We start from the raw sequence: 44,129 nt of genomic DNA, 5'->3' as shown, positions 1-44,129 counted from the left end.
CTGCAGACACTCCTCGCAACCCGGACCGGCGCCTGCCCCACCTGCAACCGCGACATACCCACCCGCACACTGACCTGACCAACCACTACTAGAAGCTGCCCGTCCGGTACCCGGATTGCGACGAGGTGGTCGTGGCGGTGACGTTGTAGCGGTCGCCGCCCGCGTCGCGGCGGCCCTGGTCGTGGTTGTACTGGAACTTGAAGACGTAGGTGCCGGGGTCCAGGGTGACCCCCGACCGCAGCGTCACGATGTAGTCCACCTCACCGCTGCGTGAAGCGGAGGCCACCGACACCTTGTCGCCGAGGGAACTCCAGGTCCCGGTGTCGGCCACCCCGCCCGTCTGGATGATCTTGACGACCACCTTGAGGCCGCTGAGCGGCTTCGTGGACTTCACGGTGACGGTGCTCTGGTCCCAGTAGTCGTTGGAGTCCGAGTCGATGCTGCCGTCGTTCCAGATCCAGCTGGTCGACTCCTGCTGCGAGGAGTCCGACGTCCGTGAGGAGCCGGCCTCCTTGTTCGCGGTCGTGCTCCCGTCACCGCTCGTACCGGAACGCCCGGAGCCGGACTCTCTGTCCGAGGTGCCGCCCACGGATCCCCCCGAGCCCGGGAGATACACGATGTCGGGGCCCTTGTCCTCCTTGTTCCGGGCCGGTGCCCTCGATGACGCGGTGACGGCCGGTTCATCGCCGCCCTTGGCGGAGTCCTGCTCCTTCGCGACGGCCTTCCCCGAGGCGGCGGTGGTCACCTTCTCGGGACCTCCGCTCCAGTCGATCCGGGAGACGACCACGGTGGTGCCCATGATGACCAGGACCGTGGCCGCGGAGCCCCCGACGGCGTTCCAGACCCGGCGGCCGGGCAGGAACCCGCGCAGGGGAGTGCGCGCCCTGCGGGCGAACAGTTCGGCGAACTCGCCGTCCGAGCGGCTGGGTCGAACGGTGGTCTGCGGCATGAGGCGGGTCCTTACCGAGGAGTGGTTACCGAGGAGTGGTTGCTGGAACGGGCACGCCGGACCGGCTGGGGAGGAGGGAGCCCTGAGCCTCTACGGGAGGTCTCCCGGTGTGAGGGTCATCAGGTCGGACTCCGAGGCGTCGGGCAGTTCGGCGACGCGGTAGGCCTGCCGCTCCGTCAACGTCTGGAACAGCTGGCGGGCGGCGCGTCCGTTGCCGAACCCCCGTCCCCGCGGGAGCGCGTCGAAATGCGCCGTGAGCGCCTCGCGGGCCGCCGGAGTGAGCTCGTACTGGTGCTGCGCGGCCTGATGCTCGACGATGCTGACCAGTTCGGCGGCGCCGTAGTCCTCGAAGATCAGGGTGCGGGTGAAGCGGGAGGCCAGACCCGGGTTCGAGCGGACGAACACCTCCATCTCCTTGGGGTATCCGGCCACGATCACCACCACGTCGTCACGGTGGTCCTCCATCAGCTTCAGCAGGGTGGCGATCGCCTCCTGGCCGAAGTCGTTGGTGCCGGCGTACTGGGTGAGGGAGTACGCCTCGTCGATGAAGAGGACGCCGCCCCGGGCCTGCTCGAACACCCGCGTGGTCTTCGGGCCGGTGTGTCCGACGTACTCGCCGACCAGCGCCGAACGGTCCGCCTCGACGAGGTGACCGCGTTCGAGCAGGCCGACGGCGGCCAGGATGCGTCCGTAGAGCCGGGCCACGGTGGTCTTGCCGGTGCCCGGGTTGCCGGTGAAGACCAGATGGCGGCTGAGCGGGGGCGCGGCCAGACCCATCTCCTCACGGCGGCGCACCGTCCGCATCAGCTTCACGAGCGACGACACGTCGTTCTTCACGCGCTCCAGGCCCGCCAGCCCGTCGAGTTGGGCGAGCAGGTCCTCCAGCGTGTCCTCGGCAGGCGCCTCGGTCTCCCTCGCGCCGGTTCCGGCGGCGTCCGTGTCCCTGCCCGCGGCGGACGGCAGCGCCTCCTTCGGGCCGGTCGGCAGAGCCGGGTTCGTCACGTTCCGCGACAGACAGTCGTCGAACACCGGCCGGGCGCCCTTCTCCGCGGCCACGTCCTCCTCGGTGTCCCGCACCACACAGCCGCGCAGTACGGGCGCGCTCCCGGCCGACACGTGGAGGGCCGGAAACGCCGCACCGCCGCTACCGGCCCCCGCGAAGACGCACTCCTCGAAGGTGCCGCGTGCCTTCTCGCCGACGAACAGGCTGTTCTTGCCGGTACGGGCCACGGTGACGGACCGGACACGCGGTTCGGCCGCCGGTCCCAGAACCAGCCCGGAACCGGCGGCGTCGCGCACCGTGCAGCCCTCGATGCTGGGGGTCGCGCGTTCGCCGACCACCAGCCCGGCGGTGCCGGTGCCCGAGATCCGGCAGTCCCGCAGCACGGCCGACGTGCCGGTTCCGCAACTGATACCCGCGCGTTCGGCGTCCGTGACGTCGCATTCCTCCAGGACGACCGTCCCGGTGGACTCCGCGCTGACACCCGTACGGCCCCGTACCACGGACAGACCGCGCACCCGCGCGCCCGCCGCGGCGTCGATCCGCAGGCCCGCCAGCCCGCAGTCGCTGATACGGACGCCCTCCACGGTGAGTTCGGCCCTGTCGGTGGCCCGCACACCGTGCTCGGGCGTGACGCCGATACGGCAGGAGGTGAGCGACAGCCGGGCGTCGTCGCAGGCGTGTACGGCGCTGAATCCGCAGTCCGTCACATCGCTCGACGCCAGCCTCACCTGGGAGCGGTCGCCCGCCAGCAGTCCGTTGGCGCGACTGCCGTGCATCGACGTGCCCTCCGCGGACAGCCGGGCGCTGCCCCGGGCCACCAGACAGGAGCCGTGCGGCCGGTCCACCTGGCAGTCCACGAGGGCGGCCCTGCCGTCGTCCTCGGCGCTCACCCCGGCCCCGGAGCTGTCCCGCAGCCGACAGTTCAGCAGCAGGACGTCGCCCGAGCCGGAGACGGACACCCCATCCGCGCCGGTGCGCAGCACCTGGCAGTCGGTGAGTACGACCCCGCCCTCGGCGCCCGCCGGGCGTGTCGGGGCCTCCCCGGGGCGGGGGGAGCTCCCCAGTACCCGGACGCCTTCCGCGCCCGTCTCCTCGACGCGGCAGTCCAGCGCGGTCACGGTCGCCTCGTCCTCCACCAGCAGCCCGCTGCGGCCCGGGGCGCTGATCCGGCAGTCACGGAGGACGGCCCCCGCCCGGCCGCGTACCCGGACTCCCGAGCCCGTGACCCGGCGCACCGTCAGACCGGTGGCCTCCGCGGCCGTGGCGGAGCCGAGGACGACTCCCGTGCCGTCGACGTCCTCGACCACCGTGTCGACCAGCAGGGCCGGGCCGGTGGTGTTCGCGTGCACCCCGGCAAGGGCCGCACCGGAGACATGGCAGCCGCGCATCGTCAGCGACGTGTCACCGCCCGCCTCGACGCGGCCGCCGGAGATCTCGCAGCCGTCCAGCTCCAGACCGCCGACGGCCACCAGCGCGACGGGCAGCCAGGGGTCCTGCCCCGTCAGCACGACCCCACCGACGTGGACACCGGGGGCGGTGACCTCCAGAGCGGGCCGGCCGGGGTCCTCCGCCAGTACACGCACGGAATGGTCCGGCGCGTCGTCCGGGACCAGGGACACCGCACGGTCCACAACGAGCACTTCGACGTACTCGCCCGGAGCGATACGGATCTGGTCACCGTCGCAGGCGGCGCGCACGGCGGCGGTGATGGTGCGGTGGGCGCCGCGGCCCTTGGGGGCGACCCGGTGCACGGCAGGGACGGCGGTGGCGGTGGTGGTCACGGGAGCTCCAATCCCTCGACGGGTGCGGCAGGTTGATCAGCCGGGGGCTGCGGGGCGGAGGGCGGTGTCGCCGTGGGGGTGGTGGCCGGCTTCGGGAACGCCCGGCCGGGGGACGGCAGGTTGCTCCCGTTCCGGCTGTCCGCCTGGGTGATCTGGAAGGTGATGTACCGGGACAGCGCGGACTCGGCCCAGTTCATGCCCAGTTCGCCGAGGCCGCCCTTGTGGAAGACCCGGGCGCCGGTTGTCAGGTGCCAGGCGTTGCGCGCCAGACCGGTGCTCACCCCACCGAACAGCGACCCTGCGGCACCCCACATACCGGCCCGCAGCGCGTCCACCCCTTGGACCTCGTTGCCGTTGACCCCGAACACCGCCGCGCTGATGGCGTTGCTGACGAAGCCGCTGAGTGCGCCGGTCGCGAGGCCCACGGTGTTGGCGTAGGTGGCGCTGCGCCAGCGGGTGGGCTTCTCGAAGGCGGCCCAGTCGGTGACCCAGTCGTCGGTGTTGCCGGCCATCGACTGCCTGGGGTGGCCGCCCCAGTCGCTCACGCCCATGGTGGTCTTGAGGTAGCCGAGCCGGGTGTGGTTGTACAGGGCGTTGAGCCCGCCGCTGAAGGTGCCGCCGACCGTGCCGGAGAGGAGTGCCTTGAAGACGTCCTCCACCTTGAGATTGCCGTTGTTGGTGAGCTCGGTGATCAGCAGGCCCGCGGTGAAGTCGGTGAGGAACCCGGTGCTGAACGTGGTCAGGAAGCCGCGGATCTCGCGCTGCCATACGGGCATCTCGACGGACTCGCCGTTCCTGACCCCCTGGAACAGACCGTGCCACGGGTCCTGGACCTCTCGCAGATGGCCGAGGGCCTCGATGTCGGCGCCCCGGTAGTCGAACTCCCGGCCGATGAGCTGCCAGGCCCGGTCGCCGGGCAGGCCGACGTCGCCGCCGACCCTGGGCAGGACCCCGCCGAGGTGGTGGGGGACCACGGCCGGGCCCGACATGCTCAGCCGGCCGAACGCGTCGGTCCTGTAGACCCGCCCGTCGAAGACGCGCTGCTCGACCAGATGGCCGTTCTGGTACTCCCTCCACTGGCCCCACTGCTTGTCGACCTCGCGGTAGCGGACGGGATCGCCGTCCACCTTGACGCGCTCGCGGAAGACCTTGCCGAGGTCGTACTCCTTCCATGCCTCCCGGTCCACGCGGACCGTGCCGGGTGTCTCGAAGTGGCGCGTGGACCGGTCGAGCAGCTCGCGCAGCGTCATCCCGCTCGTGAGTTCGGTCGCGGGTGCCGCGGGCGGCTGCGGGGCGACGATCTCGTACGCGTACTCGCGCACCCGGCCGCCGTCCCTGCTGCGGACCACCTGGCCGTCGACGAGGTCCCGCCAGCGGCCCTTCGCGACATCGCCGTACACCCGGACGCCCTGGGAGTGGACCGTGCCGTCGGCGGCGGTCCTCGTCCACTCGTAGGTGCCGTCGGGCTGCCGCACCGCGTCGACCCAGGAGGCACCGACGTCGGTGGCGTTGCGCTCCCGCACCACGTTGCCGAGCCGGTCGAGGTCGACGAAGGAGTCGTCCCAGGTGCGTGAGTACAAGGAGCCGCGGTTCTGCTTGCGGACGCCCTCGTCGAGCACGGTGGCCCCGTTGACGGAGTCGTACGTCTTCCATGTCCAGTCGGTGCGGTAGGGACTGCCGGACGACTCGACGAACACGTCGCCCACCAGGTCCCGCCGGCCGGTGATGTGCAGCAGCGAGTTCCTGTCGACCCAGACGCCCGAGCGGTCGTTGCGGGCGAGGTCCTGCGGGGTCGGCGCGTCGAAGAGGTACTCGCGTGTGCCGGAGCCCTCGCTGCGCAGCCGGACGCGTTCGACCCCCTCGCCGTCGGTGAAGACGTCCCGCCACCCTCCGACGCCGTCGGCGTACCGCGTGCCGGTCTCGCCGGTCGTCGTGTTCCGCCAGTGCAGTTCGTACGGGGCGCCCCTGTGGTACTCGGGAAGCGGCGCCCAGCGAGTGGCGTCCTCGGCGCTGCGCCCGACCTCGATGACGCTGCCGTCGTCCAGCTTGCGGCTCTCCCGCACGATGCGGCCGAACTGGTCGACGTCGACCCAGTTGGCGCCCGACGGGTTGAGCCGGACACCGGTCACCGTGGTGCCGTCGGCGGCGGTCTGGGTCCAGTGGCTCACGCGGTTCAGGGAGTCCCCCGCGAACAGGTCACCGAAGAAGTTGCCGAACGGGTCGCGGCCCGCCGCGCCCTTCCACAGGAAGGCGGGCGGACGCATGTCGGCGAACCGCTTGACGAGCAGGCTGCCGCCGTCCGACAGGGCCTCCAGGCTCTCGATCCGGGCGTTCGCCGGGCCCTGACCGACGTACGTGTCGGGGTCGATCCGTGTTCCGGCCGGGGCGTGGCCGGGCAGCAGTGAGTGCTCCTGGTACATCCGGGAGCCGTGCAGTCCGCCGAACGGCCAGGTCTGGCCACGCCGTTGAGCGACCGTCTCCAGGCCCGTGACGGGGTCGAGGAAGGTGTCCTTGAAGGCGACGTGGTTCGCGCTCCAATGCCGGGTGCCGGACAGCGCCTCCACACCGTCCTTGTCGAAGCGCTGCCAGGTCCAGTGGCCGTCGGCGCCCTTCTCGGCGCGCACGAGGCCGCCGTCGAGGGCCTTGTGGTAGGTGCGCACGTCGGAGGTGTTGAGCAGGCGCCAGGAACCGTCCGGCACGTCGTGATACGTCCGCTGGTCCGGGTCCCCGATGCGCTCGCCGGACCGGACCCGGGTGCCCGTGTCGTCGAACTCGGTCCAGCGGGCGTGGCCGAAGCGGTCCCGGGCGATGTGCAGGGTGTTGCCGTTCTTGAGGACCTCGGACTCGAACAGGGTTACTTTGCCGGGCTCTTTGCCGGTCAGCCTGATCTGTCCGGTGGGGGACTTCTCCAGCGTGGTGGTGTCGAAGCGGCCCGTGAACGGGGTGTTGTCGCCGTTGACACGCACGCCCTTGCCGGCCACGTGGTCGATGGTCCAGTACGAGCCGGTGGGCTTGCCGCCCGTGCCGCGAATGGCGACGGTCTCCTCCAGCAGCTTCCCGCCGCTCGCGTCGAAGACGGTCCGCTCCAGCGGTGGGGTGCCCGGCCCGGTGCGGATCAGGGCGATCCGGCCGTCGTCGAGCCGCTCCGCGCGCAGGGTCAGGGACGCGTTGCCCGACGTGTCGAGGACCCGGGGCACCCCGTCCGGAGCGCCGGCCTCGAACCGGAACATGCCCCGGCCGTCGGCGAGTTGGACGTCTCTGAGGGCTAGCGTGCCCTCAGGGCCGTAGTGCCACTTCGTCGTGCCGGCGGCGTCGGTGACGGTGAAGCCGCCGCGCACCTCGGTGCGGAGGTTCGGGTCGAGACGTGTGACGGTGAACGCGTCGTCGGCCACGTGTGTGCCCACGAGCTGGAAGGACTCGGGGGCCCAACCGCCCTCGGCCGTGCGGCCGGTGAGCCCGAGCCTGGTCCCGTCGAGCTCGGCTGGGCCGCCCCTGACGAACACCTCCTGGTGGAGCAGCTCGCGATGCGGGCCGAAGCCCGTGGTCAGGTCCGTCGGCGTGTGCGTGACGGTGAAGCGGCTGCCGCCGGGGCCGCCGTGCGGGGTCGGCGTGACGGTGAAGTCGCCGAAGACGCGGCTACCGCCGCCCTGGAGGTCCTCCAGACGCGTGGCCAGGGGCAGGTTCTGGTACTCCCGCAGGACGGTGGCGGCGCCCTGCCGGATCCCCTCGTGTGCCTGCGCGGTCATCTGGCGGAGCTGGTCGTGGAGGAGTTCGGGCCGCAGCCCGGGGAACCTGTTCAGTGAGTCGGTGGCGTCGCCCGCGAGCTGCTGCACATGCGGGAGGTCCAGGTTCTGCAGGGCGTGGGAGTCGGGTGCGGCATGCAGGAACTCCATGGCTCCGGAGATGGACGACAGGTCCGCCGAGGCCGCGTCCTCGGGCAGGGCGGCCCGTACGCCCGATGCCTCGTCGAGGGTGCGGTCGAAGAGCTGGGAGATGTCGGTGAGCCCGTCGTCCAGTACGTCTTCCTCCGGGATGGAGCTGATCGGGAAACGCTCGGACAGCGGGTCCAGCAGCGGGGTCGGCTGTGCGTCGCGGGCGCCCTCGGTGAATCGCAGGAAGCCCGAGCCGTCACGGGCCGGCAGGTCGCGGAGGACGAGGGCTCCGCTCCGGTCGAAGTGGAAGCGGCTGCCGGTGACGGTGTCGGTGAGGGTGAAGCCGCCGGGCAGCCGCTCGGCGAGCGCGCCCTCCGGGGCGGTGACCCGCAGTGACCTGACGGCACTGTCAGGACCGATCAGATCCACCTGCGTGTACCGGTCCGCCACGTGGCGGGTCGCCGAGACTCGCAGGCCGGAGGGGAGTCCCTCCCCGGTGAGCAGGGTCTCGCGGCCCAGGAAGGCGCCGTCCTGGGCGAAGGTCCACGTCGTGTTCCCGGTCGGGTCGGTGACGGCGAACCCGCCGTCCGGGACCCGTCCGACCGCGAAACCCGCGCCGCGGACCGTTCCGTCCGCCGTCGGGGCACGGTCGAGGAGTTCGAAGCGGAACGAGCCCGGTGCCGTGTCGGTGGACGGTACGCGCAGCACCCGTATCTCAAGATCGGCGAGGTCGTCCGCGCCGGTCAGCCGGATCCCGGGCATCCGTTCCAGGAGCCCGGTCCAGTGCTCGTCCAGAGCTCGCCAGGCCGCGCGGAGATCGAGGTCGGGCGCGTCGCCCGGGCTCAGCCGGGTGAGCCACTGGTCGCCGTGCTCTCCCACGGCGTCGGACAGTCGCAGGGCGGCGGCATCGTCCAGGCCGGGCAGGCGCCAAGTGGCACCGAGGAACGGATCGGTGACGTCGGACAGGGGACGCGTGCCCCCCGATGCCTCGTCCAGGGTGCGCTGGAAGATCCCGGCGAGGTCGTCCAGGCCCGAGGAGCCGCCCAGGTCGTCGAGCCGGACGGGCGGGACATCGGGCGCGCCCTCCGTGAAGCGCAGGAATCCGGAGCCGTCACGGGCCGGCACATCGCGGAACGCGAGGTTGAGATCGGCGTCGTAGTGGAAGCGGCTGCCCGTGACGCTGTCGGTCAGGGTGAAGCCGCCCGGCAGACGGTCCTGAAGCGTCCGGTCGATGGTGGTGAGCGGGAACGAATCGGTGACTTCGCGGGGACCCACCAGCCCGACGATCCTGGCGGTCATGCCGTCCGTCGTGGTCGTGGCCGTGCTCCTGAACCACAGCCCGGACGGCAGCCCCAGATCGTTGTCGACGAGCGCCGTCTCACGGGCGAGGAACTCACCCCCGGCGCTGAACTCCCAGCGGGTGGTGCCGGGCGGGTCGGTGACACGGAACGTACCGCTGTCCAGACGCTCCACCGCGAACCGCGGCTGCGGCCCCGCCCCGTGAGGTGTCGGGGCGGCCTGCGTGACATCCAGCCGGAACGTACTGGGCACGCCGTCAGCGGCGGTGCCGCCGGCGATCCGGAACTCCAGTCCGGCCAGGTCGCCCACGCCGGACAGCGGCATGTCCTGGAACTCGGTCAGGCGCGTGAGGGGCAGATCGGCGGGCGGCGCGACGTCTGCCGCACGCGCGACGGTCGGCGCGTCGGCACCGGGCAGCTCGATCCGAGGCAGGTCGGCCGCGGCGCCGTCCAGGGCGTTGTGCTCGGGGATGGAGTGCAGCGGGAACCGCTCGGACAGCGGGCCGCCGAAGTCGTCGAGGCCCGTCAGCGGGCCGACGTTCGGGTCCGGCAGGGCCGACCCGGCCGTCTCCAGCCGTATCGGTGGGGCGTCCGCGGGGAGATCCACGAACTGGCCGGCCCGGTCGAAGACGAACCGCTCGCCGTTCGCCAGGTCGGTCACCGCGAAGCCCCCGGCCGGCAGCCGCCCGGCCGCTTCACCACCCGGCAGCCGTACGACGGAGAAGGCACCGTCGCCCAGCCCCGGCACAGCCAACCGGAGGGTCGGCACCATGTCACCGCCCGGCCCTCGGGTGACCGTCGTGACCACCCGTGCGTCGGTCAACGCACCACCGGCGTGGCCGGAGAACCGCAGTTCCTCGGACAGCCAGGTGCCGTCGAGGTCGAACCGGGCGGTCCAGGCCCCGTCCGGCGTTCCCACCTTCACACCGGTGACCACGCCGAGCGCGCCCCTGACCGGGGCGACCACCGCACCGGTACCGGCCAGCGGCACCCCGTCCGGACCGACCCACCGAGGCAGCGTGTCCGGACCCGGTGCGGCCTCGAACCTCAGGAAGCCGTCCGTCCCCGGAACCCGGTGGTCGCGGAACTGGAGAACCTCGTCCGCGCCGAACACCAGGCGCACACCACCCGCCTCGTCGGTGAGCGTGAAACCACCCCCCTCCAGCGGAGCCCGGTCCCACTCCATCCGCATGTGCGACGTCCCGGCGACCTGCTCCGGACGCAGGAGCACCGTCTCACCGCGGGGCGCGGGAGCGTCGAAGCGGTCCAGCCGTGGCACGTTCATGGTGAACGTGTCGCCTGCGCGGAGGCTGTCGGCGAGTTCGTCGCCGGTCCCGCGGACCGCACCGCCGGCGGGAAGGATGTCGGCGAACACGATCACCTTGGCCTTGTCACCGAACTCGCCGGTCAGTTCGTGCGCGAAGTGCCCGTCCCGCACCAGCACCTGGTTGATCTTGATCTGGGTGTTGACCGGGAACGTCACTTCCGCCTCGGCCAGGTTCTCCGACCCCAGTACCCGGCCCGGATGACCCTGCCCCGGCACGTCGAACTTCCAGATCACGGCCTTGGAGTTCACGAAGTTGTGGTTGGTGGCACTACCTGTGGTCGTGGACATGATCCCCGGCCAGGAGATGGTCCTCCCGACGTCGTGGTACCCGCCTCCCGGGTAGTGCGCCGGATCCAGGATCCCGTCGAACGACGAGAAGATCTGCCGGCTGTCGCCGCGTACGACTGTGTTGCCAGGGATCGCCGGGGACGGGAAGTCGTCCCACGCCCGGTGGATGGCCTTGATGCTGTCATGCCACCTGTGCAGGTCCTGCATGTCCCAGGACTCCGTCACCTGCCGCGACGCGTACCCGCGTTCCGTGGCCACCCGCTTCCAGTTCTCCAGAACGTCCGCGGCCCGGTCCGAGAAGTCGAAACCCACCTGTCGCACCTGTGCCGCCGTGTACCCGGCCTCCTCGAACGCGGCCAGCAGCGGATTGATCGACCGGTACCCCGAACTCAGGTACTTCCCGCCCTCCTGCAGATCCGCCTTCTTCAGCTGCTCGGCCGCCCTTTTCAGCTGTTCCGTCTCGAACACCTGGCGTGAGGCGGCGGCGTTGTCGAGGGTCGCCCACGCGCGATCGCTGGTGGAGACCAGGGAAATGGAGCCGTCTTCGGTGTTCTTGATCTTGTAGCGTCCGAACGGAGCCTTGCCCTCGATCACCCAGTGCGAGGTGTCCCCGACCGGTTCGTGCCTGACCACGGGGGTCCCGGCATCCAGTCCCGACCCCAACCCGTGCGCGCCCGCGGAGGGCGGTGGAACCGGTGTCATTGCCCCGATTCCCTTGCCGAGCGGCGGAACAGGGGGAGCGGAAGGAGCATGAGGAACCGGGGGAGCGGACAGAACCGCAGGAGGCGGCGGTGAGACCGGAGCCGGAGGCGGCGTCATGGCGGTCACGGGAGCGACCGGGACCGCCGGGCCGTCGAACGCCATGCGCTCACCGGTCGGGCCGACCTTGAAGCCGCCCTCCGGGGTGGTGACCACGAAGCCGTCGTCACCCATCCGCACATGAGTACCGGGGACGATACCTGTGTCGTTCCTGAGCACCCAGCTGAGTTCCGTGCCGGGCTCGAACGTGATCCATTGCCCGGTGGGCCGCTGCATGTCGTCCAGCAGCGTCAGTTCGCCGACGCGCAGTTCCGGCAGGCTCCCGGAGTTCACGCCCTCGGGGCCGCGCAGTTCGACGAAGACGGGCTTCGCCTCGAAGTCCGCCTTGATCGTGTCCGTCAGCCGGAGATGTCCCGCGGCTTCGTCGAGACCCCGGAGCGTGCCGCCCGGCAGCACGTCACCGGTGCCGGAGGCCGCCGCCCTGGGGTACGGACCCTCCAGATAGCTCTTGGGAATGGTGCCCTTGATCAGCCATTCCTGGTCACGGGTGGTGTTGAGCAGGACACGGACATCAGAGGCGAGCTTGCCGCTCATGTCCTTGCCGCCCTTGCCGACGAGATTGACGTCGTGGGCCTTGAGGAAGGCGGCGACGTCCTGCCGGGTGCTGTCGGCGGTGAGCCCGGAGAAGAAGTCCAGACGTTTCCCGATCGTCCACTCGATCTGGTCGCCGATGAGTTTCTGAAGGCTGTGGGCCGGCAGGATCCCCACGTTCGGCAGCTTCCCCGACGTGATGTCCGTCCCCAGCTTGTAGGCGTCGAGAGTGAACTCCATGTCGCCGTACACCTTGTGACCGCCCGTGGCGGCGAAGGACGTGAAGGGGCTGTTGCTCTTCCGGGCCGTGTTCTCGGCCCCCGCCACATGCTGGAAGGCGGTGGTCCTGCCCTCCGGATTGGCCGGGACCATGCCGAGGTCGGGGTCGAAGTGCGACTTGCGCAGACCCTTGATGTCGACGTCGAGGTGGTGGAAGTCGTCCTGCCGGACGAGCTTGACGCCCCGCAGCTCCTCGAGGTCGACCTGGGACATGTAGAAGTCGTCGGGCCTGGGCCCCAGTTTGAGGTTTTCGACGGGAGGGAGTCCGGAACCGGAAGCCCGGCCCGCGTTCTCCAGCACGTTCCCGGGCACCGCAAGCGGGGTGTCCGGCGCGGACGGTACGAACTTCAGGGAGTCGACGGTCGGGTACGGCCCGGTCAGATACTGCTTCGGAATGCTCCCCTGCACCAGCCAGGTGTTGTCGCGGCGCACCTGCAGCAGGGCCTTGACGTCCGGGGTCACCTTGGTGGCAATCCCCTTGGAGACGCCGTTCTGGATGAGGTGATTCTGGATGTCCTTGGTGCTGGTCATATGGCTGAACGTGGTCGGGACCTGCAGCTGCGTGTCCGCGACCCTGAGCCGGATCTCGGTCAGAATCTCCTCTTGCAGCTGGGCGTTCGAGATGATCCGCAGGTCCTTGACGCCGTCGACGCCGCTGTTGATGTCCCTGCTCAGGGCGACGAGATCCAGTCCGATCTCTTGGTTCCCGTAACTCTTGGCGATGCTGCCCGGCGGGGAGAACGCGGTGAACGGACTGTTCTCCTTGAACGCCTTGGCATTGGCCGTTGACACGGCCTGGAGCGGTGTGATGGTGCCGTCGAGTTTGACCGGGACGAGACCGTTCTCGGTCAGGTGCGTCTTCATGCCGGATTTGAGGCTCGGCGCCTCGAAGTTCATGTCCTGCCGCACCAACCAGTGGACCTGCGGCACGGACGGCGTGGGTACCGTCGGAGCGATGGGTGCCTGCACCGGGCCCACGACATGCCGGGGAGCCGACGGACCCGGCAACGACTCGGGACGTACCGGCAGTTCCGTGAGCAGGGTCCGGCCGTCGGGGCCGATCCTGGTGATGGCGCCGTCGGCGCCGGTGAGGGTGAAGCCGTCGGGGAACATGTCCACTGTGATGCCGGGGACGATCCCGGCGTCCGACTTGACCACCCACGTGGCGGTCTCCCCGCCCTCCAGCGTGATCCACCGGTCCGTGGGCTGCCCCAGATCGTCCAGCAGCCGCAGTTCACCGACCGGCAGGTTCGCCGTCGGACCGTCTATGCGGGCCATCATCACCGTGATGTTCTGGCGGACGGTGTCCAGGTTCAGCCCGAGCCCCTCGAAGTCCATCCGTGCCCGGTTGAAATTCAGTTCCGCGGCGCTCAGATCCAGTTGGGCCTGGGCGCGGCTCAGCGGTGGCACGTCGGGCAGTCCGGTGAGCCGGGAGACTTCGCGGCCGGCCGTGTCCAGCTCGATCTCGGCCTTCTGCACCCGCAGCCAGGCATGGAAGCGGTCCGTGGCGGTCTTGCCGACCTCTCCGCCCGTGATGATCTCCCGCAGGGTCAGGGGCGGGAGGCCAGTCTGCGTCGTGAGCGGCCTGGTGGCCAGATCCGGCTGGAGCGGCCCCATGCCCAGCAACTGCCGCGCGCGGCGGATGTCGCCACCGGCGTCGGGAAGCAGCCGAACCAGGTCGTCGAGCCTGATACCGAGACCGGCCGGGGTGTCCGTCCCGGACAACTTCCCTGTGAATGCGGGAAGTCGGGTGACGGTCTCGGAGGGGTCCAGGACACGGACCGTCACCTCGCCCTTCAGATGGACCTGGACGTCCACCGGGTCTGTCTTCCCGATACGCAGGATCACCGCGTCCAGTGTGACGTTCACGAGGTCGACCTCACCGTCGAGGATCTTGCGCACCTGGAGGCCGGGCAGACCCCCGAAGTCGCCGTGGAGGTCGGGGTCCGCCAGGTCGTCGAGTGGCTTCAGCAGGCCGTCGTCGGTGCGGTCGAGACCCATCACGGTGTCCAGGTTCCGCAGCCGGGTGACCGCGCTCTGCGGTTGCTCCAGCAGCGCGGACCGGGGGCCGGGCACGCTCGGCGTGCCCAGCCCGTCGAGGGTGTCGAGCTCGTCGAGGGTGTCGAGGGTGTCGAGGGTGTCCAGTGCCGAGCGCAGCCGCGGGGGCAGCAGTCCGCCGTGCTCCAGGTCCAGCACGTCGACGCCCTGCTTGCCGAGCAGCGTGCCGAGGCCGGATCCCGCCGTGTCGAGGTCGCCGAAGTAGGCCGGCTCCACCAGGTCGTCGAGGCTGCTCGAGAACCGGCTGGGCGTCGACCTGGATATGGAGGACAGGGAACTCATGGCCGGAGTACGAGGCAGTGCGGTCGGTGGGGGCACGAACTCGGTCAGTTCGTCGAGCGCGTCGCCCCAGGCCTGGGTGCCGGGAAGGACCAGCTTGCCGACGTTCCCGCCCGTCTGTCCGACGGCGGGTGTGTGCAGGCCGTTCCTCGTCAGGTCGAGGACGCCGCCCCCCACCGAGCCGGCACTCCGGGCGATCGAGCGGCCGAGCGAGGGTTGCATGAGCAGGCCGCGTTCGAGGAAGCCCATGCGGAAGGCCGTCCGGTAGCCGAACCTGGCGAGTTCCCCGTACCTGACCGGAAGGAGGGCGGACACCGCGAGGTCGAAGGCCCGGCCCGTGTTGATGATTGCGTAGACGCCGAGACGGCGGCCCATGCCGCCTCCGGCGAACGCGGTGGACATGAAGAAGTCGCGGCGTAGGGCGAACCGCCCCTGCTGCCACATGCCCTTGAAGAACCCGGGAACGGACCGCAGCGCGCCCCTCAGCATCCGGGTCGCTCTCGCCGTGAAAGCGGGTACGCGGGACAACCCCATGGAGGCCAGGCCGCCGACCCTGGACGACCACCGGGTCAGGGCCTGACCGGTCAGGGTGGCCAGGGCGCGGGGGGTGAGCAGCAGCTTGCCGCCCTGCAGCAGCAGGTGCCCGCCCGCGGACAGGGTTCGAGGAATCGCTCTGAGGCCTCTGCTGAGGCCTCTGCGAGCGGCAGCGGCACCTGCCTTGGCCAGTCCTGCCATACGGCCGAAGGTGGTGAGGCCCTTGGTCGACGGCCCGAGAAGGCCCAGGGCGGACAGGCCCAGGGCGCGGCCGTCGATCTTGCCGGCCGCGTAGTCCGCCACGGCCTTGAGAAAGAGCGCCGCGCTCAGCCCCATGGCCAGCAGGCCCAACGGGCCCCCGAAGACGATCGCAACGATCGAGACCACCATCGCGATGATCTCCAGGGCCTTCCAGAACTTCTGCCAGCCGCTCGTCCTCGCCTTCGGGACGGGTGTGGACACCAGCTCGGCCGCCTCCTCCAGGGCGTCCTCCAGGATCTTGGCCTCGCTGTTGATGAAGTCGACCTCGGCCTGGACGTCGTTCTTCGCGGCGATGAGTTCCCGGGGCAGCACCGGGCCCGTCCTCCTCTCCACGATGCCCAGCTTCTCCAGCCAGGACCGCGGGGCGTCTCCTGCTATGACGCCCGCCGGGGGGATCACCACCGCGCCACCTCGTCTCGCGGCACTCTCCGCTCTGCCCTGGGCCTCCCTCAGGGCGTTCGCGTAGCGTTCAGTGGCCGCGGCCGCCTGTTCGAAGGAGTGCTGGACGTTCGGTACGAACGTTGTCCGGAGCTGTTTCCGGACGTACGTGCGGAAGGCGTCCGCGGTCTGTCCCTCGAAGCCCCCGTCCTCCGCTTTGCGCAGGAAGGCGTCGAGCCCTCCGGCGGCCTCGGCGGCCAGATCCTGGAGATGGCGGAATTCCCGGGTGATGCCGTCGACGACTTCCGGATTCCCGGTCACCGGATTTCCGTTGTAACCGACTTTGCTCCAGTCCTCGGGGCTGGCCACGGGGTCCTCCACGATGTTCAGGACTCGGGGGTCGGCCGCACGCACGCGGATGACGTGATGGTGACGTAGGAGCGGGGGTCGGTAGTTCAACGGAGTGACGGACGCCACATGCGCGCCGATCGGTGAGAGACCGGAAGAAATTCCTTTGAACCCTTCGTGCCCCTGACTGCGTCTACAGGGCGAGCATGACGCCGAAGCCCTTACGCACCTGGCCCGAAGGCCACCGCGCACCGGAGAAAGGACGGAAGACGTGGGTCGCATAACCATCGACTACGATCTGATGTACGAGCTCGCGCGGGACATCTGGGCTCTCCGCGACAGGCTGCTCGACACCTCACGCGCGAACCACGACTTCGCCCCGTCGGACATCGGCCCCCGTGAACAGACCTCCGGAGCGCTGATCTACTTCTACGGCGCCTGGAAGAAGTCGTTCGAAGAAGCCTGGCAGGTGATGACCGATCTCGGAAACCAACTCGACGAGGCGGGCAAGGCCTTCTACGACCAGGACGCACAGGGCGCCGTCACCGCGCGCCAGCAGGAAGCGGCCATGCTGCGCCAGGACGTCGAGCAGCAGCATGCGGCCTACCAGCAGAAACGAGAAGCCCGAGTAAAGCAGGCGAAGGCCGAGGACCTGCGGAGGGGGCATGCGGCCAGGCAGGCGGTCGTGGACAAGCAGCAGGCCGAACTGGACAAGAAGCGGGCGGTCCTCGACAAGGGGCAGCAGGCCCTGCAGAAGCGGCAGGAGGACCTCGACAAGAAGTACGAGGGCCTGCGGGAAAAGCAGGAACCGCTGCAGAAGCGCCAGGAGGAACTGCTCCGCGAACAGCGGGAGTTGCGGAAGGAACAGAGCTCCGGACGGAAGGATCCCGAAGGAGAGCTGCAGAAGAGACAGGACGCCCTGAACCGCGAGCAGGAAGCCCTGCAGGCCGACCAGAACGCACTGCAGCTGGAATGGGACGACCTGCAGAGGCAGCAGGAAGACCTGCGGAAGGGCCAGGAGGAGAACGACAAGGCGCAGGACCGGCTCGACGACGAAGAGGAGCCGCTGAGCAAGCGGTCGGAAGAACTCCAGAACGACTACGCCGAAGAGCTCAAGGAACTGGAGAAAACCCCGGCTTCCGAATGGGAGAAGGATTCCAGCTGGCTGCGCGGGCACAGGGAATGGGCCGACGACCCGGACAATCCGCCGCCACCGGTGCCCAACGGCCTGGTACGGGAGACCCCAGACGGCAGAACGGAGATCTCGTACAAGCTCGATGAGAACGGCGAGATCGAACTCGACAAGAACGGTCAGCCCGTCGAGACGACGACCACCGTCACCAACAAGAACGGCCTGGCCTACTCGGAGACATACCGCTCACTGCCCGGCGACGGGAACTCCGTGACGACGGTCCGGGGTTCCGACGGGTCCGTCACCAAGATCTATGTGGACAACAATCCCGAGGGGTACGGCCCAGGGGAATCGATGCGCTATGTCACCGACGACAAGGGCGCCCCGCTCGAGACGTGGCGCAAGACGCCGGACGGCGAGTGGGGGAAGGTCTGGGACCGAAGCAGTTCTTCCCCGGACGAGGAGGTGGCCGAGGAGGAGAACGCGCAGAAGGCGGAGGAGGCCGCGAACGGCGTGGGCAGGCCGCCCGCGTACCTGACGGTCGAGAAGCCGCTCGTCGACGGTGGAGGCCGCCCGGCCGACGACTCCTTCTCCCCGCCGATGGCCATCGAACTGCCGGACGGCAACACCCGGACGGACTACATGCGCCAGGACGGCTCCGAGCTCAGGGTCGTCACGACGGACAGCGCACGCTACGTCGCCGACGAGCGCAACGAGATCCAGGAAGTCTGGTACAAGCGCCGGGACGGGACCTGGTACCTGAAGGAATCCATCGCCCAGCACACCCGCTACGGCGACGAACCCCCGCTCGGGACGCTCGGGGTCAACTGGCAGTGACCGTCCGCGGACGCACGCGCGTCCTCCGGCTTCCCACCCCATGACTCCCTGCGGGCGCCCCGTACCCCTCCCTCGGGCGCTCACAGGGCTCCACCGCAGCGCTGCCCTCCCGGTCGCGTTGCGGCGGTTCCACCATCACCACCGTGCACCGGTCGCATGACCGGACGTACCGAAACGCGAAAGAGGACACCATGGGCAAGACCCACGTCGATGACGAGCAGGTGGACGCCACGGCCGCCAAGCTCACCACCGCTGTCGACAGCACGCTCGTGCCCCAGCTGGAGAGTCTGCAGCGGGATGTCGTGGATCTCCTCGGCAACGGCCTGGTGCTGCAGCAGTCCAGCCCCGCGCTGCAGGACTCCTACATGAACTTCAACAAGTCGGTGACGGAGGCGGTACAGAACATCAGGGAGTTCGCCAAGCAGTTCGTGTCGGTCAAGGACTCCGTGAAGAACCTGGACGGCCAGATCGCGAGCAGTATCCCTGCTGGTAGGTGACCGACGACATCGCATCATCCAGGGGTGCCGGCCCGGAATCCCCTTCCCGGGTCGGCACCCCTTTGCCTGTTCCGGCTGCGCCCACCGGGCGCCGGAGCCGGCCGACGGACCGAACGCCAGGTGACCAGATCGTCGCACCCGGATCACGGTCGCATGTGGAACCTCACGTTCACCTCACAGCCTCTTGAAAGTCGTCGCGGCGCACATAGACTCACGCCTCAACAGGAACAGGAACTACCGATTCCGTTTGTGGGTACGGAAGGGCCTGGGTGCCTGCACTCGCATTGCTCGATTCATGCCGCGACGCGCGGCGCCTGACGGGACCGGCTCGCAGACCGAGGCCGGTACCGGGGGAGGCAATCCATGAGTACGTCCCCATCCAGCCCATCCGGCCCGCCTGGGAGCGCTCCCAGGCGCGGTGAGGCCGTTCCGTCCGGTGACGGGCCGGTCCGTGTGCTCTACGAGCGACACCGTGAGCCGCTCCTGCGCTACGTCAGCGGACTCTTGCGCGGCGACCGGCAGCGCGCCGAGGACTTCGTCCAGGAGACACTGCTGCGCGCCTGGCTGTGCTTCGCGGACCAGCCGCCGGACTGGTCGCCCTCCCGGGCCTGGCTGTTCCGGGTGGCGCACAACCTGGTGATCGACTGGACACGACGTGAGCAGGCACGCCCCGAGCTCAACCAGGAGCTCCTGGAGACACACGCCGAACCCGTCGACCCGATCAGCCAGGCGGTTCACCGCTGCTTCCTCGTGCACGCCCTCTCCCGGCTCTCACCGTCCCACCGCGAGGTGCTCTTCTACGTCTACATGCTGGGCTGGACCGGCCCGGACGCCGCGGACGCCCTGTCCATCCCGCCGGGTACGGTGAAGTCCCGCGCCCACCACGCGATACGCGAGCTGCGCCGACGGCACCCTCAGCACACGATGGTGGCGGCATGACGGCGGGTACCCGCCCCGACTGGCGCCTGATCGCGCTGGCCAGGCCCGACAAGTCGCTGATGACGGGGATCCTGGTCGCTGTCGTCGTGCTCCTGCTGCTGTTCCTCCTGCTGCGGTACTTCGTACGAAAGTGCGGTGGCCGGCGACGGTGCCGGCGCCGCGTCGCCCGGGAGCTCACCCTGACCCGGCAGGCGTTCGGCGAGCCGCTGCGTGCCTTCCGGCGCCATCGCCGAGGAGTACGGGCCCTGGCCCGCCACCTGTGCGCTCCCCGGGCGGGCCTGCTGGTGCGGCGGCTGCTGGACGCGGCCGGGGCAGCCCTCGATGACGTGCCCGGGGCCTTCCCCTACGGGCTGCGGACGGAGCCGGGAGGGGCCTTTGTGCAGATCGCCGCCCGCCGGCTGCCCGAGCCCCCCGCCCCTTGGGAGGCCGACGAGGGACCCGGCCCGCAGTCCTGGTACCTGGAACTCGACCGCCTGGACGGTGCGGCCCTGCCCGACGCCGCACCCCGGGCCGGCGCCCGCGTCCGACCGCTGCCCGTCGCCGTCGGCATGGCGGACGACGCCTGCGTCCACCTGGACCTGGCCGCCGGACCACGGATGGTCACGGTCGAAGGTGACTCCGCCGGACGGACCCGCCTGCTCCACGCACTGGCCGCGCAGCTCGACCGGCCGGGCAGCGGAGCCTCGGTGACCGTCACGGACGGCGTGCACGCGCACTACCACGGGGAGCGGCTCGAGGCGGTGCTGCGAGAACTGGAGGACACGTCCCCCGCGGAGAGGGAGGAGGCGGCCACCGCCACCACCAGGGTCGTGGTCTGCGCCGCACCCACCCGGGAACAGACCCGGCGGCTGGGGGCGCTCACCGCCTCGGGCGCCGTCGTCTGTCTCGTCGACGGTCCCGTACCCGTGCACAGTTGGGCCCTTCGTGTCGACGCCCGTGGCCGGGTCACCGCTCCGGAACTCGGACTGCGCGCGGACTGCGCCCCACTCGGCAGAGCCGTCGCCGCAGCCGTACGGGCGGACCGACGCCGCTCCCGCCGCGCACCCGAGCGGCACCGACCGGCCGAGCGGGCCCTCGAACCGCGCGCGCTACCGGAGGAGCGGCGGGCGGTCCGCTCACCCGAACTCGTGGAGGAACCCGTACAGCCGGCCCCGGCCCTGACCGTGACCGGTGCCGACCTGCTGTCCGAACCGGCCACCGCCAGGACGCGCCCCGCCCGGGCCTCCTCCACCGATGAGCAGTAGCCCCGCGCCGCTCCGCCACCCCGTCCCGTTGCTCACCTCCGAACCACCCGAAGGGGAGACGTGAAACTCCTCATCACCACCGTCACCGACGGCGATCTCTCAAGCCGTCAGGACGTCGTGCTGAGCGCCGACGCCACCACTCCCGTGCGGGAGGTCGCCGAACACCTGGCCCGGATGCGGGCCGGGACACAGGCGCCGGGCACGGACAAGGCGCCCACCGCGCCCGCCTGCTATCTGGGAGACGAACCGCTGCCCCCCGGGGCGCCGCTGGCCGCCACCCGGATCATGGACGGCAGCGTCGTCGGTCTCGGTGCTCCCGTTCCGCGGGCCGGACTGGAGTACGGTCCCGAGCGTTCCGCGATGCCGCAGCCGCAGCGGGTCGACCACGCACCGGTCGTCGAACTGCAGGTGGTGGGCGGACCGGATGCCGGACGGGTGTACGCGCTCGGCGTCGGCACCCACGGCATCGGCCCGCTGGAGGGCTCTGCCGTACCGCTGCACGGCCGCGGCGTTCCGTCCGACGGTGTACGGATCACCGTGTGCCCGGACGGATCGGCGATCGTCGAACTCCCGGCCGACGGCACGGCACGGCTGTCCGTCCCGGAGCCGCCGGAGCACCGGGGCAAGCCCGACATCCCGCTGCTGCCGCTCGTGGCCGAGGACGACGAGGAGGAGCAGGCCGCCGACGAACCGTGGGCCACCGCTCTCCTCCCCGACGGCTGGGAACCCTGGCCCGTCGGTGCCGAGCTCCGGCTCGGCGCGTTTCTGCTGCGACTGGCCGAACCGACCCCGAGGGACGCCGCGGTGGTGCCGTCCGAGGGCGGCGGGGGCCTGGACTACAACCGCCCGCCGCGCATCCTGCCGCACCTGGCGCCCGAGCGGTTCCGGCTGCCGGCACCTCCCGAGCCGCTCCGGCGCAGGCCCATTCCGCTGCTCGTGGCGTTCGCCCCGATGGTCTTCGGCCTCGTCATGGTCCTCTTCTGGAACTCGTACTTCTACCTGGTCTTCATGCTCCTGTCGCCGATACTCATGGCGGCGAACCACCTCAGCGGGCGGCGCCAGGCACGCCTGGACCACGAGGACAGGTGCCGCGTCTACCGCCTGCGCCGCTCCTCACTGGAGGAGGACGTCCGGAACAAGGTCGCCACCGAGCAGCGGCTGCGCACCGAGAACGCACCCGACCCCGCGCTGGCCGGACTGTGGGCGGTCGGCCCCGGCCACCGGCTGTGGGAACGGCGCCGCGGCGACCCGGACCACCTCGCCCTGCGCATCGGCACCGCCGAGCAGCCGTCCCTCCTCGGCATCGACGACACGGCGCGCGAGGACAACCACACAGCCGTCCACTGGACCATCCCGGACGCACCCGTCAGCGTCGACCTGGAGACGTGCGGTGTGGTGGGCGTGTCCGGGGAGACCGGACCGGTCCAGGCGCTGGCGCGCTGGATGACGGCCCAGGCCGCCGTGCTGCACACCCCCCGCGACCTGCGGATCGTCGTACTCACCGACAAGGCGTCCCAGGAGTCCTGGGAGTGGGCCTGCTGGCTGCCGCATGCGAGGGACGGTCTGCCCGGATCCCGCGGCGGCGCCGTCACCCTCATCGGCAACGACCCGGAGACGGTGGCGAACCGGGTCGCCGAACTGGTCTCCACCCTGCGCACCCGCCAGCGGGCCGCCGAGTCGACCATGAGCAAGGCGCTGCTCAGCGAACCGGACGTACTGGTCGTGATGGACGGCGCCCGCCGTCTGCGCGACGTCCCCGGTGTCGTCTCCATCCTGAAGGAGGGGCCCGCCGCACGGATCTTCCCCCTGTGCCTCGACCACGAGGAACGCCTCCTCCCCGAGGAGTGCACCGCGGTCGTCCGGTACGAGAACCACCGGCTGACCCTGCGCCGCACCGGACGGCCCGACGTCCCCGACATCCGCCCCGACCTGGTCGAACCCGCGTGGTGCGAGCGTCTTGCCCGGGGTATCGCCCCGATCCACGACGTCACCCCGGACGCCTCGGAGGGCCTGCCCGGCAGCGTCGGCCTGCTCGACCTGCTGGACATGCCGGAGCCGAACGGCAAGATGATCGCCGCCCGCTGGGCGGAGCGCCCGTCGTCCACCTCGCTGCTGCTCGGCGTGGGCTACGACGGCGCTGCCGCCTTCGACCTGGTGAAGGACGGCCCGCACGGCCTGGTGGCGGGCACCACCGGGTCCGGCAAATCGGAGCTGCTGCAGACCTTCGTGGCCTCGCTCGCCGCGGTCAACCGGCCCGACGAGCTGACCTTCGTCCTGGTCGACTACAAGGGCGGCAGCGCCTTCAAGGACTGTGTGAAGCTGCCGCACACCCTCGGCATGGTCACCGACCTCGACAGCCACCTCGTGCAGCGCGCACTCACCTCGCTGTCGGCCGAACTGCTCCGCCGCGAGCACATCCTGGCGGCCGCCGCTGCCAAGGACCTGCCCGAGTACCAGAGCATGCGCCGCCGGAACCCGGAGCTGCGGCCCGTGCCCCGGCTCGTCATCGTCATCGACGAGTTCGCCACCCTGTACCGGGAGATCCCGGACTTCATCCCCGGCCTGGTGGGCATCGCCCAGCGCGGCCGGTCCCTGGGCATCCACCTGATCCTCGCCACCCAGCGTCCGGCCGGTGTGGTCAACGCCGACATCCGCGCCAACACCAACCTGCGGATCGCCCTGCGCGTCACCGACTCCGGCGAGAGCCAGGACGTCATCGACACCAAGGACGCCGTCAGCATCTCCCCGAACACCCCCGGCCGGGCCCTGGCCCGGCTCGGGCACGGCACGGTCGTCCCCTTCCAGACCGCCTACTGCGGTGCGACCCGGCCCGGGGCCGCGCCGAGGCAGGAGCGGCAGCGGGCGGACGAGACGGACAGGCCCCGGGTCTGGGGAACCGCACTGCCGTGGCAGCGCCTCGGCCGTACCGTCGGAGTGCCGGACACCGTCGAGGAGCCCCGTGCCGCCGTCGACGACGACCTCCCCACCGACCTGAACGCGCTGGTGGAGGCGGTCCGTGAGGCGACGGAACTTCTGGACTGTCTGCCCCAGCCCAGCCCTTGGCTGCCTCCGCTCGACAGCAATGTGCTCATAGCCGACCTGCCGCAGCCCGAAGAGCCCGGCGGAGCCCGACTGGCCCCCGTGTCCTGGGCGCTGTCGGACCTGCCGGGCTCGCAGGCGCAACTGCCGGTCCAACTGGACCTCGACACCTTCGGTCACCTGTACGTCATCGGCATCCCGCGCTCGGGGCGGTCGCAGGTGCTGCGGACCATGGCCGGCGCACTGGCCCGTGGCCACTGCGCCGCGGACGTGCACCTGTACGGCGTCGACTTCGCGGGCGGCGCGCTGTCCGCCCTGGGTGTGCTGCCCCACTGCGGCGCCGTCGTGCTCCGGGGTGACACCGAGCGGCTGGAGCGGCTGTTCGCCCGGCTCGACGCCGAACTGGGGCGCCGACAGGAACTGCTGACCCGGCATCACGCGGCGAACCTGGCGGAGTTGCGCGAGATCGTCCCCGCGGCGGCCCGCCCGGCCCACGTCCTGCTGTTCATCGACGGCTGGGACGCACTCGTCGACCTCATCGCCGATCACCACGGCGGCCGGCTGATGGACCAGCTCAACCGTTTCCTGCGAGAGGGAGCCGCTTCGGGACTGCACGTCGTCGCCACGTCCGAGCGCGCCCTGCTCGCCTCGCGGGCCAGCGCGCTCAACGACAACAAACTGCTACTGCGGCTGAACGACCGCAGCGACTACCACCTCGTGGGCAGACGCCCGGCGGAGATGCCCGATGTCATCAAGTCCGGACAGGGCTGGACCTCCGACGGCACCGAGATCCAGGTCGCGCTGCTCGGGCCCGGTGCAACCGGTCAGGAGCAGGCGGAGGCGCTGCGCGCGATCGGCGACGACGCGACCCGTCGCGACGCGGGGCTGCCCGCCGCCCGCCGGCCCGTCCGTATCGGCTCGCTGCCCGCGAAGGTGGCCTTCACGGAGGCGTACGAGAAGGTGGGCGAGGAGTTCCGCCGGCCCCTGTGGGGCCTGCTGGGGCTGGGCGGTGACGATGTCGCGCCGGTGGGGGTGGACTTCGCCCAGTCGCCGACGTTCGTGGTCGCCGGACCTCCCGGCTCGGGCCGCAGCACCACGCTGGCGGGCCTCGCGGTCTCCCTGCTCGCCTCCGGTACCCGGCTCGTCGTCCTCACGCCCCGGGAGTCGCCGTTGCGCGCACTGGACGGGCATCCGGGGGTGGAACTGCTCACGTCACGGGTGCCCACGGCACGGGAGTTCGCCGCCGCCCTGGGGAGCGGCGGCGAGCCCCGCGTGGTGCTCGTCGACGACGCCGACCTGGTGGCGCTGCCGGAGTTCGACCAGGATCTACGCGCCCTGGCCGAGTCAGGCAGGGAACGCGGCATCGGACTCGCAGCCGCGGCCACGGGGGACACCATGGCGGGAGCGATGGGATGGCTGGGTGCCCTGAAACGGCAGCGCAGAGGTGTGCTGCTGGAAGCCCAGAGCCTGATGGACGGAGACGTCCTGGGGGTACGCCTGACCCACGCCCACCTGCGCAACCGCAGGCCCGGACGGGGGCTGACCGTCGACCCGGGCTCGGGAGAGCTGATCAACGTGCAGATCCCCGAGACCGACTTCGACTGACGGGTCCGGTTCCGGACGGCCGCGCACAGGGCTGGGCCGGCCGGTGGCGAGGAACGGGGCCCTCGCCACCGGCCGTGGACAGGACGGCCTCACCGACCTGGAGGGCCTGAAGCCGTATCCGCGCGACGAGGACGTGCGCCTCTTCGGCGTCCGGGACGCCTTCGAGGACGACCGGACCGAGCCGGCCGACCTGAAGATCCCCGTGGTGACCGTCGGTGACCTGCGCACGTGGGACCCGGACGACCTCGCCCGGGTCACCGCCCAGAGCTACGGGACGCCCGAACTCGGCGGCTTCCGGGTGCACCTCGACCCCGACGTACTCGACCCGTCCGACATGCCCGCCGTCGACAGCCCCGACCCCGACGGACTGCTCCCCGACGAACTGACCGCGCTGCTCGGCCCGTTGGTGACGTCACCCGCACTGCGTCGGCCTCGACGTCACCGTCTACGACCCCGATCTCGACCCGGACGGCACGGCGGGCGCGCTGCTCACGGACATCGTGGTCGCCGCGTTCGCCGGTCGGCCCGGGAGCCGAGGCGCCGCCGGGGCTATCCCGGCGCGCGACGGTCGGCGTACTCGTACACCGAGCCGTCCGGGTGCACGGCGATCAGATTGCGGCCGACGGGCGTCGGCACCGGGCCCGCCAGGACCCGGGCACCGGAGGCGGTGAGCACCCGGTTCGCCTCGTCGACGTCCTCGACCGCGAGGGTCGCGGCCACCTTCCGCAGCACCTCCAGCTCGGACTCCGGGCCGCTCATCAGCAGGAAGCACCCCACGGCGGCGACCTGGACGCCACCGCGCTCGAAGCGCATCGCCGGTGCGCCCGAGAGTCTCTCGTAGAACGGCACCGCGGCCTCAAGGTCGTCGACGCAGATACGGAGCGTGGTTCCGAGAATCTCCATGCGGAAAAGCCTAGTTGGAAAGCCGCCCGGACCGGCCACGCGGGAGGTCGTCCCGGACGGCCGGAGCCGGCGGGGTCCGCGAGGGGGTCCGCCCGCGGGGCACGCGCGCCGCGTTACCCGGGGAGGGCATCGGGTACTCGGGCGGCATGGACCGCTTGGATCATCTGGAACATCTGGACAAGCACCTGGTCGACGAGCTGGCGCTGGTGGCCCGCGAGACCGTGCGGGACGAACTGCGGCAGCAGACCCGCAAGCAGCGTCGCCGGGCCGCGCTCTACGCCGCGTCCGGTGCCCTCGCCCTGTACGCGGGGGCCGCGCTGGCCCTCGCCCTCGGACTGGCGCTCTCGCTCGCCCTGCCCGACTGGGCCGCCGCGCTGATCACGGCCGTCGTGCTCGGCGCCGTGGCGTACGTCCTGAGGGGCGCGGCCCGTCCCTCCGCGTCCCGGCCCGGCGCCGGGCACGGGGCCGAGCGCGCCACCGGCCATGACCATGGCGCCGGCGACATCGCGCCGGGCATGCCGCCGGGTGGTGAGGCACCGGCCGGTTACCCGCCGGTCCCGCCCGTCGCCCCGGCCGCGGGGCCGGTGCCGGGCACGCCGGGCGGGGCGCCGCCCGCGCCGGGCGGTGACCCGGAGACGCCGCACCACAGGGCGTGACGTGCCGTGGGCGCCGCGCTGACGGGACGCCGTCGCAGGGCCGTGGTGGTCACCGGGGCCAGCGCCGGGGTCGGCCGTGCCACCGCCGTGGCGTTCGCCGCCCGGGGTGACCGGGTGGCGCTGCTCGCGCGGGGCCGTGAGGGTCTCGCCGCGGCCGCCGACGACGTCGAGCGGGCCGGGGGCGAGGCACTCGTCGTACCCGTCGACATGGCCGACGCCAAGGCGGTGGAGGACGCCGCCCAGCAGGTCGTCGACGTCTTCGGGCACATCGACGTCTGGGTCAACAACGCCTTCGCCGGGGTCTTCGCGCCGTTCCAGGACATCACCCCCGACGAGTTCCGGCGGGTCACCGAAGTGACGTACCTGGGCTATGTGTTCGGGACCCGGGCCGCGCTGCGGCACATGCTGCCCCGCGACCGCGGCACGATCGTCCAGGTCGGCTCGGCGCTCGCCTACCGGGGGATCCCGCTCCAGTCCGCGTACTGCGGAGCCAAGCACGCGATCCAGGGCTTCAACGAGTCGCTGCGGTGCGAGCTGCTGCACGACGGGACGCGGGTGCGGACCACCATGGTGCAGCTGCCGGCCATGAACACACCCCAGTTCGAGTGGGTGCTGAGCCGGCTGCCGGGACGGGCCCGGCCCGTCGCCCCGATCTTCCAGCCGGAGGTCGCCGCGCGGGCGATCGTGCACGCGGCCGGGCACGGGAGGCGGCGCGAGTACCGGGTGGGCGGCTCGACCGTGGCGACCCTGATCGCCAACGCCGTCGCGCCGGGGCTGCTCGACCGGTACCTCGGCCGCACCGGGTTCGCCTCCCAGCAGGACCAGGGCGAGCACCGGGGGAACGGCAACCTGTGGGTGCCCGCGGACGGCCCCCACGGCCGGGACCACGGGGCGCACGGGCGCTTCGACGACGAGGCCCGGACCAGGAGCGCGCAGGACTGGGCGTCACGCAACCGCGACCGGGTGGGCGCGGTCGTCGCGGTCGGCGGGCTGGGCGCCGCGCTGACCGCCGGTCTGCGCCGCCTGGGCCGGACGCCGTCGCGCCGGTAGGAACAGCGAGGAACGAGGGGAAGACGGCCTCCCGCGGAGGCCGCCTTCCCGTGCACGGACTCGACTTCCGTAAGCACATTCGACACCTACGTTCGTGCACTCGGCCCAGACGATGGGGAGAGAAGACACCATCTGGGCCGAGAAACCGGGGGTGCGCCGGCGTCAGCCCTGGCGGAGCTGCGGCAGCACCTTCGTCCGGTAGAAGTCGAAGAAGCCGCGCTGGTCGGGGCCGATCTGACCGACGTACACGCGGTCGAAACCCGCCTCGACGAAGGTCCGCAGCTCACGGACGTGCTCGTCGACGTCGTCGCCGCACACCGTGTTCTCGCCGACCATCTCCTCGGGCACCAGCGGTCCCAGCTGCTCGAAGTGGCGGGGCGTCGGCAGGATCTGCCCCATCTCGCCGGGCAGATACTGGTTCGGCCAGAGGCGGTGGGCCGTACGGACGGCCTCCCCGCGGTCCTGGCCCCAGCACACCTTCGTACCGCCGCTGACGAGCTTGCCGCCCCCGCCGCCCTTGCGGTACTGCGTCACCATCTCCTCGTCCGGGCCCATCGTGATGAAGCCGTCGCCGACGCGGGCGGCCAGCCCGGCGGCCTTGGGTCCGAACCCGGAGATGTCGATCGGGACAGGCTCGTCGGGGACCGTGTAGAGGCGGGCGTTCTCCACGGTGTAGTGGGGCCCGTGGTGGGTGACCTCCTCGCCGGTGAACAGGCGCCGCATGATCTGGATCGACTCCTCCAGCATCTCCAGGCGCACGCTCGCCGGCGGCCAGTGAGTGCCGAGGATGTGCTCGTTGAGGGCCTCGCCCGAGCCGAGGCCGAGCCGGAACCGGCCCCCGGTCATCACCGCGCTGGTCGCCGCGGCCTGCGCCACCACCGCCGGGTGGATCCGGACGGTCGGGCAGGTCACCGCCGTCTCGACCGGCAGTGACACGGCCTCCGAGAGAGCGCCGATCACCGACCACACGAACGGGCTCTGGCCCTGTTCGTCGTTCCACGGGTGGTAGTGGTCCGAGATCCACAGGCAGTCGAATCCGGCCTGCTCGGCCATCCTCGCCTGCTCGATGAGGTCAGCGGGACCGAACTCCTCGGTCGCCAGGAAGTAGCCGAACTCGGGCATGGGGGTGTCCTCCGCTGGTGCCGGTCAGGTCGCGGTCCGGGTACCCGGAGGTCACGGTGGAAACCCACGGCCCGGGCGGCCCCCGCCGGTTTGGGCGCCCCCACCAGGGGGACGCGATAGGCCCGTACGGCGGGGGCCGCAAGCCCCGAGATCGAGGCCGTACGCCCGGATCGGACCATCGAGGACTCCACGACCGAGGACTCCGTACGCGCGACCCGCCGGAGGCGAACCGTGAGTCGACCCCGCATCGTGATCGTCGGTGCCGGCTTCGCCGGCTACCGGACGGCCCGCACCCTGGAGCGGCTGGCCCGGAACAAGGCCGACATCACCCTGCTGAACCCGACCGACTACTTCCTGTATCTGCCCCTGCTCCCCCAGGTCGCCGCCGGCATCCTGGAACCGCGCAGGGTCACCGTCTCCCTCACCGGCACCCTGCGCCATACGCGCCTGGTGCTCGGCGAGGCCGACGAGATCGACCTCGACGCACACACCGTGCGCTACGCCGACCCCGAGGGCGGTGTCGGCACCCTGACCTACGACCGGCTGGTGCTCGCCGCCGGCAGCGTCAACAAGCTGCTGCCCATTCCCGGTGTCGCCGAGCACGCCCATGGCTTCCGCGGTCTGCCGGAGGCGCTGTACCTGCGCGACCACGTGACCCGGCAGGTCGAGCTGGCCGCCGGCTCCGAGGACCCCAAGGCCTGCCGCTCGCGCTGCACCTTCGTGGTGGTGGGTGCCGGATACACCGGCACCGAAGTGGCCGCCCAGGGGCAGCTGTTCACCGACGAGCTGGTGCGCAGGCAGCCACGCTGGGACGGTGTACGGCCCCGGTGGATGCTGCTCGACATCGCCGAGCGGGTGATGCCGGAGATGGACGAGAGGCTGTCCGTCACCGCCGACCGGGTGCTGCGGCAGCGGGGCGTCGACGTGCGGATGGGGACCTCCGTGAAGGAGGCGACACCCACCGGAGTGCTGCTGAGCGACGGGGAGTTCGTCGACACCCGCACCCTGGTGTGGTGCGTGGGCGTACGGCCCGATCCGCTCGCCGAGTCGCTCGGGCTGCCCATGGAACGCGGCCGGCTGCTCGTCGAGCCCACGCTCCAGGTGCCCGGCCGCCCGGAGGTGTTCGCCTGCGGGGACGCGGCCGCCGTGCCCGATCTGACCAAGCCCGGCTCGTACACGCCGATGACCGCCCAGCACGCCTGGCGGCAGGGCAAGGTCGCGGCCCTCAACGTGGCCGCCTCCCTGGGCCGCGGCGAGCCGAAGCCGTACCGCCACAGCGACCTGGGCTTCGTCGTGGACCTCGGCGGGGTCAAGGCCGCCGCCAACCCCCTCGGCATCCCCCTGTCCGGTCCCGTCGCCGGAGTCGTCACCCGCGGCTACCACCTGGCCGCCATGCCCGGCAACCGCGTCCGCGTCGCCGCCGACTGGCTCCTCGACGCGGTCCTGCCCCGCCAGGGCGTCCAACTCGGCCTGGTCCGCTCCTGGTCGGTCCCCCTGGACACGGCCTCCCCGGAACTGGCGAAGGCACCCTCCGCCCCCGCGGAGCCAGGGGCGGACGGACACGGGAGCGCCTCCGGGAGCACGGGCACGGCCGCCCCCGGGAGGACCGGCGAGGCCGCCTCCGCGGGAGACGGCGCGGCCGGGAAGAAGACCCCGGAACCGACCGGGGCGGCACGCGGCCGGGGTACGCCGGAGCGGACCGACACCTCGCACACGCCCGCACCGGGTGCGGAAGGAGACTCATGAACAGTCGTCAACTGAACGAGCTGGCCCAGCAGTTGCGCGTCGACAGCATTCGTTGCTCACAGGCGGCCGGGTCCGGGCACCCCACGTCGTCGATGTCGGCGGCGGAACTGATGGCGGTGCTGACGGCCCGGCACTTCCGCTACGACTTCGAGCGGCCCGAGCACCCCGGCAACGACCGCTTCGTGCTGTCCAAGGGCCACGCCTCGCCCCTGCTGTACGCGGCGTACAAGGCGGTCGGGGCGATCAACGAGACGGAGCTGATGACCTACCGCAAGCTGGGCAGCCGCCTCGAAGGGCACCCCACGCCGCGCCGTCTGCCCTGGGTGGAGACGGCCACCGGGTCCCTCGGCCAGGGCCTGCCCGTGGCCGTCGGTATCGCCCTCGCCGGGAAGCGGCTGGACCGCACCGGCTACCGGGTCTGGGTGATGTGCGGGGACAGCGAACTCGCCGAGGGATCCGTCTGGGAGGCCGCCGAGCACGCCGCGTACGAGCACCTCGACAACCTGACCGCGATCGTCGACGTCAACCGGCTCGGCCAGCGCGGCCCCACCCGGCACGGGCACGACCTGGACGCCTACGCCCGCCGCTTCGCCGCCTTCGGCTGGCACACGATCGAGATCGACGGCCATGACGTGGACGCCGTCGACCGCGCCTACGGCGAGGCCGCGTCCACCAAGGGCCAGCCCACCGTGATCCTCGCCCGCACCCTCAAGGGCAAGGGCGTCGAGGCCGTCCAGGACCGCGAAGGGCTGCACGGCAAGCCCCTCAAGGACGCCGACGAGGCGATCGCCGAACTCGGCGGCCCGCGCGACCTGCGCGTCGAGGTGCCCGAACCGCCCGCCGCGCGGATGCTGCACGCCGTACGGACCGGGCACCTGGAGCTGCCCCGGTACGACATCGGCGACGAGGTGGCCACCCGCGACGCCTTCGGGCAGGCGCTCGCCGCGCTGGGCGGCGCCCGCGGCGACGTCGTCGCCCTGGACGGCGAGGTCGGCGACTCCACCCGTACCGAGTTCTTCGCCAAGGAACACCCCGACCGGTTCTTCGAGTGCTACATCGCCGAACAGCAACTCGTGGCCACGTCGGTGGGGCTCGCGTCGCGCGGCTGGGTGCCGTTCGCCTCGACGTTCGCCGCGTTCTTCACCCGCGCCCACGACTTCGTCCGCATGGCCTCCATCAGCGGGGCCGGCATCAATCTCGCCGGCTCGCACGCCGGGGTCGCGATCGGCCGGGACGGGCCCTCGCAGATGGGGTTGGAGGACCTGGCGATGATGCGTGCCGTGCACGGCTCGACCGTGCTGTACCCGTGCGACGCCAACCAGACCGCCAAGCTCGTCGGCACCATGGCCGACCTCGAAGGCGTCCGCTATCTGCGCACGTCCAGGGGCGACACCCCCGTCGTCTACAGCCCGACCGAGGACTTCCCCGTGGGCGGCAGCAAGGTGCTGCGTGCCTCGGACGACGACCGGCTGACCGTCGTCGCCGCCGGGATCACCGTCCACGAGGCGCTGAAGGCCGCCGACGCGCTGGGCCGCGAGGGCATCCCGATCCGGGTGATCGACCTCTACTCGGTCAAGCCCGTCGACCGCCGCACCCTGCGGGAGGCCGCGGAGCGCACCGGCTGCCTCCTCACCGTCGAGGACCACCATGCGGAAGGCGGCCTCGGCGACGCGGTCCTGGAGGCCTTCGCCGACGGGCGGCCGGTGCCCCGCCTGGTGCGCCTCGCGGTGCGGGACATGCCGGGCTCCGCCTCCCCCGAGGAGCAGCTGCACGAGGCGGGCATCGACGCGGAGGCGATCGCGGCGGCCGGCCGCCTCCTGGTGGAGCACGCGATCGCGCCCTGACCGGCGCGGCGGGAACGGTCCGTCCGGAGTGAGGAGTTGACCATGGGGTCCGCACGCACCCTGCGGGTCGGCCGGCGCGCGGTGGAGATCCACCGCCCCGACAAGGTGCTCTTCCCCGCGGACGGCGATGGGCAGGGACGCGGCGGCGGCACGGAGTACACCAAGGGCGACCTCGTGGCGTACTACCGGGCCGTCGCCCCGTTCATGCTGCCGCATCTGCGCGGGCGCCCGCTGATGCTGGAGCGGCACCCCGACGGGCTCGGCGGCCCCACCTTCATGCAGAAGAACACCCCCGACCACTATCCCGACTGGATCGAGCGGGTGGAGGTGGCCAAGGAGGGCGGCACGGTCGTCCACGCGGTCTGCGACGACACCGCCACCCTCGTCCACCTCGCCGATCAGGCCTGCGTCACCCTGCACCGCTGGCTCTCCCGGACCGGCCGGATCGACCGGCCCGACCGGATGGTCCTCGACCTCGACCCGGCCGAGGACGACTTCGACCAGGTCCGCCGAGCGGCCCACGACGTCAAGGAGCTGCTCGACGAGCTGGGGCTGCCGTCGGCGCCGATGACCACCGGCTCCAAGGGCCTGCACGTCGTCGTGCCGGTGAACGGGCACGACGACTTCGACGCGGTGCGCGACGTCGCCCGGGAGATCGCCGAGGAATTGGTCCGCGCCCATCCCGAGCGGCTCACCACCGCCGTCCGCAAGAAGGAGAGGGGAGGGCGCCTCTACCTCGACATCCAGCGCAACGCCTACGCCCAGACCGCGGTCGCCCCCTTCACCGTACGGGCCCGTCCCGGTGCCCCCGTCGCCACACCGATCACCTGGGAGCAGCTCGACGACCCCGCCGTCGACGCGCGCCGCTGGACGATCGCGGACGCCGTCGACCAGGCCCGCACCGACCCCTGGGCCGGGGTGATGCGCCGGGCCCGCGCCCTCGGACCGGTCCGACGGCGGCTCGGCACGCTGCGCGGTTGAGACCGTACGCACCCGGAAGGTTTGGTCAACGGCCGGGGGGCCACTCGGTGTTCGAGGTGGCCATGTCGAACACATCCAGCACATCCAAGACGCAGCGTTCACAGAAAAGTCAGACATCGCAGAAGAACCAGACATCACGGGAAACGGACGAACCTCAGGAGGGGCGTGAGTCGTCCGAGCCCTCCCGGGGCGAGGCGGCCGAGAGCCGTCCCACCCCCATGCAGGTACTGCGCCACGCGCGGACCCAGCTCGCGGAGCTGACCGGCATGGCGCCCGAGTCCGTGTCGTCCTTCGAACAGACCGAGGACGGCTGGACGTTGGAGGTCGAGGTCCTGGAGATGGCCCGGGTCCCCGACACGATGAGCCTGCTCGCGAGCTACCAGGTGGAGCTCGACGCGGACGGTGAGCTCACCGGTTACCGGCGCGTCCGCCGCTACGAACGCGGGAGGGCCGACCCACGTCGTTCCGGCGGCCGCTAGGCCGTCGTCCGGCACCGGCATCCCGGACACCGGTATCACCAGACACCGGCGTCACCAGACATCAGCATCCCCAGACAAGGAGGAACAGCCGGCATGACCGTAGTCCCGGCACAGCAGTCCGGCGGTGGAGGCGGCAGCAGCGGTCTCTACGACGTCCTGGAACTGGTCCTCGACCGAGGACTGGTCATCGACGCCTTCGTACGGGTCTCCCTCGTGGGCATCGAGATTCTGAAGATCGACGTACGGGTCGTCGTCGCGAGCGTCGACACGTATCTGCGCTTCGCCGAGGCGTGCAACCGGCTCGACCTGGAGGCCGGGCCGCGCAAGGACCCCGGCCTGCCGGACCTCGTCGGTGAGATCACCGAGTCCGGCGCGCGCGGCAAGTCGAAGGGGGCGCTGTCCGGCGCCGCCGAGACGATCTCCGATGCCTTCAAGCAGGCCCGCGACGACGGCCAGACCGAATCGCGACCCCGGGCCCGCAAGACCACCAGCTCGCGCAAGAGGGAGGAACAGGAGTGAGCACGTACGTCTACGGCATCACGGCCGGCTCGCACACCGCTCTCCCCGACGGCATGGGCGGGGTCGGCGACCCGCCGCGCCCCGTGCGCATCCTGAAGGAGGGCGACCTGGCGGCGATCGTCAGCGACGCCCCCGAGGGGCTGCGCCCCAAGCGCAAGGACCTGCTCGCCCACCAGAACGTGCTGAGCGAGGCGGGCGGCGGCGGCTCCGTGCTGCCCATGCGGTTCGGCAGCGTCGCCCAGGACGACACGGCCGTCACCGCGGTGCTCGCCGAGCGTGCCGAGCACTACCGGGAGCGGCTGGGAGCCCTCGACGGCAAGGTCGAGTACAACGTCAAGGCCAGCCACGACGAGCAGGGCGTGCTGCACCGCGTGATGAGCGAGAACGCCGAGCTGCGGGCGCTGGCGGAGACCAATCGCAAGGCCGACGGCGGCACCTACGAGGACCGGCTGCGGCTCGGCGAGATGGTCGCCGCCGCGGTGCAGCACCGGGAGGCCGAGGACGGGGCGGAGCTCCAGCGGGCGCTGGAGGCCGCCGCGACCGCCGTCAGCGTGGGCCCCGAGTCCACCGGCTGGCTGGCCAACGTCTCGTACCTGGTCGACCGGCGGTCGGCCGAGGTGTTCCTCGCCGCCGTGGAGCAGTTCCGCAAGAGCCATCCGCACATCGAACTGCGGGTCAACGGTCCGCTGCCGCCGTACAGCTTCGTCGAGCCGGGCCCCGCCCAGCACGCGGAGGCGGAGGCAGCGCACTGATCGCGCCGCGCGTACGGCGCACGAGGTCGAAGGAGGCGAGTGCATGGGTCTGATCACCGAGGTGCTGCTGCTGCCGTTCGCACCGGTGCGCGGCAGCCTCTGGGCGGTGAGACAGGTGCTGGCCGAGGCCGAGCGCCAGTACTACGACCCGGCGGCCGTCCGCGCCGAACTCGCCCGCCTCGAGCAGCGGCTCGACGCGGGCGAGATCGATGAGGAGGAGTTCGACCGCTTGGAGGACGAGCTTCTGGAGCGGCTGGAGATCAGCGCGCGCAGGAGCACGGGAAATGGCGACGGGACGACATGATGAACCGAGTGGGACTGGGCCTCGCTGTCGGGGCCGGATACGTCCTCGGACGTACGAAGAAACTGAAGCTCGCCTTCGCGGTCGGCACCATGGTGGCGGGCAAGCGGATGAACCTCGGTCCGCGGGCGATCGCGGACCTGGTGTCCCGGCAACTGCTGGACAATCCGCAGTTCAAGGAGATCGGGGACCAGCTGCGCGGTGATCTGCGCGGAGTCGGCAAGGCGGCCACCGGAGCCCTGGTCGAACGCCAGATCGAAGGTCTGGCGGACCGGCTGCACGGCCGCACCTCCCAGGTGCGCGACCAGCTCTCCGAAGCCGCCCCCGGGCGGTCGGAGCGCGACGAGGACGACGACGCCCACGAAGACGCGTACGAGGACGAGGACGAGCGCGCCGAAGCGTCAGACGAGGGCGACGAGGAGCGCTCTGACGCCCGCTCCGACGCGGACGACACCGAGGCCGGCGACGAGGGCGAGGAGCCCGAACCTCCGGCGAGGAAGAGCGCCGCGCGGGCCGTCAAGAAGGCCCCCGCGAAGAAGACCGCCGCCCCGCGCAAGGGCACGGCGAAGAAGGCCGCCGCCAAGAAGACGGCCACCAGGAAGACCACCCCGGCCAAGAAGACCGCCCGCAAGGCCACCCGGCCGCGGGCCACGAGGGGAGGCGGTGGCGATGACTGACACCCTGGGCGCGGCGACCGGCCGCGCGACGAGGACGGCGAAGGGCGCGACCGACTCGGCGAAGGGCGCGGCGAACGGCACCCCGCTGTCCGACCTCGCCCACAGCCCCGCCGTCGATCATCTGAAGGAGGAGGCGCGGGAGTTCCTGGCCGCGCAGGCCCAGCGGATGCTGGTCGGCCTGGGCCGCAAGCTCGGCGAGACCACCGGCAAGCTGAACGACATCGCCGACGGCAACAGCCCCGGCTTCGCCCAGCTCGCCCTGGAGGGCGGCCGCAAGCTCGCCGAGGGCAAGGGGCCGCTGCGCACCGCCCTGGAGGTGGGCGCGGGCCGGGCCAAGGACAACGTGCTGGGCGCCCTGAAGAACCTCGGCGGCAAGGGCGGCCGCGGGGGCGGGGCGGGCAGCAAGCCCACCGTGATCCTGGAGTCCGTCGACGTGGGGGTGCCCGTGCGCACCGCGTACGACCGGTGGACCCGCTACCAGGACTTCAGCACCTTCGCCAAGGGCGTCAAGAGCGCCGGCCGGGCCGACGACACCCACTCCGACTGGCAGCTGAAGGTCTTCTGGTCCAACCGCAGCTGGAAGGCGCACACGACCGAACAAGTGCCCGATGACCGGATCACCTGGACGTCCGAGGGCGCCAAGGGCACCACGAAGGGCACGGTCTCCTTCCACGAGCTCGCGGACAACCTCACGCGGGTGCTGCTGGTGATCGAGTACTACCCGAAGGGCCTGTTCGAGAAGACCGGCAACCTCTGGCGCGCCCAGGGCCGCCGTGCTCGGCTCGACCTCAAACATTTCGCCCGCTTTGTCACTCTTAAGGGTGAAGCGGAGGAAGGCTGGCGCGGGGAGATCCGTGACGGCGAGGTCGTGCGCTCCCACGAGGACGTGGTGGCGGACGAGGAGCGCGAAGAGTCCCGTGACGACGACGAGGCCCGCGACGAACGCGAGGACGCCTACGAGGACGACGAGGGCGCCTACGACGACGAGGAGGCCGACGACGAGCCCCGGGACGCCGACGAGGCCGACGAGGACGCGTACGCGGACGACGAGGACGCCGAGGACGCGTACGAGGAGGACTCCGAGGACCCCGACGAGGCGGAGGACGCGTACGAGGACGACGTCGAGGAGGACAGCGACGAGGAACCGTACGACTATGAGGACGAGGAACAGGCCGCCGTGGGCGGGAGCCGCCGGTGACCTTCCCCAGCCGAGTCCCCGAGCCGTACGGCCAGAACGGCAGCGCCAACCTCGCCGACATCCTGGAGCGTGTACTGGACAAAGGTCTGGTGATCGCGGGCGACATCCGGATCAACCTGCTCGACATCGAACTGCTCACCATCAAACTGCGCCTCATCGTCGCCTCCGTCGACAAGGCGAAGGAGATGGGGATCGACTGGTGGGAGACCGACCCGGCCCTGTCGTCGCACGCCCGCCGCGACGAACTCTCCCGGGAGAACGCCGAGTTGCGCGCCCGGCTCGCCGAGCTGGACGACGGCCGTCCCCGGCGTGAGCCGGAGCCGGCCGTCGAGCGCGGCCGTGCCAGAGAGGAGCCCTCATGACCGGACTGCGCTACGTGTACGCCGTGTGCAGGCCCTTCGACGCGCCGCTCCAGTCCCAGATCACGGGGGTCGGGGGTGCCCCTCCCCGGCTGCTGCGCCACCACGACCTGATCGCCGTCGTCAGCGAGGTGCCCGAGCGGGACTTCGCGGAGCAGCCGCTCCGCGCCCACCTGGAGGACCTCGACTGGCTGACCGAGACCGCCCACGCCCACCAGAACGTGATCGACGCGCTCACCGTGGTCACCACCCCGCTCCCGCTGCGCCTCGGCACCGTCTTCCACGACGACAGCGGCGTACGGGTCATGCTGGAGGCCCGCGAGGAGGGCTTCCTGCGCACCCTGGACCGGCTGTCGGGCCGGGTGGAGTGGGGCGTCAAGGTGTACGCGGAACCGGAGGCCGAGGAACAGCCCCGGGAGCCGGCGAAGGTCACCAGCGGGCGGGACTATCTGCGGCAGCGGCGGCGCAGTCGGCAGGCTCACGAGGAGATGTGGGAGAAGGCCGACCGGTTCGCCCGCCGACTGCACGAGACCCTCTCGGAATGCGCGGAGGACACCCGGCTGCACGCACCCCAGAATTCCGCCCTCTCCGGCGCGCCCGGCCGCAACGTGCTGAACGCGGCCTATTTGGTGCCGCGCCGGAATTCCGAGGAGTTCGTGGAACTCGTGGACCGCACGAAGAACGAGGAACCCGGATTGCGCGTGGAACTCACCGGACCCTGGGCCGCCTATTCCTTCAGTGGTGAGGAGCCCGGCGACAGGGAATCCGATGGCATGAGCGGAGAGAATTCGTGACCGTCATAGAACGCCGGGAGGTGGCCCTCGTCGACCTGCTCGACCGGCTGCTCGCCGGCGGGGTCGTCATCACCGGCGACCTCACCCTGCGCATCGCGGACGTCGACCTCGTCCGTATCGACCTGAACGCGCTCATCAGCTCCGTGAACGCGAATGTGCCCGCACCCTGGGGAGGCAGCGAGTGACTGGCCGCAACCGTCTCGAACTGGAACCCGACACGGTGGAACGCGACCTGGTCAAGCTGGTCCTCACCGTGGTCGAACTGCTCCGTCAGCTCATGGAGCGGCAGGCGGTGCGCCGGTTCGACACCGGGGAGCTCACCGAGGAGCAGGAGGAGCGCATCGGGCTCACCCTGATGCTGCTGGACGACCGGATGACCGAGCTGCGCGAGCGCTACGGCCTGCGGCCCGAGGACCTCAATCTGGACCTCGGGCCGCTCGGACCGCTGCTCCCCAGGGAGTGAGCCCGCCCTTCGGCGGTTCATCGTGCCCGGTCTCCGGGGAGTTCCTTCACCACCTGTACCAGCGGCCCCTGCCCCCGGCTGCGGTCGTACCGCGCAGCAGGAATCCGAGGAGCCACAGGACCAGAACGGCCAATGCGATGTACCAGAGAACCTTCACCGCGAATCCGGCACCGAAAAGAATCAGTGCCAGCAGCAGTACCAGCAGGATGGGAACCATCGGTGAACCTCCTGATGGTTCGGGTTTCCAGAATTCCCGGATTCAGGCGGGCTTGCGGCAGATAATTTCTCCGTGCAGGACGGCGAACCAGCCGTCCTCCTGCCGCCCCCATTCCCGCCACGCCGCCTCGATCGTCCGCAGCTGCTCCTCGGTGGCGTGACAGCCCTCGGTGGCCCGCGCGGCGTACGCGGAGGCGACCGTGCGGTCCGCCCACAGCCCGCTCCACCAGGCCCGCTCCTCGGCGGTGGAGTACGTCCAGGTGGAGGAGGTGGCCGTGATGTCGGTGAGCCCCGCCCGCAGGGCCCAGGACTTCAGCCGGCGCCCGGCGTCCGGTTCGCCGCCGTTCGCCCGGGCCACCCGCCGGTACAGGTCCAGCCAGTCGTCCATGCCCGCCGACCGCGGGAACCACGTCATCGCCGCGTAGTCCGAGTCGCGGACCGCGATCAGACCGCCGGGCCTGGTCACCCGCGCCATCTCGCGCAGCGCCTGCACGGGGTCGCCGACGTGCTGGAGCACCTGGTGCGCGTGGACCACGCAGAAGGTGTCGTCCGGATGGTCCAGCGCGTGGACGTCGGCGACCGCGAAGTCCACGTTGGTCAGGCCCCGTTCGGCGGCCGTGGCCCGCGCCTGCTCCAGGATGCCGGGGGCGTGGTCGACGCCGGTGACGTGGCCGTCCGGGACCAGGGCGGCGAGGTCCGCGGTGATCGTGCCGGGGCCGCACCCGATGTCCAGGACCTTCATGTGCGGCTTCAGTGAACCGAGGAGGTAGGCAGCCGAGTTGGCGGCCGTCCGCCAGGTGTGCGACCGCAGTACCGACTCGTGGTGCCCGTGCGTGTAGACGGCGGTCTCCCGCGCTTTCGACATGGCCGTTCCCCTTCTCCAGGTCCTGGGGGAACCGTACGCGCCCATGCCGAATATTGAGACCGCTGTCTTGAATACTGGACGCGGCTGAATGGGTGGGCGGTTGGACGACAGCTGAACGGGCGGGCGGTCGCCGGACCGCCCGCCCAACGCCCGCCCGGGGTCAGCCGAGAGGCCGGTAGACCGTGAGCGCCTCCGGGAGCTTCTGCAGCGTCAGATCGCCGTGCACCTCGGTGACTTCGCCGTCGTACGCCAGCGGGGTGCCCGGTGTGACGCCCTCGATGCGGAGCCGGTTCACCCGGACCGCGGCGTGCGCGGGGGAGCGGGTCAGCGGGCCGGCGAGGGCCGCCGCCAGCAGCCGCAGCGCCGGACGGCGCCCGCCGTGCACCACACGGACGTCGAACAGCCCGTCGGCGAGGTCGAAACGGTGACCGGGGGCCAGGCCCAGCCGGTGGTAGGTGCCGTTGCCCGCGAACAGCAGCCAGATCGGGCGCGGCCGGCCCTGGAACGTGGCCTGGAGCGGGTGGCGGTCGGAGCGCAGGACACGCACCGCCGCGATCACCCCGGCCGGCCAGCCGCCGAACATCCGCTGCCAGCGCTCGCGCTCCCGCACCAGCTCCGGGTACACGCCCACGCTGAACGTGTTGACGAAATGGCCCTCCGTCTCACCGGACCGGAAGTGGCCCACGTCCACCCGGACGGCCTCGCCCCGGCGCAGGGCGCGGCTGAGATCGCGGACGTCCTCCACGCCGAGGTCGTGCGCGAAGTGATTGAGCGTGCCGCCGGGCAGCACGGCCAGGGGCAGGCCGTGGCGCAGGGCGACCTCGGCGGCGGCGTTCACCGTGCCGTCGCCACCGCACACACCGAGCACCCGGGCGTGGGCGGCGGCCTTCTCCAACTCGGCGCGCAGGTCCTCCGGTTCGCACTCCACCGTCTGGGCGCCGGGGAGGGTGTCCCGCAGGGCGCGTACCCGGTCGGCCGTACCGGAGGCGGTGTTGGCGACCATGACCAGGCCCTCGCCGTCCGGCAGCGCGGGCGCGTCCGCGCGGGGGCGGCCGGGGGGCGCCAGCTGGTCGCGGGTCGGCACCATGCCCCGGACTGCGTAGGCGGCGCCCACGCCGAACGCGGCGCCGACCAGGACGTCGCTAGGGAAGTGCACGCCCGTGTACACGCGGGACAGCGCGACGGCGGTCGCGAGCGGGGCGACCGCCGCGCCCCAGCCGCGGGACTCCAGGGCCACGCCGGTCGCGAACGCGGCGGCGGAGGCCGAGTGACCCGACGGGAACGACGTGGTGATCGGCTGGCGCTTCAGCTGGCGCATGACGGGGACGTTGTCCAGGACCGGGCGGGGGCGGCGCACCGTGCGCTTGCCGAGGGTGTTGATCGTCGCCGAGGCGAGGGCGAGGGAGGCCACGCCGCGGGCGGCGGCCCGGCGGGCCCTCGGGCTGCGGGTCGCGGCGATCACGGCCGCGGTGGCGAACCAGAGGACGCCGTGGTTGGCGGCGCGGCTCAGCCTCGGCAGCATGGGGTGGGCGCCCGGCCAGTCGCGGGTCGCCACCGCGTTGAAGAGGCGGCTGTCCGCGGCGAGGAAACGGTCCCGGAGGATGTGGTGGCCCGGCGGGCGGACGGTGAGGTCGACGTCTGCGGTCATGGCTCCACGGGTACCCCATGGTGCGCAAACCGTGTCGGGCGGGGGTGCCCTCGGACCACCGGCCCACCGGAGCCGGATGCGGACGGAAGGGGGCGGGGACATGCCCCCGGAGGTGCGGTCGCCGGGAGGCGGATGGGGGCCGGCGTGGGCGTGGGCGCCGAGGCGGCTCCGGAGGCGCGGCCGCCCGTGGCGAGGCGGGAGAAGCGCGGCCCTGTCGCGGCCGGGGGAGCGCGCACGCTCGTCCATGGCCGGGCGGGGGCATGCGCCGGTCAGCGGCTGAGACGCCGGGTGGTTCCGGGCTCGTGGCCGGGGTGCCTTGCGGTGCACCCAGTGTCGCGGCTGTGGTGCTGGGCGGTGCCCTCCGTCCCGTGGTCGTGGTGCTGGGCGGTGCCCCCGGATGTTGTGGCCGTGGTGCTGGGCGGTGCCCCCCGATGTTGTGGCCGTGGCGCTGGGTGGCTCCCCCCGTGCCGTGGCCGTGGACGTGGTGTTGGGCGCTGGCCCCCCGGTGCCGTGGCCGTGGTGCTGGGAGCTGGCCCCCCGTGTCGTGACCAAGGTGCCGGCCGCGGTGTGGCTTATCGGTTTGCTTCCGGGTTCGCGGGGCTCGGAGAATGCGCCGCATGGGATATCTCGAGGCGGCGCATCTGGAGTACTACCTTCCCGACGGGAGGGCCTTGCTCGGCGATGTGTCGTTCCGGGTGGGGGAGGGGGCCGTGGTCGCCCTCGTGGGTCCCAACGGCGCCGGGAAGACCACCTTGCTGCGGTTGATCTCCGGGGAGCTGAAGCCCCACGGGGGATCGGTCACCGTGACCGGCGGGCTCGGCGTGATGCGCCAGTTCGTGGGCTCCGTACGCGACGAGACGACCGTCCGGGACCTGCTCGTGTCCGTGGCGCAGCCCGGCATCAGGGAGGCCGCCCGCGCCGTCGACGCGGCCGAGCACGGGATCATGACCGTCGACGACGAGGCGGCCCAGCTCGCCTACGCCCAGGCCCTCTCCGACTGGGCCGAGGTCCGTGGCTACGAGGCCGAGACCCTGTGGGACATCTGCACCACGGCCGCCCTCGGCATGCCGTACGAGAAGGCGCAGTGGCGGCAGGTGCGGACCCTGTCCGGCGGTGAGCAGAAGCGGCTCGTGCTGGAGGCGCTGCTGCGCGGCACAGACGAGGTGCTCCTCCTCGACGAGCCCGACAACTACCTCGACGTCCCCGGCAAGCGCTGGCTGGAGGAACGGCTCGCGGAGACCCGCAAGACCGTCCTGTTCGTCTCCCACGACCGGGAACTCCTCTCCCGCGCCGCCCAGAAGATCGTGAGCGTGGAACCGGGCCCGGCGGGCGCCGACGCCTGGGTCCACGGCGGCGGGTTCGACACGTACCACGAGGCCCGCCGGCAGCGGTTCGAGCGGTTCGAGGAACTGCGCCGCCGCTGGGACGAGAAGCACGCCCAGCTGAAGAAGCTCGTGCTGACGCTCCGGCAGGCCGCCGCGGTCAGCCATGAGATGGCCTCGCGGTACGCCGCCGCCCAGACGAGGCTGCGCAAGTTCGAGGAGGCCGGGCCGCCGCCCGAGCCGCCGCGCGAGCAGGACATCACCATGCGGCTCAAGGGCGGCCGTACCGGCGTACGGGCCGTGACCTGCGCCGGGCTCGAACTGACGGGGCTGATGAAACCCTTCGACCTGGAGGTCTTCTACGGCGAGCGGGTCGCCGTCCTCGGCTCCAACGGCTCTGGCAAGTCGCACTTCCTGCGGCTGCTCGCCGGTGAGGACGTGGCCCACTCGGGCCAGTGGAAGCTCGGTGCCCGGGTCGTCCCCGGGCACTTCGCGCAGACGCATGCCCATCCGGAGCTTCAGGGGCGGACCCTGCTCGACATCCTGTGGAAGGAACACGCGCAGGACCGGGGCGCCGCCATGTCACGGCTGCGCCGCTACGAGCTGACCAGACAGGCAGAACAGCCCTTCGACCGGCTCTCCGGCGGCCAGCAGGCCCGCTTCCAGATCCTCCTCCTGGAACTCCAGGGAGTCACCGCCCTGCTCCTCGACGAGCCGACCGACAACCTCGACCTGGAGTCGGCGGAGGCCCTCCAGGAGGGTTTGGAGGCCTTCGAGGGCACGGTGCTCGCGGTCACCCACGACCGCTGGTTCGCGCGTTCGTTCGACCGTTATCTCGTCTTCGGCTCCGACGGCCGGGTCCGGGAGACCCCGGAGCCGGTGTGGGACGAGCGCAGGGTGGAGCGCGCCCGCTAGCCTCGATCTTGCATGAGGGTC

29 protein-coding genes and 1 pseudogene are annotated in these 44,129 nt (G+C 71.5%); 22 read left to right on the top strand and 8 right to left on the bottom strand.

Annotated elements, in window-relative coordinates; translation table 11 throughout:
* Nucleotides 1-88: 88 nt before the first annotated feature.
* The 3 genes from AOK15_RS02055 to AOK15_RS02045 all read right to left on the bottom strand — a co-directional run bounded on the left by AOK15_RS02055 (nucleotide 89) and on the right by AOK15_RS02045 (nucleotide 16,071).
* Nucleotides 89-949: a hypothetical protein gene (locus AOK15_RS02055; RefSeq protein ID WP_055512057.1), complete on the bottom strand. Its 861-nt coding sequence runs from the start codon at nucleotides 947-949 to the stop codon at nucleotides 89-91.
* Nucleotides 950-1,039: 90 nt separating this feature from the next.
* Complete coding sequence (locus AOK15_RS02050; RefSeq protein ID WP_055512055.1) at nucleotides 1,040-3,733, bottom strand: right-handed parallel beta-helix repeat-containing protein; 2,694 nt, start codon at nucleotides 3,731-3,733, stop codon at nucleotides 1,040-1,042.
* On the bottom strand, nucleotides 3,730-16,071 hold the full coding sequence (locus tag AOK15_RS02045) for a putative T7SS-secreted protein (RefSeq protein ID WP_157870145.1): 12,342 nt from the start codon (nucleotides 16,069-16,071) through the stop codon (nucleotides 3,730-3,732). Before AOK15_RS02045 ends, AOK15_RS02050 begins: the two co-directional genes overlap by 4 nt.
* A gap of 205 nt (nucleotides 16,072-16,276) precedes the next feature.
* Between AOK15_RS02045 and AOK15_RS02040 the strand changes: the two genes are divergently transcribed.
* From AOK15_RS02040 to AOK15_RS41630, 6 genes and pseudogenes are all read left to right on the top strand, one after another.
* On the top strand, nucleotides 16,277-17,974 hold the full coding sequence (locus AOK15_RS02040; RefSeq protein ID WP_055512051.1) for a hypothetical protein: 1,698 nt from the start codon (nucleotides 16,277-16,279) through the stop codon (nucleotides 17,972-17,974).
* A gap of 191 nt (nucleotides 17,975-18,165) precedes the next feature.
* Nucleotides 18,166-18,471 (top strand): hypothetical protein, encoded by a 306-nt coding sequence (locus AOK15_RS02035; protein WP_055512049.1) that lies wholly within the window; start codon nucleotides 18,166-18,168, stop codon nucleotides 18,469-18,471.
* 363 nt (nucleotides 18,472-18,834) lie between these two features.
* Nucleotides 18,835-19,410, top strand: a complete 576-nt coding sequence (locus tag AOK15_RS02030) for a sigma-70 family RNA polymerase sigma factor (protein WP_063798929.1) — start codon at nucleotides 18,835-18,837, stop codon at nucleotides 19,408-19,410.
* The gene (locus tag AOK15_RS02025) at nucleotides 19,407-20,654 is read left to right on the top strand and encodes a hypothetical protein (protein ID WP_055512045.1); all 1,248 of its coding nucleotides are present in this window, start codon (nucleotides 19,407-19,409) and stop codon (nucleotides 20,652-20,654) included. Before AOK15_RS02030 ends, AOK15_RS02025 begins: the two co-directional genes overlap by 4 nt.
* A gap of 60 nt (nucleotides 20,655-20,714) precedes the next feature.
* Complete coding sequence (locus tag AOK15_RS02020; RefSeq protein WP_055512043.1) at nucleotides 20,715-25,298, top strand: FtsK/SpoIIIE domain-containing protein; 4,584 nt, start codon at nucleotides 20,715-20,717, stop codon at nucleotides 25,296-25,298.
* A 27-nt stretch (nucleotides 25,299-25,325) separates the two neighbouring features.
* Nucleotides 25,326-25,816 (top strand): annotated as a pseudogene (locus AOK15_RS41630) (arginase family protein); the annotation flags it as partial.
* Nucleotides 25,817-25,847: 31 nt separating this feature from the next.
* On the opposite strand, the gene AOK15_RS46015 reads toward AOK15_RS41630, so the two are convergent.
* Nucleotides 25,848-26,201: a VOC family protein gene (locus tag AOK15_RS46015; protein ID WP_055512041.1), complete on the bottom strand. Its 354-nt coding sequence runs from the start codon at nucleotides 26,199-26,201 to the stop codon at nucleotides 25,848-25,850.
* Between the two features lie 146 nt (nucleotides 26,202-26,347).
* On the opposite strand from AOK15_RS46015, the gene AOK15_RS02010 reads away from it, so the two are divergent.
* Both AOK15_RS02010 and AOK15_RS02005 read left to right on the top strand, forming a co-directional pair.
* Entirely contained in the window at nucleotides 26,348-26,857 is a 510-nt protein-coding gene (locus AOK15_RS02010) for a phage holin family protein (RefSeq protein WP_055512039.1), read from the top strand.
* Nucleotides 26,858-26,863: 6 nt separating this feature from the next.
* Complete coding sequence (locus AOK15_RS02005) at nucleotides 26,864-27,907, top strand: SDR family oxidoreductase (protein WP_240508268.1); 1,044 nt, start codon at nucleotides 26,864-26,866, stop codon at nucleotides 27,905-27,907.
* Nucleotides 27,908-28,069: 162 nt separating this feature from the next.
* Here the strand turns inward: AOK15_RS02005 and AOK15_RS02000 are convergent, their stop codons facing one another.
* Nucleotides 28,070-29,029, bottom strand: a complete 960-nt coding sequence (locus tag AOK15_RS02000) for an LLM class F420-dependent oxidoreductase (protein WP_055512037.1) — start codon at nucleotides 29,027-29,029, stop codon at nucleotides 28,070-28,072.
* A gap of 231 nt (nucleotides 29,030-29,260) precedes the next feature.
* On the opposite strand from AOK15_RS02000, the gene AOK15_RS01995 reads away from it, so the two are divergent.
* The 13 genes from AOK15_RS01995 (at nucleotide 29,261) to AOK15_RS01935 (ending at nucleotide 39,142) form a co-directional block, all read left to right on the top strand.
* Nucleotides 29,261-30,775, top strand: a complete 1,515-nt coding sequence (locus AOK15_RS01995) for an NAD(P)/FAD-dependent oxidoreductase (RefSeq protein WP_240508267.1) — start codon at nucleotides 29,261-29,263, stop codon at nucleotides 30,773-30,775.
* Nucleotides 30,772-32,619: a transketolase gene (locus AOK15_RS01990; RefSeq protein WP_055512034.1), complete on the top strand. Its 1,848-nt coding sequence runs from the start codon at nucleotides 30,772-30,774 to the stop codon at nucleotides 32,617-32,619. Before AOK15_RS01995 ends, AOK15_RS01990 begins: the two co-directional genes overlap by 4 nt.
* A 42-nt stretch (nucleotides 32,620-32,661) precedes the next feature.
* The gene (gene ligD / locus AOK15_RS01985; protein WP_055512032.1) at nucleotides 32,662-33,600 is read left to right on the top strand and encodes a non-homologous end-joining DNA ligase; all 939 of its coding nucleotides are present in this window, start codon (nucleotides 32,662-32,664) and stop codon (nucleotides 33,598-33,600) included.
* Between the two features lie 62 nt (nucleotides 33,601-33,662).
* Nucleotides 33,663-34,079: a gas vesicle protein GvpO gene (locus AOK15_RS41625; protein ID WP_079058251.1), complete on the top strand. Its 417-nt coding sequence runs from the start codon at nucleotides 33,663-33,665 to the stop codon at nucleotides 34,077-34,079.
* Between the two features lie 93 nt (nucleotides 34,080-34,172).
* Nucleotides 34,173-34,598: a gas vesicle structural protein GvpA gene (locus AOK15_RS01975; protein ID WP_055512029.1), complete on the top strand. Its 426-nt coding sequence runs from the start codon at nucleotides 34,173-34,175 to the stop codon at nucleotides 34,596-34,598.
* A complete protein-coding gene (locus AOK15_RS01970; RefSeq protein ID WP_055512027.1) occupies nucleotides 34,595-35,350 on the top strand; it encodes a GvpL/GvpF family gas vesicle protein in 756 nt (251 codons plus the stop codon). The genes AOK15_RS01975 and AOK15_RS01970 overlap by 4 nt, the downstream gene beginning before the upstream one ends.
* A gap of 43 nt (nucleotides 35,351-35,393) precedes the next feature.
* Nucleotides 35,394-35,654 carry a gas vesicle protein GvpG gene (locus tag AOK15_RS01965; protein ID WP_055512025.1) on the top strand — a complete coding sequence of 87 codons (261 nt, stop codon included), beginning with the start codon at nucleotides 35,394-35,396 and terminating at the stop codon, nucleotides 35,652-35,654.
* Nucleotides 35,654-36,328 carry a hypothetical protein gene (locus AOK15_RS01960; RefSeq protein WP_055512023.1) on the top strand — a complete coding sequence of 225 codons (675 nt, stop codon included), beginning with the start codon at nucleotides 35,654-35,656 and terminating at the stop codon, nucleotides 36,326-36,328. Before AOK15_RS01965 ends, AOK15_RS01960 begins: the two co-directional genes overlap by 1 nt.
* Nucleotides 36,321-37,526, top strand: a complete 1,206-nt coding sequence (locus AOK15_RS01955; protein WP_055512059.1) for an SRPBCC family protein — start codon at nucleotides 36,321-36,323, stop codon at nucleotides 37,524-37,526. The genes AOK15_RS01960 and AOK15_RS01955 overlap by 8 nt, the downstream gene beginning before the upstream one ends.
* On the top strand, nucleotides 37,523-37,888 hold the full coding sequence (locus AOK15_RS01950; RefSeq protein WP_055512022.1) for a gas vesicle protein: 366 nt from the start codon (nucleotides 37,523-37,525) through the stop codon (nucleotides 37,886-37,888). The genes AOK15_RS01955 and AOK15_RS01950 overlap by 4 nt, the downstream gene beginning before the upstream one ends.
* Complete coding sequence (locus AOK15_RS01945; RefSeq protein ID WP_055512020.1) at nucleotides 37,885-38,679, top strand: GvpL/GvpF family gas vesicle protein; 795 nt, start codon at nucleotides 37,885-37,887, stop codon at nucleotides 38,677-38,679. The genes AOK15_RS01950 and AOK15_RS01945 overlap by 4 nt, the downstream gene beginning before the upstream one ends.
* Entirely contained in the window at nucleotides 38,676-38,864 is a 189-nt protein-coding gene (locus AOK15_RS01940; RefSeq protein ID WP_055512018.1) for a gas vesicle protein, read from the top strand. Before AOK15_RS01945 ends, AOK15_RS01940 begins: the two co-directional genes overlap by 4 nt.
* The gene (locus AOK15_RS01935; protein ID WP_055512017.1) at nucleotides 38,861-39,142 is read left to right on the top strand and encodes a gas vesicle protein K; all 282 of its coding nucleotides are present in this window, start codon (nucleotides 38,861-38,863) and stop codon (nucleotides 39,140-39,142) included. The genes AOK15_RS01940 and AOK15_RS01935 overlap by 4 nt, the downstream gene beginning before the upstream one ends.
* A 46-nt stretch (nucleotides 39,143-39,188) precedes the next feature.
* Here AOK15_RS01935 and AOK15_RS01930 read toward each other — a convergent pair whose 3' ends face one another.
* From AOK15_RS01930 to AOK15_RS01920, 3 genes are all read right to left on the bottom strand, one after another.
* A complete protein-coding gene (locus tag AOK15_RS01930) occupies nucleotides 39,189-39,359 on the bottom strand; it encodes a hypothetical protein (RefSeq protein WP_055512015.1) in 171 nt (56 codons plus the stop codon).
* A 42-nt stretch (nucleotides 39,360-39,401) separates the two neighbouring features.
* The gene (locus tag AOK15_RS01925) at nucleotides 39,402-40,223 is read right to left on the bottom strand and encodes a class I SAM-dependent methyltransferase (RefSeq protein ID WP_055512014.1); all 822 of its coding nucleotides are present in this window, start codon (nucleotides 40,221-40,223) and stop codon (nucleotides 39,402-39,404) included.
* A gap of 160 nt (nucleotides 40,224-40,383) precedes the next feature.
* Nucleotides 40,384-41,871 (bottom strand): bifunctional phosphatase PAP2/diacylglycerol kinase family protein, encoded by a 1,488-nt coding sequence (locus AOK15_RS01920; protein ID WP_055512012.1) that lies wholly within the window; start codon nucleotides 41,869-41,871, stop codon nucleotides 40,384-40,386.
* A gap of 617 nt (nucleotides 41,872-42,488) precedes the next feature.
* Between AOK15_RS01920 and AOK15_RS01915 the strand changes: the two genes are divergently transcribed.
* Complete coding sequence (locus AOK15_RS01915; protein WP_055512011.1) at nucleotides 42,489-44,108, top strand: ABC-F family ATP-binding cassette domain-containing protein; 1,620 nt, start codon at nucleotides 42,489-42,491, stop codon at nucleotides 44,106-44,108.
* Nucleotides 44,109-44,129 lie beyond the last annotated feature (21 nt).

The organism is Streptomyces ossamyceticus (genome assembly GCF_001418475.1).
Taxonomy (GTDB): Bacteria; Actinomycetota; Actinomycetes; order Streptomycetales; family Streptomycetaceae; genus Streptomyces; species Streptomyces ossamyceticus.
This window is presented reverse-complemented; position numbering and strand designations above follow the sequence as displayed.

Coding starts and splice junctions, on each gene's coding strand:
- AOK15_RS02055 (WP_055512057.1), bottom strand. CDS start 949: ATGCCGCAGACCACCGTTCGACCCAGCCGCTCGGACGGCGAGTTCGCC.
- AOK15_RS02035 (WP_055512049.1), top strand. CDS start 18,166: ATGGGCAAGACCCACGTCGATGACGAGCAGGTGGACGCCACGGCCGCC.
- AOK15_RS02030 (WP_063798929.1), top strand. CDS start 18,835: ATGAGTACGTCCCCATCCAGCCCATCCGGCCCGCCTGGGAGCGCTCCC.
- AOK15_RS02025 (WP_055512045.1), top strand. CDS start 19,407: ATGACGGCGGGTACCCGCCCCGACTGGCGCCTGATCGCGCTGGCCAGG.
- AOK15_RS46015 (WP_055512041.1), bottom strand. CDS start 26,201: ATGGAGATTCTCGGAACCACGCTCCGTATCTGCGTCGACGACCTTGAG.
- AOK15_RS02010 (WP_055512039.1), top strand. CDS start 26,348: ATGGACCGCTTGGATCATCTGGAACATCTGGACAAGCACCTGGTCGAC.
- AOK15_RS02000 (WP_055512037.1), bottom strand. CDS start 29,029: ATGCCCGAGTTCGGCTACTTCCTGGCGACCGAGGAGTTCGGTCCCGCT.
- AOK15_RS01990 (WP_055512034.1), top strand. CDS start 30,772: ATGAACAGTCGTCAACTGAACGAGCTGGCCCAGCAGTTGCGCGTCGAC.
- ligD (WP_055512032.1), top strand. CDS start 32,662: ATGGGGTCCGCACGCACCCTGCGGGTCGGCCGGCGCGCGGTGGAGATC.
- AOK15_RS41625 (WP_079058251.1), top strand. CDS start 33,663: ATGTCGAACACATCCAGCACATCCAAGACGCAGCGTTCACAGAAAAGT.
- AOK15_RS01975 (WP_055512029.1), top strand. CDS start 34,173: ATGACCGTAGTCCCGGCACAGCAGTCCGGCGGTGGAGGCGGCAGCAGC.
- AOK15_RS01965 (WP_055512025.1), top strand. CDS start 35,394: ATGGGTCTGATCACCGAGGTGCTGCTGCTGCCGTTCGCACCGGTGCGC.
- AOK15_RS01960 (WP_055512023.1), top strand. CDS start 35,654: ATGAACCGAGTGGGACTGGGCCTCGCTGTCGGGGCCGGATACGTCCTC.
- AOK15_RS01955 (WP_055512059.1), top strand. CDS start 36,321: ATGACTGACACCCTGGGCGCGGCGACCGGCCGCGCGACGAGGACGGCG.
- AOK15_RS01945 (WP_055512020.1), top strand. CDS start 37,885: ATGACCGGACTGCGCTACGTGTACGCCGTGTGCAGGCCCTTCGACGCG.
- AOK15_RS01930 (WP_055512015.1), bottom strand. CDS start 39,359: ATGGTTCCCATCCTGCTGGTACTGCTGCTGGCACTGATTCTTTTCGGT.
- AOK15_RS01925 (WP_055512014.1), bottom strand. CDS start 40,223: ATGTCGAAAGCGCGGGAGACCGCCGTCTACACGCACGGGCACCACGAG.
- AOK15_RS01920 (WP_055512012.1), bottom strand. CDS start 41,871: ATGACCGCAGACGTCGACCTCACCGTCCGCCCGCCGGGCCACCACATC.
- AOK15_RS01915 (WP_055512011.1), top strand. CDS start 42,489: ATGGGATATCTCGAGGCGGCGCATCTGGAGTACTACCTTCCCGACGGG.